Source organism: Ruminococcus sp., assembly GCF_016283395.1.
The window spans coordinates 57,672-115,342 of record NZ_JAEEMU010000037.1; the positions used below are offsets into that span (position 1 = coordinate 57,672).

Consider the following 57,671-nt stretch of genomic DNA (forward strand, 5'->3'; position numbering starts at 1 on the left):
ATTATCAGCAGAAGATAACGCAGGAGGATATGATATGCTTTATAAAGCTGGAATTCGGCAGAATAGGTTCAGACAGCCATATAACGCCGCGAGAAGTTATACGTGATTTTATAGAGCTTCTTGATATCATTTATCAAAATCCGAATATAAACATAAGCCAATTCATCTCATCGGACTCGATAAGCTATTCAAAGCCTGCTATTGAGGAAAATTCAGCAGCAGAAGATGAATTTGCGGAATTTGAGATATAACAGTTATTATGAGTATTTTTGAACGCTATGCACCATTTATACAGGACTATATCTATCGAAATAACTGGGAGTCGCTTCGAGCTATTCAGACTGCGGCTGCGGACGCTATCTTCAATACAGATGAAAATGTACTTTTATCAGCTTCAACGGCTTCAGGAAAAACGGAAGCAGCTTTTTTCCCTATACTGACATTATTTACGGAAGATATGCCTCGAACAGTCGGAGCTATATATATCGGTCCGCTGAAAGCACTTATAAACGACCAGTTCATACGTCTGAACGAACTCTGTGACGAAGCCGATATACCTGTATGGCATTGGCACGGAGATGTTGCGCAGTCCCACAAGAATAAAATGCTGAAAAAGCCGTCAGGCATTTTGCAGATAACTCCCGAATCTCTTGAAGCAATGCTTCTTCGCAAACACGCACTGATACCCAAGCTGTTCGGTGATCTGCGATTTATCGTCATAGACGAGATACATTCACTTATGCGCGGAGACAGAGGCGGACAGACAATATGTCTGATCGAACGCCTTTGCAGAATGGCAGATGCTGATCCTCGAAGGATCGGTCTTTCTGCAACAATAGGAGATCCCGAAGCAGCAGGAAGATTTCTTGCATATGGCTCTGGAAGAGGGACTGTGATACCTAAAATAGAAGCCAAAGGCGTTAAATGGCGGCTTTCAATGGAGCATTTCTACATCAGCCAGCAGAATACTCCCGAGGGAAAAGAAGTTCCCGAAGCTTTGCCTGTGCTTGATGACAAAACAGATATCGCACCCGAGAACGCGGATTCGGGTATGGGATATATTTTTGAGCACACCCGAGGGAAGAAGTGCCTTATATTCGTTAATTCACGAGAAGAATGTGAAGCAGTTACAACGACTCTTCGTTCATACTGCGAAGCAAAGCATGAACCTGACCGTTTTCTTATACATCATGGAAATCTTTCGGCAGCCTATCGTGAAACTGCGGAGCAGGCTATGAAAGGCGAGGATATTTTCATGACGACCTGTACTACTGCCACGCTCGAACTCGGAATTGACATAGGAAGGCTTGAACGAGCCTTTCAGATAGATGCACCGTTTACTGTTTCGTCTTTCCTGCAGCGTATGGGAAGAACGGGCAGGCGAGAGTTGCCGCCAGAAATGTGGTTCGTGATACGCGAGGAGCTTCCCGAGCCGCGTTCAATGCTTCCCGAAACTATTCCGTGGAAGCTTTTACAGGGCATAGCACTTATACAGGTCTATCTTGAAGAAAAATGGGTAGAGCCGCCAAAGCTTGACCGACTTCCGTATAGTCTGCTCTATCATCAGACTATGAGTACCCTTGCGTCATGCGGTGAACTCACTCCGTCTGCACTTGCGTCAAAAGTGCTTTCGCTGAGCTATTTCAACAGGATAAGTAAAGAGGATTATAAGATACTGCTTCGGCATCTTCTTGAAAAAGACCATATCCAGCGTACCGAAGAAGGTGGACTTATCATCGGCATAACGGGTGAGAGAGTAGTCAATAGTTTTAAATTTTATGCGGTATTTCAGGAAAACGAGGAATACACGGTACGCTGGGGCTCACAGGAACTGGGTACTATCGTATCACCGCCTCCTGTTGGAGAAAAGGTCGCAATAGCAGGTCATGTGTGGATAGTCGAAGAAGTCGACCATAAAAGAAGACTTGTATACTGTGAACAGATCAAAGGTAAAGTCCCTGCTTACTTTGGTGATTGTCCCGGAGATATCAATACAAAAATATTAGAGCGTATGAAACACGTGCTTATAGAGGACAAGAGTTATCCGTATCTGATGAAAAATGCAGTACTTAGGCTTGATCAGGCACGGCAGACTGCACGTAATTCAGGTGTTACAGAACGTCCCCTCATATGCCTTGGCGGAAATATGTGGTGCTTATTCCCGTGGGTAGGCACGTATGCTTTTTTTGCAATGGAACGTTTTTTAAAGATAAAATGTGCGGAACGACTTGGACTGCGCGGTCTCGACTCTGCAAGACCGTACTATATACAGTTCACAATGAAAGTTTCTGCTGAGGATTTTTTCTCAATAATTGCGGACGAAGCAGAAAAAAATTTTGATCCGCTGGAGCTTGTCTATAACGGCGAAGTCCCCGTGTTCGAGAAGTATGATGAATTTTTACCCGAAATACTGGTGAAAAAAGGCTTTGCTTACGGGATACTCGGAGTTAAAGAAATGAAAGAACGTATTAAAAGCTGGGAAGATTTAATTAATTAATCGCAATTTTTGTCTTGATTTCTCAGCAAGAAAGTGATATAATATATTATAATGAATATAGAATAGGATAAGGTAGGATGTTTTATGAAAATTCAGCAACTTGAATATGTAATTGCAGTAGCGAGAGAGGGCAGCATTACTAAAGCAGCAAAAAAATTATACCAGGCTCAGCCTAATATAAGTATTGCTCTTAAAGAGCTTGAAGCTTCTTTGGGAATACAGATCTTCAATCGTTCACCCAACGGAATGATACTCACTCCCGAAGGAGAAGAATTCCTTGCAAGAGCGCAGACGATAGTAGACGAAATGCAGAGCCTTGAGCGTGACTACGCACAGACTCCCGAAAATGAACTTAAACTTAAAGTTGCAGCAGCTCGTTCTACTTATGCGACATCTGCTATGGGACACCTCATCAGTGAGTATTCCGAAAAAACAAACAAGCTTGAAGTACACGTTATGGAAACAAGCACAGCAAAGGTCATGGAAGATATATGTGCAGGTAAATTCGATATAGGATTTATACGTATCCCAAGCACATATGCAGACATGATCGAAAGCCGTCTCAAGGCAAGAAATCTTGTGGGAAGAACTATCATGGAGTTCCCGCTCCAGATCGTTATGAACATGAATCATCCTCTTGCCGAATATGATGATATCCCATATGAGGAGCTTAGCAAGTATCCTGAGATCATTCACGGTGATGATGAGCCTGAAATGGTCAGAAGAGCTTCTATCAATCAGGATTATGATGATAAGCGTTCAACAAAGAGAATATTCATCTACGACAGAGGAACACAGATCAGTATGCTCAAGACAGTAAAAAATGCATATATGTGGGTGTCACCTATGTCACAGAGCAGTCTTAAATATAATGACCTTGTAGTGAGAAAGTGTTCATATGCTAATAACCTTAACCGCGATATGATAATATATCGTAAGGCAAGCGAAAACAGTACACTTATCGCTGACTGCGTAAGAACTGTTTACGAGTACGCAGACAAGATCGAAGGACTCGAAATATAATAGGACTTGAAATATAATTATACCCCGATCAGGCGGTTTACCGTCTTTGATCGGGGCTTTTTTTAAAAAAAAAGAATGAGAGCCATTAGGGGGGAGGTTCTCATTCTTAATAAGGGGATATGAGATTGTCATTTATGAAAGAATGACTTTCCATAAATTATTATAGCATAGAGGGGGATATATTGCAAATATAAAATATTAATCTCTTTATATGTTATATATATTATACGTTATTTAAGTAAACAATTTACGCTTTATTAATATTTACGCCATTTTTTGGAAATAACTTCAAAGTTATAAAATGCCATTAATAATCAGCGGCACGGAAAATTCCTCCGTGCCGCTGATTCCTCATATACTTATTTATATGTCTGACTTTAGATGTGTCCGTACTCGTAATCTATTCCATGTATGGGTAAATTGTATTCTCTTGAAAATCTAACCTTATAGGAATGATTTCTTCCGTCATAAACTACATTAAGGGTAAAGAGGTCAAGCTCCTCGCCGAGTTCGATAATCTTGTGAGTTGCCTCACCGTTCTGCCATTGCTTCACTTGTATTCCCTTGTCCGTGAAGTCTATTATTTCAAGTATGACAGGGGAGTCAGTTAAGTTGGCAGATAGAACCTTAGTCCATGTTCCGTCCGTTTCTTCACAGAAGATATCGCCTCTGGAAATGCTGTATTCATACTGGAAATCTTCGCTTTTAAGTTCTTTTCCATTAATACCATATCCACCATAATTCACATCAACAGTCATGGTATAATCATAGTTATAAGGAGAAGTTAAGCTACCTCCGCAAATACTGATAAGCTGTTTTCTTATCATACAAAGATCGAAAACGTCTATACTGCCGTCTCTGCAAATGTCAGCCGCTGTCCAGTCGGAAATCGTTATATCTGCCGAGCCTTCCAGCCATTTCTGGAGAGTCAGCATATCAGCGATACCGAATACCTTGTCACCGTTTACATCACCGAGACATTTCCACTCCACTTCTTCGCCATTGTATTGGTTCTTTGGAACAGCTGCCTGCATGATACAGAAGTAATCCGTATTGCATATTCCGTAATCAGGGGACGGCTTGATATAATATAAGGATATCTTTCCGTCAGATAAAACGGCATCATCTATTGTTATGCTTTTTCTGCCTGTGGACTCAATAGTGAAATCAATGAACAGCACATTGTCAGCGAAAAAGACATCATCATACTTTGTGAGAAGATTTTTTTGAACTTCATCTACAAAATAGCGTGAGAGTACCTCTGAAAGCTCAGTCGTTGAAGTAACTACCGCGGACTTTAAACCATTTATTATGCCTTCTTCCTTTAATCCTCGAGTCGTTGTTGAAATTTCATCTATTGCGCAAACCATGCCCATAGTTCCGCCTGACTTGCTGACATTGAAAACAATATCAGCAGAATTATTGGAAAATTCGTTTATCACTACAGCATTTTCACTGCACGGCTCATATCCTTCGGGCAGATAGTCTGCGTTGAGTTTAAGCTCAGCCAGTTCAGAAACAGGTGTCTTTGTATCGAAATAATACGGATTGCTGCCTTCGCAGTTTTTAACTGCTCCCGAGAATAGTTTCTGTACGTTGTCATATGGTATCTCTATGGGCTTTCCTGTGTCAATATCTATGACGCTTATACGTTTGAGGTTGTCCTCAAGTATCTCTTCGTCCTGCCATATGACCTCAGAGCCGTTATACTTATCTTTTGGTATCTCCACTCTGAGGATATCAAAGTATGACGTTCTCATACGAACTGCATTTACGACAGAGGTATAATCTATCACCAGCTTGCCGTCCCTGTATACTGCATCTTTCAGTCCGTGCTTGAAAACACGTCCCTGATACGGATCAAGATAAGTACTCAGCATGAGTACATAATTCTCGAAAAATTTGTCTGAATACTGTGATACGAACTTATCCAGTGCTTTTTCTTCAATGAATTCTGAAAGAAAGTCTGTAAGCTCGGACTTTGATTTTATAACAGCCGATTTTGAGTCCTTGTACTGTTCATATATCTCAGTTGATGAAGCTTTGAGTTCACCCGAATAAAGGCTGTAGCTTGCATATGAGAAATAAGCGTCATTAATATACGAATTATTAAGTTTGATCTTATATGTATCAGCTGCTATGGAGCAATCGGCAGTCAAAGTCTTAACGGCAGGAGCTACACCTTTGTCAACATATCCTGCAAGTTCCCAGCGTATAATGCTATTGCCCTCAGATTTAGCTTTATAAGCTGTAATAAACTTCTGTGTGCCTCCTTCAAGGAGTCTTGATGTTTCCATTGAACAAGATGACTGACAAGCTTCCCTGAACATATTCTTATCCACAGTTGAACTCCAGCTGTATGCTGTGCCGATAGCTCTGTCTATACAGAATACCACGAGATCATCTTTTGCGGATATCTCGCCGTTCTTTTTCTTGTAAGCCTCATATTCGGAAGTACAGTCGGGAAGCCAACCGTAGATATCAGTCTCGGTGATCTCCATATCCTCGTCTATAGCAAAGGAGTAGAAAGCAGCAGCATTAACGCCGCCCAGATCAAGACCTGCCTTCTGAGCAAGGGTATTATTCTCCAAAACAGGATCGTATCCGTCCACGGGCATTATGCACATCTGTATCCATTTGTCGGTGAGGGCAACTGCAAACTCTCCCTGTTCCTTTGGAGCGTAGTATACTGCCACTTCATAGCAGTCGCCTGTCTCCGAGGTTTCAGAGATGTATTTCTCACGTTTGAGCTCGCTCATAATTCCGTCCGTTGCCCTTATCTCGTAACGTGAAGCTTCCTGCTCAGCATTTTCAGACACTCTCGCCGTACTTTCTTTGAAAACTATACAAACAAGACCGTCCTTTACAAGAGTAGCTCCATAGGTGTTTCTGAATTCCAGAGCACTGTCAAAGCTGTTTGGTATCCAGTCTGGGAGAGCAGCTCCAGTGGCGTGGTCGGCTGCATAAACAGCTGTAGGGACGAATACAGAGGGGATATTTGCTGAAATAGGGGGAATTGCAGATGCAACTGCGGTAAATGCAGCTGCTATCTTCTTGATTTTCATATAATTCACCTGCCATTCTTAATATTTACAGTACTGACTGTTTAGTTCCATTATATAACGTTATTTCACTGAATGCAAGAAAAAATCGCATTTTAGTCTTTATACGATATAACGTATCGGAATGGCAGGATGTGCGGCTGAAATCGTAAACTTTTTATGAACGAATATATCAGGATACAGAAAAATACCGCAGCACAAGGCTGCGGCAATATATATAGAGGGGATTGGGTAACTTAATTTTGTGCGGCTACAGCTTCGTCAAGTGTTACTGTAACTTTATTTTCAACGCCGTCTCTGACGTAGGTAAGCTCGATGGTTTCGCCTGCTTTATGTTAGTTTTTCTTGGCAGTCAGTTCTTCATATGTTGTAACACTTTCATCATTTACCTTGATGATTATATCGCCTGACTGTATTCCTGCGTTTGCGGCTGCACCGTCTTGCTTTACTTCCGTAACGTATACTCCGACAGGAAGATTATACATTCTTGAAATGTTCTCGGTAACGTCCTGACAGCTGATACCTAACAGAGGCTTTTCTGTTACATAGCCGTATTTCATTATATCTTCAACAATTCTTGAAGCTTCGTTTGAGGGGATAGCAAAGCCTATTCCTTCGATACTTGCCTCAGAATATGATGCTGACATTTTGGAAGAGTTGATACCTATTACCTGACCTTTCATGTTGATGAGAGGTCCGCCTGAGTTGCCGGAGTTTATAGCTGCGTCTGTCTGGATAAGAGTCATTGATTTTTCGTTTATGGTGATCTGGCGGTTAAGTCCCGATACGATACCGCTTGTTACTGTGTTCATAAGGTCAAAGCCGAGAGGATTACCTATGGCAATAACATTTTGACCGAGATCAAGGTCATCGCTGTTGCCGAATTCGGCTGCAACAAGATCCTTTGCATTTATTTTAAGTACAGCAAGGTCATAATCTGTATCATATCCGATGACCTCTGCGTCATAGCAGTCTTCTTCATTGACGATAACAGATATGCTGCTTGCCAGACCTGAGTTATACTCTGTATCATAGATAACGTGAGCGTTAGTTACGATATAACCGTTAGTTGTGATAACTACACCTGTACCCGTAGCTGTTGCAGTGGAAGTCTGCGGCTGCTGATTTTGACCAAATCCGCCAAAGTTAAAGTAACCGCCGCTGTTGCTCTGAGAAGTCATTGTGAAAGTGGACTCGATACCTACAACCGAGGGGAGTACCTTCTGTACAACTTCTTCTGTGGTGAGTTCATTGCTGTTTGTTTCTGTAAGGTTAGTATAGTTTACGGTTTTAGCTGAGATAGTGGACTCAGTTGTATTTTCTGTCTTTTTATCTTCTGTTTCTTCAACGACTAATGATGTCAGCTTATTATTTGTTCCGAATGCGTAATGGTAGATGCCGATAGAACCACCAGATACAAGAACCATTGCCATGATCGATGCTGCTATCTTAGCAGTCATGCGTCTTTTTATTTTCTTTGATACATTGCTGTCTGCTGAAAAGCAGGTATATTCACTGTATTTATTATTCATGCCTTGTACCTCACTGTTTTCGTTGTTCTCGTTCATGCCGTTTACTGTGTATTTGTACTCATTTTTCATAATATTCACTATTCCTTTCAGGATTTTATTTTCGCTTTTATCGGGAGCCTTTCCCGTTGCTGTGATTATATTATATTTCATCTGTGTGAAATAAATTTGCAATGAATGTTGATTTTTTCTGGATTTTTGGTGTTGTATTTTTCACATATATAAAAGCTGTGTGAATGAATGCGATAATTTTGTTAGTGTGTTCTTCACAGTATGAACACTTTTCGGTTCAAAGCACAAAAAAGTTCCCCTCATCAATCAGATGCTTCTGTTTGATGAGGGGGAATAATTATTGTATTCTTTTGTGATCGTTATTATCAGGGGCAGTATATCCTGTGGCATCAATTACATCAGAATTAGAATAATTTGAAGAATTCCTTTGATTTATGACGTATGCTACGTAATAGTTGAATGCAGCAAACAGGAGCATTACTATACCGATTATTATGCGAATGATATTTCCGCCCTTGAAAGGGTTGAATACAAAGAATATAGAGCTTATAAGCAGCAGTATTCCGAATATGAGCTGCAAAAGCTTCAAACCGTTTGTGAAATCCTTGCTCAAAGCCTTTACTATCTGAGTAATTGCGACTATTCCTATTATAATGCCTGCAATGAGGGAAAGCTGAGCTGTAATGAACCTCGGGAGATACATGACGAATAATCCGATGAGAACTCCTATTATACCTGCCGGCATTAGACCTGCACCGTCACCGCTGCCAAGTCCGCCCAATACAGTAAAAGCACTTCCCACTATTATTATTCCGCCGATAATATAGAACACCCATGAGAGCACTCCGGGAAAGAATGTAAACAGAATACCGCAGACTGTTAGCAGGATACCTTTAAAGATGTAGTTTGAATTATCTATTTTCACAAAATCCCTCCTATTTCAGTACATTTATGAACTTGAGCCTTAATCTCTGAATGAAGCTTGCATTATTGTATATTTTTGCAGAAATATCTTCAACAGTTTTCCTGCACATCTTCAGTTCATCTTCATCGGGAACACCTTGTCCGTAGCAGGCTTTCAGAGCGATATCAGTGAGCTTTTCAAAGCTTCCTGCTTCAAAATAATCTCCTGCAAGCTTTTTCTCGACTTCCTCAGCGAAAGCTTTGTAATTTCCGTTTTCGCTCGTAAGCATCAATGAAGCAAGGAGCTTTTCGGAATATGAATAAATATTTTTGACTCTTGAAGGAGTTTTGCCTGAATTGAAATTCTTTTCACGTTTTTTGATTATAAGATATCTTCTTAAAACGATGATCAGAGCTGCAAGAATGAGTACAAGTAAGAATTTCAGTATATTTTTTACAGCCTTAGACAAAGCTTTACCGCTGCCTTTTCCTATACCGATACCACCGACTTTTGAAGTAACAGTCTGTGTTGCCTGAGAAGTAGTCATAGTAGTATGTTTTCCGCTTGTACGTGATCCTGAAGTCAGAGTAGTACGTTCTTGTGTATTTTGCTGTGTAGTTGTAGTAACAGTGTTTTCAGAAGATGTTTCAGCAGGCTTGTTAGGTTCTGTGTTGATCTCCTTTGCCGAATAACCTGATGTAAACTCATAAGGTATCCAGCCTATTCCGTCAAGATAGATCTCTGTCCATGCATGGCTTCGGTTATCCTTAACATCAATAGTAACGGAGTTGTCTGAATTCTTCTTTCCTGCGGTCACGTCATCTTCTACGATTATGTATCCTGTAGCGTAACGAGCCGGGATACCGGCCATTCTTGCAAGAATAACACCTGACGTAGCAAAATTTATACAGTAGCCCTTGTGGTTCTCTAACAGGAAGTAGTTTACAAAGTCACGATTTGAAGGAGTTTTTCTTGGGTATAAGGAATATGTACATTCGCTCTGCATTTTATCCTTTATAGCTTTGAGAACTTTCAGTTTTCCTTCGATAGATGTAGTATCGCCCTCAAGAACATCGGCATATGCAGCCTTTACTTCCTTCATGGCCTTTGTATTCGGAACATCAAGGTATTCATCGTAAACAAAGTCCTTATAGCTGTTCTGCAGAAGCTGTGCCATAATAGTGTCGCCGTTCTCTAAAACAAACTCTCTGTTATATGGGATATCATAGTCTATTGAGAAGAAATCATCATAAGTCAGCAGATCGTTTTCGTTACAGTATTCAAGAACAGCCTCACGCGTGAGCTTGTCATGTATATCAGAAGCTGAAAAAACTTCACGGAAATTATGATTTTTCTTTTTTAATTCAGATACAGCGGTAGATATGGTATCAATATCTACAGGGAAGAACTTATATGACGATTCACCCTTTTTACCGTCCTTGGGAGAAACTGTCAGATCCTTATTGTATGACAGACCGCCGAAGTTTTCTGTACCGTAAGGAGCATAAACATAATGTGATTTCTTTTTGCTGTTCTTGATCCATATAGTATTATCATTGCCGCTGTAGATAAGCTTGGCAAATGTTGCAGGAAAATCCTGGGGGTATATATCATATTTCTTGAAGTCATCAAATATCTTGTTTTTGTATGCAGATTTAGGAAGCTTGAACCATTCATTATCCTTATAGATAGAGCCAACATAGTTTTTTAGATATATCGCACCTTTGACAGGCTGTTCAATTGTAACAGTCAGATCTGTAACATTTTTATAACGTACATGGTCGTTTGTTCCAAGCTTGTGATTTTCATATTCAAAATCGAATCCGAAAGCACTTGTAAGGCTTGAAAGACTTTCTGCGAGGTTTTCAAAAGTAAAATCGTTCATTGCCTCGGTGATCTCACGGCGTTTTTCGTTGATCGCATCACTTCTTTTATAATGTGTGAGCTTCAGGTAGCTGTATGAGACAGCTGTTACGAGCATAACGCTTGCAATAATAAATATACCGCATTTCTCCGTAACTTTAAGCTTCATATGCCGCTTCGGGAAGAAGAGGTTATTCTTCCTTACAAAGCCGCTCTGTCCGCCTGAGTATTCACCAACGTCTATAGTTGACATTGCAAGAAGCGAGAGCCAGTATGCAATACAGAGCATACCCCAGAATACCGAGACTTCGATACCGTTGTACATTCCGAGCTCAAGAAGAGGGAATGTTACCATAAGGGGAAGTACGGGATTTGGACGGCATATAGTAAAGAAATACAATACTATAGCAAGCAGCCATACATAAAATATAAACAGCGTCGTGACAGACTTGATCTCATAGGATTTTATTATGTTTTTGTAGTAATTGATCTCAGAATGGTACGAGGTTTTATATATGATATTGTAAACGAACTTAAAGCCCATAGAGATGAGCGAAGATTTTTTATACGCATAAATAACAAAAGCTGCTATAGAACCGCCGTACACCCAAAGTGCTTTTTTACCTAAAAGCGATAGTGTAAGGTAAAATATCGAGAAGCATATTGCAGCCATTGCAACAGACTTTCCGTTAAAACGGAAAGGGAACATTCCGAAGAATGACATCAGAACTGACGTAAAGCCTATAACAGCTATAAGCGCGGAAAAAGGCTTTCTGTAGTTAGCGTTTTTACGTTTTACCGACATTACTATGCTGTCACTTATAGAAATGCCGTTTATGTTTTGCGAATTCTTTCTTTTCATTATATATCTATATCCTTTATAGAAGCAGATATTTTGCCGACAATTACGGGGATAACATTAAGAGAAGAAAATCCCGAACTGATATCGGAAAGTTCTTCCACAGAGTCAGCAACGATAACTGCATTTTTGAAGTCAGCATCTACATTCTCATCAATATCTCCAAGTATGGATTGGTCAGCAAATGAACTGATATACGTAAATGAAGCAAATGAAAGAGAATTGTTTTCCAGGAAATATTGTTTCGGAGAATGGCTGAACATATTGTCATTTATAGAGGTTATAATATTTCGTATAACAGCTGAAAGGTCAGAACTGTCATTGATATCCTGTTCTGCGAAGCGATCCTGAGCAGCGTTATAGAAAGTTACTGAATGTACTCTTTCGTTATCGAGAAGAAACTGTGAAATAGAAAGAAATGTCTCAATGAGTGTGTCGAATACAGGAAGAGTGAGATCGTTATCTTTATAACACTTCAGATCAAGGAACAATGAGCACGGAACATCAATAGGAAGGCTATATTCCTTTACGATAAAATCGTCTTTCTTTGAACTCAGCTTCCAATGGATACGGTTGAGTTTGTCGCCTGGATTGTATTCTCTCAGGTCGAATACCTCTGACGGATCGTCACCTGAACGGTATTCGGAGAACATATCGCTTTCTTCGTTTACACGGTCGCTGTAGTGAACTATTCCGCTGACTTCATGTCCTTCGGGCATTATGACAACTTCGGTATTGATATTCTTTCCTGTTTTGAACTTGAATATCCTGAGTGGATCATATATATTTAAATAGGAAGTCTTGATCTTTATTATGCCGCAGAATTTTGATTTGAGCTGGAAAGTTATCCTCTGTGAATTGCGCGGCTGAATAGGAAGGTAAAGATCGAATGCCGAAGTCTGATTGCTGAATACATTATAATATACAATATGCGCCTCAGCTTTTCCGATAGGGAAGATGCTTCTGTTGTTAACTACCAGCTGAACGGCAAAATCTTTGTTTTTAGCGGCGTTTTTATCTTTGACTGCAAATTCTACCGAGATCATTCTCTTTGTTATATATGTGGTAACATACATTAATATAGGTAAAGCTATCATCACGATGAGCAGTACGAGTGCAAAATCCCATATATATAATATATAGAAGGCAGCACATACAAGTATCAGAACAATGAACAGTATTTTTGTAAGTAACATGATGCCGCCTTACTTTTCAGTTATACCCGGAACAGGAACTGATCTGAGTATCTCTGTTATTATATCAGAAGCTGATGTATCTGAAAGCTTTGCCTTAGAATTGAGCATTATACGATGTTCAAAAACATCATTGCATATATAAGAGATATCCTCGGGAATAACGTAATCGCGTCCCATTGCAACAGCGATACCCTTTGAAAGCTGCATAAGTGCAAGAGTTCCTCGTGGGCTTACACCGAGCTTGAGCATGGGGTGATTACGAGTAGCTGCTGAAATTGATACTATATATTCATATATCCTGTCGTCGATATATATATTTGATATGTATTCCTGAAGCTCCTTTATAAATGAAGCATCAGCAACAGGTTTTACGTTTTCAAGTGGGTTTTCACTGTGTTTTGCTTTGAGGATAGAGACTTCACCGTCAAAATCAGGATAACCCATACTGAGCTTTATCATAAAACGGTCAAGCTGTGAATCGGGAAGATTATGTGTACCTGCCGAACCGATAGGATTTTGTGTAGCGATTACCGTATAAGGCTCGGGAAGCTTGTATGTATTACCGTCAACTGTGATACTTTTTTCTTCCATAAGCTCAAGCAGAGCAGACTGTGTCTTGCTTGATGTACGGTTTATCTCATCAGCGAGGAAGAGGTTACAAAAGGCTACACCAGGACGAAATTCAAACTTGCCGTTTGATTTGTTATACACAGAAAAACCTGTAACATCTGACGGAAGTACATCAGGAGTAAACTGCATACGATTATGTTCAAGGGAAAGTGCTTTTGAGAACGCAAGAGCAAGGGTAGTTTTACCAACACCGGGGATATCTTCAATGAGGATATGTCCCTTACACAACATTGCAAGAAGCACCTTGATAATAATAGCGTCCTTGCCGATAACGGCTTTTTTTACTTCACTGATCACAGAATTGATCTGGTTTGTATAATATGTATTGTTGTTCATATTGTCTCTCCTATGAAATTTGTTTATACCTATTTATTATATCATTAATAAATGGTTTTTGCAATAGCAATCTGTATATTTTTATAAAATGGAATGTCATCATTCAGTTATCAATTACAGTGTCAAAATATGCTGAAAAAACGTTAATTTCACGTAAAATTGGGCTTTGATTATACCATTTGTCATTTTTTATACCCCCTATATTGTTACTGATTTGTAACAAACTGCTGTTAAAACAGCGCATATATTAACAGAAAGTTCATATAATATACATAGAATATCAAACTAATATGTGCATGATTACTCTGAGGAATATCATATTGTGGAAAACTCACACCAGAAAATGGAAATAATCCTGAAAGTATTGCTATTTCGGGGGAGATGTGTTATCATATCAACAGCCCGAAAAATTTGAAAATGCTTTTTTCAGGAAAGGATGAGTTGATGGGTAATCTTAAGACCGCGGCGTTAGCTTGCGGAGTAGTTGTATCAGTATTGGGCGGAGGAATAGGAGTTGCATATATAACTTCATCTACCGTAAGAAGTGCTGATATGTTAGTTAAGGAGGATGCTGTTCTTCCTATCAAGGCGAACACATCGAATTTAACAGCTGCAACTATTGCAGATGACATAAAAGCAACTACAAATAACAGAACAACCACCAAGAAATCTTATACAGCCGAAAATACAACGGCTGCAAGCAAAAACTACGTTGCCGCTCAGGAAGGCACAACTTCTCAGCGTGCTACACAGGCAGCTACAACAGCTGCTCAGATTTCAAGATCGGTGCCAGCACCGGCACACGCGCCGGCTGCAATCACAGAGCCTGTAACACAGGCAGCCACAACAGCTGCGATCGTAGCAAAGACCGTAAACGATGCAGCAAAACTTACGTCATTGGTTACAAAACCTGTGACAACTACAACGAAAGCTACAACAACTACTACGACAACAACAGTTATCGAGGAAACTACTACGGAGACAGAACCTGTTGAAACACCAACAGAGGCTCAGGATTTGACTGACGCATACGTTGAACCTGAAGCAGAACCGATAGTAACTGATATCGAGCCTGTAGTTGAAGAGAGTTCACTCGGAATTTCTGATTCGGATTACATACTTCTTTGTAACGCTGTTGCTCACGAGGCGGGCAGCAACGGAATCAGTGTATACGATAAGGCACTTGTAGTAGAGGTTATTATGAATAGAGTTAATTCGCCTCGCTTCCCGAATACTATTTACGATGTTCTTACACAGAGAAATCAGTTTACGGGTGCATGGGGATATGTTGATCTGGGCACATATTCTTCATTTGTCACACAGAGTGTTAAAGATGCTGTTACCTATTATTTTGACAACCAGGAATCCTTTACTCAGGGTTACTTTAGTTTCTGGGGTGACGGCTACAGAAATCATTTTAGCTAAGATATTAAACAGTCGACATACGGTCGGCTGTTTTTTTATGTCCGCTTATGTTATAGTTGCGATTTTTGAAGGTGTGTGTTATAATTGATATACTATATAATAAGGAGTTTGTCATGGAAATAAACGTAAGAAAAATAGCTGACCTTGCGTCTCTTGAAATTGATAAGGAAAAATATCCGGACTTTGAAGTTCAGTTTATGGATATAATCAAAATGGTGTCTGATCTTCCTGAATACAGTGAATATGATATCATACTTGAACCTATGAAACTCCGAGATGACGTTGTTGAGTGCGGTGATATCAGTCAGAGCGAGCTTTTGGGCAATGCCTGCGATATCGTCAAAAACTGTTTTACAGCACCGCAAACGGTGGAGTACTGATGAGGCTTTGTGATAATACCGCGCTGGAACTTGCTCAGATGCTACGTAAAAAGCAGTGCAGCGCGAAGGAAATATATCTTGATACCTTACAGCGAGCAAAGGAAAAACAGGAGACGTTAAACGCATATATCACCTTTAACAAAGATGCTGTTAAGGCAGCCGAAGCTGTTGACAGGAAGATAGCAGAGGGAAAAGAAATTCCGCTTATTGCAGGTATCCCTATAGCTGTAAAGGATAATATATCTACAAAAGGATTAAGAACTACCTGTGCGTCAAAAATGCTTTGCGATTATATCCCGCCATATGATGCGTTTGTTATTGAAAAGCTGAAAGGTGCAGGCGGAGTTATTATCGGAAAGAGCAACATGGACGAATTTGCCATGGGTTCTGCTTCTGATACAGGTTATTTCGGAACTGTAAGAAATCCTGTAAACTGTAATTATTCAGCAGGAGGCTCGTCCGGCGGCTCAGCCGCAGCAGTTGCAAGCCGTGGAGCTATATTGGCACTTGGCTCTGATACAGGAGGTTCTGTACGTCAGCCTGCATCATTATGCGGAGTTGTAGGCTTTTGTCCCTCATACGGGACTGTATCCAGATATGGACTTATTGCCTTTGCTTCATCACTTGACAGGATAGGCACCATTGGAAGAACAGTAAAAGACACATATCTCCTCCATAATATAATATACGATGCAGACATCAAAGATGTAACAGCTTTATATAAAAATTTTTCATTTAACTTAAAAGGCGAGCTTAATGGTGTAAGAATTGGTATTATAAAGGAATTGATGAGCTGTTACATGGAAGATGATGTTAGGGCATCTGTTATGGCAGCTATAAAGCTTATGGAAGAAAACGGGGCGGTGATAAAAGAATTATCATTGCCTGACATAAAAGCGGCTGTAAATGCATATTATATCATTTCATCTGCCGAGGCTTCTTCAAATCTTGCCCGATATGACGGTATAAGATATGGCTATCGTTCGGAGAGATGCGGAAGTCTCAGTGAAATGTACAAATACAGCAGAAGCGAAGGCTTCGGCGATGAAGTAAAGCGCAGGATAATGCTCGGTACTTTTGTGCTCAGTGAGGGCTTTTGCGATGATTTTTACAAACGTGCAGCTGCTCTGCGCAGAAGCTTGTGCGCAGGATTTGAAGAAGCTTTTCAGCAGTGTGACATCATTGCTGCTCCCGTATACCCCAAAGCAGGCTTTAAACTCGGTGAGAACGCAGCTCCTGCGGAAGTATATTCGGCAGATATTTTTACAGTGCCGTCAAGTCTGGCAGGACTTCCTGCAATAAGTGTCCCATGCGGCAAAAATAAAGAAGGCTTGCCTGTAGGTTTGCAGCTTATAGGCGGCAGATTTTGCGATAATAAAGTATTTGACGCTGCATACGGATATGAGCTTATCGGAGGTGGATATAATGGCTGAGCTTGAAAGCGTTATAGGTCTTGAGATACACGCTGAATTAAATACAAATACAAAGATTTTTTGCGGTTGCAGGAATTCCTTCGGTGCTGCGCCGAATTCTCAGATATGCCCTGTGTGTATGGGACTTCCCGGAACGCTTCCTCGTCTCAACAGTAAAGTTTGCGATTTTGCTGTAAAAATGGGACTTGCACTGAATTGTGAGATAAACAAAGTCAGCCGTATGGACAGGAAGAATTACTTTTACCCTGATCTGCCCAAAGCTTATCAGATATCCCAGTCTGATATTCCCATATGCGGTAAAGGTAAACTTGATATACTCGTAAACGATAAGGTCAGAACTATAGGTATAACTCGCATACATATCGAAGAAGATGCAGGCAAGCTTATCCATGATGATGAATACAGTGGTACTTTATGTGACCTTAATCGCTGCGGAGTTCCTCTTATAGAGATAGTTACAGAGCCTGATATAAGGAACTCCGAAGAAGCAAGGATATTCCTTGAGAATATAAGAAGCATACTCAGATACCTCGGGATTTCCGACTGCAAGATGCAGGAGGGAAGTATAAGATGCGATGTGAATGTTTCAATGCATGAAAAAGAAACTCCTCTCGGTGTACGCTGCGAGCTGAAAAATGTCAATAGCTTCAGTGCGGCAGTCAGAGGTATTGAGTATGAGATAAAGCGGCAGACAGCGATCATAGAGAATAATGGGAAGATCGAGCGTGAAACAAGACGGTGGAACGACAAAAAGGGTATAAGTATCCTTATGCGTAATAAGGAAAATGCTCAGGATTACAGATTTTTTCCGGAGCCTGATCTCGGTGCTGTTGTTATCAGTGATGAAAGGATAAATATTCTTAAAGATGAAATGCCTGAATTACCTAATAGGAAAATGATACGTTATGTATCTGAATACGGGCTGAACTGTTCCGAAGCATTTATGATAGCAGATGTTCCTGATAAAGCTGAACTGTTTGAACAGTGTATCGAAACAGGAAAATGTTCTCACAGGTCTGCTGCAAATCGTATTGTAGGCGAGATAACAAAGTATGTGAATGATACGGGAAAAAGCGTATCGGAAACCAAGCTTACGGCAAGTGAACTGGCTGAATTGTGCTGTGCGGCTGAAAAAGGAGTTATCTCAAGTTCAAGCGCCAAAATAGTTCTTTCTGAGCTTTTAAGCAGCGGCGGTAATACGGAAGAGATCATTAGCAGACTTGGGCTTGCACAGAATTCAGATGATGAATACCTGAGTAAGCTTGCAGATGAAGTCATTGCAGATAATCAGAGATCAGCTGATGATTTCAAAAACGGTAAGACCAATGCTCTTGGACATCTTATAGGACAGGCGATGAAACTTTCAAAAGGAAAAGCAGATCCGCAGAAAGTCAAAGAAATAATACTGAATAAATTAAAAACGGAGGAATAAAAATGAAGTTTATATGTTATCCTAAATGTACTATCTGTCAGAAGGCTAAGAAATGGCTCGATGAAAAGGGAGTGACCTATGAATTGAGAGATATCAAGGAAAACAATCCGAGCTATGACGAATTGAAGAAATGGTATAAGCATAGTGGTCTGCCGCTGAAGAAGTTTTTCAATACAAGTGGACTTCTTTACAAATCAATGGAGCTGAAAAACAAGCTCCCGAATATGAGCGAAGATGAACAGCTAAAGCTGCTGTCAACTGACGGAATGCTTGTAAAAAGACCGCTGCTTATTTCCAATGATACTGTACTTGTAGGATTTAAAGAAAAAGAGTACGAGGAGTTATTTAAATAAACACAGGCGGACTTAGACACCTTCCATTAACGAAAAAAGTGAGTTACCGAGCTTGAAATTATTGGCTCGGTAATTTTATGCCACGATTTCGGCAGAGGGGCTCCCCTCAGTCCGCTTTTGTTCACTCTATATACTTGACAATTGTCAAGGATTTTGGTATAATTGGTATATGGAAATGGAGGTTTAGTTATGAAGCAATACAATGTAACAGGTATGAGCTGCGCTGCTTGCAGTGCGAGAGTAGAAAAAGCAGTTTCCTCCGTTGAAGGTGTTTCATCTTGTTCTGTCAGTCTGCTGACCAATTCTATGGGCGTTGAGGGGACAGCTTCTGATACTGCAATTATAGAAGCAGTTAAAAATGCAGGCTATGGCGCATCGCTGAAAGGCGCAAAGATAGTTGCTAAATCGTATGATGACGAACTTAAAGATACAGAAACTCCTGCCATGAAGCGCAGACTTGCAGCTTCTCTTATATTTCTGATCGTTCTCATGTATATCTCTATGGGACATATGATGTTTGGAGCACCGCTTCCTGCTTTTATGGAAGAAAATCATATAATGATGGGACTTGCTCAGCTTTTGCTTGCTGCAATTGTAATGGTCATAAATCAGAAATTCTTTATAAATGGCTTCAAGGGGATTATACACCGTTCTCCCAACATGGATACTCTTGTGGCTCTTGGTTCGGGAGCTTCATTCATATATAGCACCTGTGTGCTGTTTGCGATGACAGATGCGCAGTTAAAAGGTAATAACGAAGCTTTGATGAGTTATATGCATGATCTGTACTTTGAGTCAGCGGCTATGATACTGACGCTTATTACTGTCGGAAAAATGCTCGAAGCAAGGTCTAAAGGCAAAACAACAAATGCTTTGAAAAGTCTTATGAAGCTTTCGCCTGAAACAGCTGTTCTTATAAGAAACGGCGTTGAAGAGAAAGTTCCGGTAGAACAGGTAAAGAAGGGTGATATTTTTTCAGTACGTCCGGGTGAAAGTATACCTGTTGACGGTATTGTTATCGAAGGCGAAAGTGCAATAAATGAAGCTGCACTGACAGGTGAAAGCATACCTGTAGATAAGAAAGTCGGAGACAGCGTATCAGCAGCTACTATAAATCAATCAGGCTATCTGAAATGCGAAGCTGCAAGGGTAGGTGAGGATACTACACTATCTCAGATAATAAAAATGGTCAGTGATGCGGCAGCAACAAAAGCTCCTATTGCTAAAATAGCCGATAAAGTCTCAGGTGTATTCGTGCCTGTTGTTATTGGTATTGCACTTGTTACGCTTGCAGTATGGCTGATATTGGGAAAGAATATCGGATATTCCTTGTCGAGAGCAATATCAGTCCTTGTTATCAGCTGTCCGTGCGCACTTGGTCTCGCTACTCCTGTTGCAATTATGGTCGGAAGCGGCGTAGGTGCAAAGAACGGATTGCTTTTCAAGACTGCCATATCACTTGAAGAAACAGGAAAAGCGCAGATAGTCGCACTTGATAAGACAGGAACGATAACAAAAGGTGAGCCTCAGGTAACAGATATCATAACGGCTGAAGGTTTTGATGAGAAAGAATTGTTGAGTATTGCGTATTCTCTTGAAATGAAAAGTGAGCACCCTCTTTCTAAGGCTGTTATAAAATACGGAAATGAAAAGCAAATAATCAGTGATGAGTTATCGGAATTCAAAGCAGTTGCAGGAAATGGTCTTACTGGTAAACTGAGAGGAGTTACTTTCAGAGGCGGCAATTTTGAATATATAAGTTCCGAAGCAGATATTGACCGTAAATTCCAAATAGCGGCAAGAGAATTTGCGAAACAGGGGAAAACACCGCTTTATTTTTCAAAGGACGATAAGCTTGCTGGCATTATAGTTGTTGCAGATGTCATTAAGGAAGATAGTACGGAAGCAATACGTGAATTGCGGAATATGGGTATTCATGTTGTAATGCTTACAGGAGACAATGAGCGAACAGCTAATGCCATAGGAAAACAGGCAGGAGTTGATGAAGTCATTGCAGGAGTGCTTCCTGACGGCAAAGAAAGCGTTATACGGAAACTTAAGAAAAAAGGAAAAGTTGTAATGGTAGGTGACGGCATCAACGATGCACCTGCACTTACAGCTGCTGATACGGGAATCGCCATCGGAGCAGGTGCAGATGTGGCTATTGATGCTGCTGATGTAGTCCTTATGAAGAGCAGTCTGCGTGATGTTCCTGCTGCTGTAAGACTTAGCCGTGCAACACTTAGAAATATACACCAGAACCTTTTCTGGGCATTTATCTACAACATTATAGGGATACCGCTTGCAGCAGGTGCTTATTATAAGCTTTTCGGCTGGCAGATGAATCCTATGTTCGGAGCAGCGGCAATGAGCCTATCAAGCTTTTTTGTTGTTACAAATGCATTAAGGCTTAACTTTTTCAAACTGCATGACAGCAGTCACGATAAAAAGAGAAAAAATACTACCGAAAAGAATGTCGATGAAACTGACGATACAGTAACTGTAAAGATCAAGGGAATGATGTGCGGACACTGTGAAGCACGAGTAAAAAAGGCACTTGAAGAGCTTCCGTTCGTTGATGAAGCAGTTACAAGTCACGAACAGGGGACGGCTGTACTGTCAATTTCAGGAGCAATGGACGAAAAAGCAGTAAAAAAAGCAATTACTGATGCAGGGTATAAGTATCAAGGTGTAAAATAGTATTATAAAGTTGAAAAAGCAGTCTTTATGGCTGCTTTTTCAATATATAGGTAAAATGTTGCTGCGGACTTGCAAAACAAGATCAAATGTGATATAATATCTAAGTATGTATAAAAACATAACCGAAAGGCAGAGGATTATGGCTAAGAAACAAGATTACGGCAACGACAGTATATCAATGCTCAAGGGCGCGGACAGAGTCCGTAAGCGTCCTGCTGTTATATTCGGCTCTGATGGATTGGACGGCTGTGAGCACTCGATCTTTGAAGTCATCTCAAACTCTATAGATGAAGCCCGTGAGGGTTACGGTAATAAAATAATAATTACTCATTACAGGAATAACGATATAGAGGTCGAGGACTTCGGCAGAGGCTGTCCCGTTGATTATAATAATAACGAAAAGCGTTATAACTGGGAGCTTGTCTACTGTGAGCTTTATGCAGGCGGTAAGTATGATACTGCTGCTGAATCTTATGAATACTCACTTGGTCTTAACGGACTTGGTCTGTGTTCTACTCAGTATTCATCTGAATTTATGGACGTTCAGGTAATACGTGACGGTTTCAAGTACGATCTGCACTTTGAAAAGGGCAATAATGTAGGCGGATTAAAGAAAGAACCATGCAAGAAAAAGCAGACAGGTACTAAAACACGCTGGCGTCCCGACCTTGAGGTTTTCACTGATATAAATGTTTCTGACGAGTTCTTCTGCGATATCCTTAAACGACAGGCTATTGTAAACCCTAATATTCTCTTTGTCTTCCGCTCAGAAAATGAAGCAGGCGGTTTCAACGAGCAGGAATTCTTCTACGAATCGGGTATAACCGAGTATGTTCAGGAGATAGCAGGCGAAGGATCACTTTCTTCAATACAGCACTGGACTGCCGAGAAAAAGGGAAGAGACCGTGATGATAAGCCTGAGTATAAGGTCAAGCTTGATGTTGCACTCACTTTTTCAAATAAAGCTAAACTGACAGAGTATTATCATAACTCCAGTTTCCTTGAACATGGCGGTTCACCTGCAGAGGCTGTAAAACGCGCATTTCAGGCTCAGATAGACAGCTATATAAAGTCCGTAAATGGTTATCAGAAGAACGAGAGCAAGATAACATATGCTGATGTTGAGGAATGTCTGATACTTGTTTCGTCATCATTCTCTACTCAGACTTCCTACGCTAATCAGACCAAAAAGGCTATAACAAATAAATTTATCCGTGAAGCTATGACAGAGTTCCTGCGTCATCAGCTGGAAGTATACTTCATCGAAAATCCTGATGAAGCTCAGAAGATAGCCGAGCAGATACTCATAAACAAGAGAAGCCGTGAAAATGCTGAAAAGGTTCGTCTTAACGTAAAGAAGAAGCTTACAGGAACTATCGACCTTGCAAATATGGTGGAGAAGTTCGTTGACTGCCGTACAAAGGATGTTTCACGCCGCGAAATTTACATCGTGGAGGGCGACTCGGCTCTCGGTTCTGTAAAACTCGCAAGAAATGCGGAGTTTCAGGCTATAATACCTGTCCGTGGTAAGATACTAAACTGCCTTAAAGCTGAATATTCCAAAATATTTAAGAGTGAGATCATAACCGATCTTATAAAGGTACTTGGCTGCGGTGTTGAAGTAACTACAAAGGCAAACAAGGAGCTTTCAAACTTCGATATAAACAACTTCCGCTGGAGCAAGATCGTTATCTGTACCGATGCGGACGTTGACGGTTTCCAGATCAGAACACTTATCCTTACCATGCTTTACAGGCTCACACCTACGCTTATTGAACAGGGGTATGTATATATCGCTGAGTCTCCGCTCTTTGAGATAAACACAAAGGAAAAGACATATTTTGCTTATACCGAACAGGAAAAACAGCGAATACTTGAAATGATAGGTGATAAAAAGCACACTATCCAGCGTTCTAAAGGTCTCGGTGAGAACGAGCCCGATATGATGAGCCTTACTACAATGAATCCCGATACCCGTCGCCTTATCAAGGTAACAGCTGACGATATAACAGAGTCTGCTGAGATATTTGAGATGCTTCTCGGTGATGATCTTCAGGGACGTAAGGACTATATCTCTGAATACGGTGCCGATTATCTCGAACTTGCTGATATAAGCTGATGTCTTGGTGATTATTTATGAAAAAGATAAAAATGACAAAGTGCCGTTTTTGCGGCGGAACTGAATTTATAACAGGTTATCAGAATTTTTACGGTGCAGTTTACAGTGCCGACAGTTTGCTCAGATCAACATCTCTGTATCACACCATATGCAGAGAGTGCGGAAGTGTCGTAAGAACTTATGTTAAAGATTCCGAGAAGCTGTTAAAGAAAAAAGACAGAAAATCATCACAAGGAGAAGAGTAAATGCCAAGAAAAAAGGAAACTCCCAAAAAACAGCCTGTCTTTAAGCATGAGGCTTATATAGAAGGTTCAGGCAGTGTAGTTGATGAAAAGATAACGGATACTCTGAAAAAGAATTATATGCCCTACGCCATGAGTGTAATCATCTCACGAGCTCTTCCTGAGATAGACGGCTTCAAGCCTTCTCACAGAAAGCTCTTATATATGATGTATAAGAGAGGACTTCTCAATCCCGAAAAGGAGCGTTCTAAGTCTGCGAATGTTGTGGGCGAGACCATGAAACTCAATCCTCACGGCGATCAGGCTATATATGAGACTCTTGTTCGTATGACACGCGGTAATGAAGCTCTTCTTCACCCATATATCGACAGCAAGGGCAACTTTGGTAAGCAGTATTCAAGCAAGATGCACTTTGCTGCACCTCGTTATACAGAAGTAAAGCTTGAAAAGATATGCAATGAGCTTTTTCGTGATATTGACAAGGAAACTATAGACTTCGTACCAAACTACGACAATACTATGCAGGAGCCTACTCTTCTTCCTGCAACGTTTCCTACCGTGCTTGTAAATTCAAATACAGGTATTGCTGTATCTATGGCAAGTAACGTATGTCCGTTCAATCTTGAAGAGGTCTGCGAGACTACCATAGCTCTTATGAAAGACCCTAACCATGATATACTCAGTACCCTTAAAGGTCCTGATTTCCCGGGCGGAGGACTTATGCTCTATGATGAAGCGGAGCTTAACAAGGTCTACGAGACTGGCAGGGGAAGTATCAAGGTTCGTTCAAAATTCAGTTATGATAAAAGCGCAAACTGTATCGAGGTAACCGAGATACCATATACTACAACTGTTGAAGCTATAATCGAGAAGATAATAGACCTTGTAAAACAGGGAAAGATCAGAGAAGTATCGTATATACGTGATGAAACAGATATTGAAGGCTTGAAGATAGCTATTGACCTCAAGCGCGGAACAGATCCAGAAAAGCTTATGCAGAAGCTTTATCGTCTTACACCTTTGCAGGACAGCTATCCGTGTAATTTCAATATACTTATTGCAGGTACTCCAAAGGTAATGGGCGTGCGCGAGATACTTACGGAATGGACTGCTTTCCGTGAGGAATGTATCCAGCGCAGAACATACCATGATCTTCAGAAGAAAAAGGAAAAGCTTCATCTTCTCGAAGCTCTTTCAAAGATACTTCTTGATATCGACAAGGCGATAAAGATAATCCGTGAGACTGAGAATGAAGCGGACGTAGTCCCTAACCTTATGATAGGCTTCGGAATCGACGAGATTCAGGCTGAATACGTTGCTGAAATAAAGCTCCGTAATATCAATAAGCAGTATATCCTTCGCCGTATCGAAGAAGTTGATCAGCTCAAAAAGGATATCGAGGAAATGGAAGATATCCTCCGCGATAAAAAGAAGATACGCAAGATAATCGTTAACGAGCTCCGTGATGTTATCAAAAACTATGCTCAGCCGCGAAAGACGATGTTCTATTATCTTTCAGATGTTGAAGATGCTGAGGAAGTTGATGATACTCCCGATTATCCTGTAAATATATTTGTATCCGACAGCGGTTATTTCAAGAAGATAACTCCTCAGTCACTGAGAATGAGCGGTGAGCAGAAGCTTAAAGAGGGAGATTTCATAAGTCAGACCTTTGAAGCTACCAACAAGACAGACCTTGTTTTCTTCTCTGATAAGGCCCAGGCTTATAAATCAAGAGCAAGTGCATTTGATGATACAAAGGCAAGTGTAATGGGTGATTATATACCTGCAAAACTCAGCTTTGACGACGGAGAACTGCTTAAAACCCTTGTTCCGACAACGGATTACAGCGGATATATCCTTTTCTTCTTTGAAAACGGTAAAGTTGCTAAAGTGCCTATGAAGTCATATGAGACCAAGACCAACCGTAAAAAGCTTGCAAAGGCTTATTCGGAGAAGTCACCCCTTGTTGCAGCTATATTCACAGCTGAGGACAGCGATATACTTCTCAGAACTACAAGCGGTCATGCACTTGTATTTAATACAGGCATGATACTTCCTAAGTCTACAAGAGATTCTCAGGGCGTACAGGTCATAAATCTGCGAAAGAAAGCACTGCTTTCATCTGCAACGCTTGTTTCTCCCGAAGAACTTCCTGAGCTTGAGAAATATCGTTCAAAGAGTGTTCCTGCCGCAGGAAAGCCTGCCAAGGAGCTTGGTGACAGCAATCAGCTTACATTTTAATAATAGAAAAGCCATAGTTTTGCCTAATGGTGAGACTATGGCTTTTGTAAAATATATCGAGGTGAAGGCAATGAATAAAGAATGGTCGGAACTTAATAAAACAATGCAGGATCAGCTTAAAAAAGCAGAAACAAATAATAACGGCGTCAAAACACTCTTCAAACTAAGAGATCAGCTCATGCAGGTAATAGATATGTTCAGATGTGAGCTTTCAAGAGATGACTTCAATGCTATACCTTTTATTAATGCTGACGGATATCATTCAAAAACGATTGCGTATTCAATATGGCATATTTTTCGTATAGAAGATATCGTTGCCCATTCCCTCATTAATGAAGATGAGCAGGTGTTTTTTTCACAGCGATATAATGAACGTATCAATTCTCCTATAATAACTACAGGAAATGAGCTTGTAAAACAGCAGATAGCCGACTTTTCGGAAAAATTAGATATAGATGAACTTTATTCATATATCCACGATGTAAAAGAAAGCAGTGAAAGCATCATAAAAGCTCTTTCATTTGATGTGCTGAAAAAGAAGTTTACCGAAGAAAACAAGGAATATCTCCGCAGTCTGAATGTGGTAAGCAACGATGAAAGCGCGATATGGCTTATAGATTACTGGTGCGGAAAGGATATACGCGGACTGATACAAATGCCGTTTTCAAGGCACTGGATAATGCATATAGAAGCTTGCCTGCGCATAAAAGCCAAGTTAAAGAAATAAAAACAGCCGAGAACGGTATTTATACTGTATCTCGGCTGTTATATTTAAAGAGTTGTTATTATTCCTGAGAGATGATCTCTTTATAGAATTCAGAAACGTCCTTACGATTGTCCTTAGTGTACTGGATAGCTGTTCTTGGGTGCTGATTGAAAAGACCTGTGAGGAGGTACTGGAGATCATATCCCCATACAGCACCTTCTTCACATAATTTATTCATGTGCTTTTCAATGAACTGGAATACAGGATATACATTGTACTTTGGATTTTTAAGAAATCCGAGGAGAAGCTCCATTGCGCAGTTGCCTGCACCTCTGCCCATTGCTGAATATGTAGCATCGAGCCAGTCTACGCCGTCACCAACTGCTTCGATAGTGTTAGCGAATGCGAGCTGCTGATTGTTATGTGCGTGTATACCTACCTTTTTGCCGTACTTAGCAGCAAATTCACAGTAGAGATCAGCAATACGTGCGATCTGTTCAGGATATAATGAACCGAAACTGTCAACGATATAGAAAACATCAACAGGGGACTGACCGAGGATATCGAGAGCGACCTTTATATCGCTTTCCTGAGCATTTGAGATAGCCATGATATTACAGCTTACCTCATATCCCTTTTTCTTTGCATCTTCTATCATATCAACAGCTGTTGGTATCTGGTGGATATATGTAGCTACACGGATAAGGTCAACAGGACTGTTTTCACGCTCAATTATATCCTGCTTGTAATTACAGCGTCCTACGTCTGCCATGATAGCGATTTTTAGATCTGTGTGGTTTTCACCGACTATTGAGCGGATATATTCGTCGTCACAGAACTTACATGGTCCGAAATCCTCGACCTTAAACATTTCCTTGTCAGCTCTGTAGCCAAATTCCATGTAGTCTACGCCTGCCTTGATGTTTGAAAGGTAAAGGTCTCTGACGAATTCATCACTGAATCTGAAGTCATTTACAAGTCCGCCGTCTCTGAGAGTTGCATCAACAACTCTTACATCTGATCTGAAATTCATAAGCTTAGATAACTCTTTCATAATAATTCCTCTTTCTTTTACGCTATAAAGCTTTAAGCTGTAACGCTTTAAAGTGCTTCTGCATATAGTATAGCACAGTTTTTTTCGTTTGTCAAACGTTTTCTTGAAATTTCTGAAAAAAGGAGACGTTTTTGTCTCCTTTTTCACAGCGTTATGAACTGACTGCTCGAATAGCCTATGATACCGTTGTAATTGACTACATACCAGCCGTCAGTTTCACCATTTATCATAACGTTTGCGCCGTCAGGCATAGAGCCGATTATACTGCCTGACAGACTCGGATAATTCCGTATATTCAGATTGCTTCCGTCAGTGGTAACTGTTCCCCAGCGAACAGCTCCTGCTGATATGAACGGTATACCGAAATAATCACACAGCGAATTTACAATATTACGTGCTATTGCTTCGAGATTGTTTTTCAGCCATGCTTCGTCTGCATAATTGTCGTGATAGCCAAGTTCACAAAGCACAGCAACCGCTTTGGTCCTTAACACCTCTCCGAGAGAGTATGTGGGTATTGCTCTGACTTTATCAGGCAGGGGATATATTGATTTGAGATTATTGGCTATTATATTGGCGAGACGCTCGCTATGGGAGCTTCTCGGTGCGTAATATATATCTATCCCGCGAAGTCTGCCTGCGAGATTTTCGGGGGCAGCGTTTGAATGAAGTGCAAGATGTACATCGTATACACCTGCGTTTGAGTCTGCGATAGCACCTGTAACATTGCGTACAGGATCATTCCTTACGAAGCTTATTCCGCAGGAACGAAGATAGGGTTCTATCCTATCGGCAAGCAAATTCATATACAGTTCTTCATTGCCGTCTGTAGCATATTTATTCCATTCCTGTGTGGACGGACTTAAAAAGACCTTTGGCATAAAATCATCCTATTCTGATTAGTTTTGAGATATATCTCATTTTATTTTATGCTCGGTCAAAATAAATTGTTATTATACCCTCTAAAAAATTAATTATGCTATTGACTTTTTTATTTTAAAGCGTTATACTTTAAATGATAAAAGAACATCGGAGGTAATATTCTATGAAAATACTTGTTGTCGGACTTGGACTTATAGGCGGTTCACTTTGTAAGGCACTAAAAAAATATACATATCATACAGTTGTCGGCTGTGACCTTAACCATGACATAGAAAATGCTGCACTTCGTGATGTAGCACTTGATGAAGTTTTTGACGGTAATTATAATGGCTATGATCTGATCATAGCAGCTCTTTTTCCCGAGGCAACAGAAAGATTTTTCAGAGATCACGCTTCTGAAATAAGTAAAAACACTCTTATTACTGATGTTTGCGGTATAAAGGGAGCATTTTCCGAGCGTATGAAGAATATTGCTGAGACCAACGGACTGAGATATGTAGGTATTCACCCTATGGCAGGCAAGGAATTCGGAGGCTATTACAATAGTACTGCCGATCTCTTTGTAAAAGCTAATTTTATTATTGCTCCGTTTGAGGACAGCAGAGAAGAGGATACAGAACTGCTGAGAAAGCTTGCGAGTGAAGTAGGTGCAGGAAAGATTGTTGTAACAACTCCCGAGAATCATGATAAGATGATAGCTTATACGTCTCAGCTTGCACATATCGTTTCAAGTGCGTATGTAAAGAGCCCCGAGCTTGGGCTTGAATGTGGATTCAGCGGCGGAAGCTTTCAGGATATGACACGTATTGCAACTATGAACGAAAGAATGTGGACAGATCTTTTTATGCAGAATAAAGAAAATCTACAGTATGAGCTTGATACCCTTATCAAAAATCTTCTGAAATACAGCGATGCTCTGAAAAATTCAGATGCTGATACTATGCGTGCTCTCATTGCGGAAGGAAGAGAGCTTAAAGAAGAAAACCTCAGACACAGAGTCGGTCAGCCTAACTAAAAGAGTTTCTTTTCAAAATCAGGCGTTGGTGCTTTTAAAACTAATGTATTCAGATAATGCATTTCTGAGCTTTCGGGAATATGAAACTCAAGCGAAAAGGCACAGAGTGCCTGACGGAATACACCGTATCGCTTATTTGCAGCGACAGAGCCGTATTTGCCGTCACCGAGGATAGGTGCGCCTATATGTGCAAGATGAGCACGTATCTGATGAGTTCTTCCTGTATACAGCTTTACTTCCACAAGGGAAAGCGGTCCTTTTTCTGAAAGAACTTGATATCCTGTTTTTATATGTTTATAACCGTCAATAGGCGAGTCGGAGATCTTAACAAGATTTCTTGACTCGTCTTTTTGATGATATGCAGTGATTATATCTTCTCTTTTCGGCAGCTGCCCCACAGTTACGCAGTGATATATCTTGTGGACATTGCCTGCGCGTATGGCTTCGTTTATGTCTCTTAAAGCAGAAGCGGTCTTTGCAGCGGTAACAAGTCCGCAGGTATTTCTGTCAAGGCGGCTGCAAAGAGCAGGAGCAAAAGAGCTTTCAGAGTCGGGAAGATATTCTTTCTTATTATATAAATAGTGTTTTATTCTGTCAATAAGGGTTTCGGTCATAGGGCTGCCGTTTGAATGAGAGTCGAGACCAACGGGCTTATTGACGATAAGAACATTTTTATCCTCATATACTATTTCAATGTCAGGGGAGCATTTAAGAAAACTCATATCGTGTTTTTTCTCAGCTGATACTTCATCTTTCACATAAATAGTTATAATATCACCTGTATTGAGTCGGTCAGCTATATCGCACCTCTTACCGTTTATCTTTATGTCTTTTTTACGAATTAGTCGATACATCATACTTTTAGGGAGGTCGGGGAGAGCTTTTGCAACAAATTTATCAACTCTCTGACCGCTGTCATTGTCATTAATTACAAATTCTTTCATCTTTATATCACCTAAATATTACAAAAAAGTATCTATAAGTTACAAAAAATATTTGCTTTTTTCTTCATACCTTACAAATTTTCATGTTGATATCTGCTTTTTTTCTTTTAGAGGTTGAATTATCTCAGAAAAAATGTTATAATATACAAAATTGAAACGAAATTGACGTTTTCTTTTTGTTACGTTTATGAAAAGGAGTTAGATCAGCCATGGGCAAATTAAAAAGCTTGCTTTCAGTATTGATGGTTAGTACTGTTATGTGTTCGGCAACAGCGTTGCAGGCTTTCGCTGCGAACGATCCTGTTACTGATATATATGATAGCACAATTTTTTCGGAAAGTAAAGAGCCTGACAGCAGTGGGATATCCTTAAATGTCTGGGCAGTCGGCAGTTCGTCAGATGTAACAGTCGATGCTGCGGATACTAATGTTGAGGCAACGTCTGAAAAACCATTCAATGTGTTTGATATTTATGATGCACATCAAAAGTATGTAAAGATACATTCAGGAGATCCTGAGCTGATGTACAGAAGATCGGAAGGTATTGATGTTTCCTATTCACAGGGTAAGATCGACTGGAAAACTGTCAAGGAGAGCGGAATTGATTTTGCTATAATCAGGGCAGGCTACGGCAATGCCTATAAGTACCCAAATCAGATCGATACATGGTTCAAATACAATATCGAAGAAGCTCAGAAGGTCGGCATGAATGTAGGTATCTACTGGTACAGCTATGCTGACAATGCTGAAGATGCTCGTCAGGAAGCAGAGGGCTGTTATCAGATAATAAAGGACTATTCTATTCAGTATCCTGTTTATTTCGATATTGAAGAGCCAAAGCACAAGAAAATGTCTACTGCTGAAGTATCGTCTATGATAGACTCTTTTTGCTCAACTATCGAGTCAAAGGGATTCCATGCAGGTGTATACAGCTTTTCAAGTCTCCTGACAACAAAGGTATATCAGCAGGTACTTGATAAGTATGCTGTATGGGTAGCTCACTGGAACGTTAAAGTTCCTGGATATACCGGAAATTACGGTATGTGGCAGCACTGCGAGGTCGGAAGAGTAAACGGTATCAATACAGATGTTGATCTTGATCACTGTTACATAAATTATCCTTATATCATTTCTCCTGATACTTATGATCCTGACGGTACAGAGACAAATGTTTCTTCCGTGCAGTATCCTGCATCTACGGAGAAGGTCATTGCTAAGGGGATAGATGTTTCCGTATGGCAGGCTAAGATAGACTGGGACAAGGTCGCAAAATCAGGTGTTGACTTTGCAATAATACGCGCAGGATACGGTAACCTTTCATCACAGAAGGATAAGTATTTTGAGGCAAATATCGAAGGAGCAGCAAAGGCAGGTATCGACTGCGGAGTTTACTGGTACAGTTATGCTTCATCACCTGAGGACGCTGTACTTGAGGCAGAGGCTTGTTACGAGGTTATAAAGGATAAAAAATATGCTTATCCTGTATACTACAGTCTTGAAGATGTCTGTCTGAATTCTCTCAGCAATAAAGAGCTTTCAGATATAGCTAAAGCTTTCTGTTTAACTCTTGAAAAGAAAGGCTACTATGTAGGCATAAAGAGCAATGTAAACTTCCTCAGCACAAGACTTGACGAATCTTTATTCAATTCATATGATGTCTGGGTTGCTCATTACGGAGTTGCAACACCAAGCTTTACTAAAAACTATAATATGTGGCAGTATTCAGGCACAGGTAAGGTCAACGGAATAAATGGAATCGTTTGCTGCGATTACGCATATATCAATTTCCCAAAGGTAATGAAAGAAGCTCATCTTAACGGCTTTTAAGCAATGAAATTCAATATGCATACCGTGTTTTGCGGTATGCATATTTTGTATAACAGGAGAAATTATGGTAGAATTTATTATCGGTCCGTCAGGCAGCGGAAAAACGACGAAGATGTTCGGTCGAATAGAAGAAAAATGTTCTGCTGCCGATAAATTATGTATATTAGTTCCCGAACAGTATTCTCAGGATTTTGATAAGAAACTTTATTTCTACCTCGGAGCTGAAAATTTCAATGAATTGTTTTCACTGAGCTTTACAGGTCTTGCGAGACAGCTTTTTCAGATCTACGGTGATCCTGACAGAAAAGGTGAATTTGCTGATGAAATGGCTAAGATGATACTGGTGTATCAGGCTGTTTCATCAGCTTTGTCGCGTCCTGAGTCTCTCAGCAGTTTCCGCAGACAGAGTATGCAGAGTGGCTTTGCGGAAGAGATAACTACTCTTATACGTGATATGAAACGTGCAGGAGTAACTCCCGAGGAGCTTGTACAGCGTTCACAGCTCCTTGACAGAAGGCTTATGGACAAGACGAATGATGTTGCTGCCATATACATTGAATATCAGCGGTTAATGGAGGAATACGGTTTTAAGGACGAACTTGACAATATCCGCGAAGCCGCAAATGTTGCAAATCTGAACAGATACTTTTGCGGAAAGACTGTATTCCTTGATGAGTTCGAGAGCTTTACTGCCGATCAGTATGAGATGCTGAGAGTAATGATCTCTTCATCGGAAAATGTTATTATCACATTGAGAACAGATGATGTCAATGCAGGCGAATACACTCTCTTTGAAACTGTTAATGATACGTACAGAAAGCTTTCGGGAATATGCCGCGAACTTGGCAAAGAATGTACGATCATACAGTGCAATGAATACCACAGGTTTAAAACTCCCGATCTTGAATACGTCAGCAGCCGTGGACTGAGAAATTTAAAAAATGAACCCGATAAAGCTCCTAAAGCTGAGAATATCCATATATTTGAGGCAAGAGATATGTACAGTGAAGCGGAGTATGTCTGTGCTGCCGTTAAACATCTGTTGTATGAAGATCATTCTCTGAGATACCGTGATATAGCTATAATCTCAAATGATATCGCAAGCTATGCAGATGTACTGAAAGCTGCATTCAAGAGATATGATATCCCGTACTTCCTCAGCCTTGAAAAAGCCGTGGATCATACAGCTGTTATGGTGTTTTTCCTTACGCTGCTTGATATACTTGTAAGCCGTAAATTCAGGTCTGAACAGATATTCAGGCTTCTTAAAAGCGGACTTCTTGATGTATCGCTTACAGAAACGTCGCTGCTTGAAAACTATTGCTATAAGTGGGACGTTGACGGAGATATGTGGGCTGAGCCGTTTACTGCGCAGGATAACGAGCTTGAACTCCTCGAAGGAATAAGAGTGCGTGTTATCGAGCCTGTCATAAAGCTGAAAAAACGTCTGAAACGTGATAAAACTGCGGATAAGATATGTGTGCATCTGTACGATCATCTTGTTGAATGTGGTGCGGAGAAGAATACTGCCCGTCTTATGGGTGAGCTTATAGATCAGGATAAGGACTATGAAGCGGCAGAGCTGAAAAGATTATGGGGTTGCCTGATAGATATACTTGACTGTATCAATGATACTCTCGGAGAACATGAAATTAGCTTTTCAGAAGTAAACAGGATCATAAGATCAATGATAGGCAGGATAAAGTATTCAGTTCCGCCGCAGACTCTTGATGCTGTCACAGCCGCTTCTGCGAGAATGGCACGACTTGATTCACCGAAAATAGTTTTTATAATGGGGGCTAATGACGGTGATTTCCCAAATCAGATCAGTCTGCATGGTCTGTTTTCAGAAGCGGATAAATCAAAGCTTGCTGAACACGGGATAGAGCTTTCCACACCTCTTTCGGAGCTTATCGCGTCTGAGCGGCTTGTAGTATATAAGGCTATATCAGCGGCTTCGGATAAACTTTTTATAACCTATCCGCTTTCTGATCTTGCCGGACAGGCTAAGTATCCTGCACCGATAGTAGATAGGATAATAGGAATGTTCGGTGATAAAAGCATAAGAAAAAAAGATGAGGAAATACCTGTTGATTTTTATGCTGTAACTCTTCATTCAGCCTTTTATCACTATATGCAGGAGCGAAATACCGCAGATGCTTCAGTTTCGTCCATAAGAAGTCTGTTAATGAGTGATCCTGAGTACCGAAGAAGACTTAATTATGTTCTCAGCAGAGGCGATCATTCTCAGAATTACAAGATAGACAGGAATATTATGGAGAAAATACAGGATTTTGAGCCATTCAGGCTTTCTTCAACAGGTCTTGAGGAATATAATCTTTGCCATTTCAAGTATTTCTGCGATAAATGCCTCAGATTAAGGCTGAATGAAAAGATCAGTCTTGACGCAAGGATAGCAGGTGAACTTACACATGAGTGCTTCTACGGTATACTTGCGTCACGTACAAAGTCTGACTTTGTAAATATGTCGTATGATGATGTGCAAAATGAAGTGAATAGGTGCGCTGAAAAGTATAAGAACGAAACCCTTGCAGGTGATTTTGGTAAAGATGCGAAATTTGAACTGATATTCAACAAGCTTACTGAGCGAATGTCAGATGTATTCCTGTATACTCAGCAGTCACTTATGGCTTCGGATTTTGTGCCCCATGATTTTGAGCTTGATCTGCGCGAAAGCCACTCGGTTGTTCTGCCGTTTGGTGATAAAAAGGAGCTGAGCTTCGGCGGAATAGTTGACAGAGCAGATGTGTGCAATATAAACGGTGAGGATTATCTGAGGATAATAGACTATAAGAGCAGCCGCAAGGAGATAACTGCCGAAACACTCGCCTGCGGAATAAATATGCAGATGCTGCTTTATCTGTTTGCTTCTACCGATAAAGGCGGTCTATACGAGGGCTATGAGCCTGCAGGTGTGCTTTATTCTCCTGTAAGGATAGCTGATGTACACCTTGAGCCGCATAAAGTTTCATCAAGGAACAGCAGTGCGGTAAAGTCATCACTGAAAATAAGCGGACTTGTTCTCGGAGATATGGACATACTTGAAGCTATGGAAAAAGATGTTGGCGGAGAGTTTATACCTGTAAAGCTCGATAAAAATGGAGTTCCAGATAAGAATTCGTCATGTGTATCGTCTGAGGGAATGACACTGCTTAGAAATTATACGTATTCAAAGCTTATCAGCATGGCTGAGTCGCTTCTTGACGGAAACGCAGAAGCAGAACCGCTCGTTATCGACGGTAAGATCCCATGCACATACTGTGAGTATGTAAATATATGCGATAATTCCGAATTTGAACGAAAAAAACTTCCTGATGCATCTGAAATTGCGGAAGCAGAAGAGATACTTGGTAAAAAATTCAGCGGAAAGGAGAAGTGAACATGAGCTGGACACAACAGCAGCAGAATGCTATTGATGCAAGAGACACGTCACTTATTGTATCAGCTGCGGCAGGAAGCGGCAAAACAGCAGTTCTTACAGAAAGGCTCATAAAGCTCATTGCAGACAGCAATTCGGGTGTGAGAGCAGACAGAATGATCGTTGTAACATTTACCAATGATGCGGCTTCCGAACTAAAAAAGCGTCTTGATATAAAGCTCAGAGAGTTTATAAACGAACGTCCTGATGATAAACATTTGCTGAAACAGCAGATACTTCTTCAAAGCGCGAGGATATCTACTATTAACTCCTTCTGTTTTGACCTTATACGTGACAATATGTGTGATACAGGAGTAACTTCGGGTTTTGCGGTTCTTGACGACAGCGACAACAAGGTGCTCAGAGCACGGGCTATGGACGAGCTTATAAACTACTATAGTGAAAACGAGTATGAAAAGATATCGTTCATGTATGACAGATTTTGTATTAAGGACGAGAAAAGACTTATTGAAGTAATAGAAAGAGCTGACAATTTCCTTTCATCTGTTCCTTTCAGGGATAAATGGCTTGATAAAGCGGTTGAGATGTATAAAGGTGATATAAATGACTCGTTTTATTTCAAGAGCCTTATGACAGCTATGATATCAGAGCTTGAAAAAGCTCTTAAAACAGCTGATGATAATATCGGACTAATAAACAGGATATTCCCCGATATGTCATCGGCTGCCGCAGCGAAATCATATGCTTTGGCGGAAGAGGACTATGACAGGATATCAGATCTTCTTGCAATTTTCAGAACCAACAGACTTCCCGATGAAAGTGAAGCTGCAAAAGCGCAGGATTTTTCTGATCTTGTAAGAGTTGGAAAAACGCCTCATGATAAAGCTTTGCGCGAGATATACAAAAAAAGGCGCGATCTTATAAAAAAGACTGCGGCAAAGGTAATAAACAGTGTTTTGTCAGTTGAGAGCGATTACAGAGAGTGCGGTGAAGTAACTGTAATTCTTGCGGAAATGCTAAAAAAATATCAGGAGTTTATCTGGGAAAAGAAATGCGAAAAGAATGGTCTTTCATTCGATGACGGTGAACGTTTAGCATTGGAGCTGCTTACCGAGTCGGATGACAGCGGTAATATTGTCAGAAGTGAAGTTGCTGATAGGATAGCTGATTATTATGATATAATAATGATAGATGAGTATCAGGACTCCAATAATAAGCAAGATCTTATCTTTAAACTTATCTCAAAGGATTTCCGAACAGACGAAAATGGTGAGCCGCTTTACGGAAGCAATGTATTTCTTGTGGGAGATGTAAAGCAGTCTATTTATCGTTTCAGACTTGCCAATCCTCGTAATTTTATCAATACATTGCACAGTTCAGAGCCATATTCTCCTGAAAGTAAATGTAAAAATCAGGCTATTATCTTGAATAAGAATTTCAGAAGTTCTCCTCAGGTAATAGATTTTGTAAATTTTGTATTTGAGCAGATAATGTCTGAAAAGTGCGGAGATATAGACTATACAGATGATGAAAAGCTATATTTCGGTGCCGGGCAGTATGCGGACGATGATGCATCACAAAGGATTACTCATTTTGCATTTATAAAAGATGATGCTGTTGAAGATGAAGAAGCTGAAAAGCTTAACATGGAAGTACTGTATACAGCCAAAAAAATATCTGACATGATCGGAGCAGGCGTTACAGTTACAGATAAAGACGGTTCAAAACGTCCATGCTGCCCATCTGATTTCTGCATACTTGTAAGGAATAACAAGCACATAAACACATATGCGGAAGAACTGAACAAAATAGGCGTTCCTGCAAAAGGAAGTGAAGAAACAGGCTATCTCAAAGCGCGAGAGATAGCAGTGCTTATTGATCTTTTAAGAGTTATCAGCAATCCGATACAGGATATACCTCTTGCTGCTGTAATGACTTCGCCTATGTATATGTTCAGTATTGAAGATATAGCAGTTATAAGGTCTTATGATAAAAAGAGAGCCTTGTTTTCTATAATTCAGGGGATAGTTGGTGGAGAGTACAGCGAATGTGATGATATGTTCCTTTGCGAGAGATGCAGGGAATTTCTGGAGTCTATTGAAGCATTCCGACTGGATTCTGTTACCATGACCATAGGAGAGCTTATAGGCGAGATTTATGACTCTACAGACTTTATCTCAGTAATGCAGCTTTACAGTGACGGTGAGAAGAAAAGAGCTAATTTGCGCGCACTTATACAGTATGCTCAGAATTATGAAGCTACAGCTGCATTTGACGGGTCAGGCGGTCTTAACGGTTTCCTGAGACATCTTGACAGAGTAATGGAAAACGGAGACTACGCACAGGGAAAGGTCGCAGCTTCCTCAGGTGACTATGTTTCAGTACTTACTATGCACAGGTCAAAAGGATTGGAATTTCCATTTGTTTTTATTGCGGAAACGTCAGTGAACTTTCAATTTGACTCAAAAACAGTAATGTGCAGCCCCGACGGACGCATAGGCTATGTACTTTATGATCCGAGTCTTTACAGAAAATATAAGACCTTTCAGCAGGTAATGCTTTCCGCTGAAGAGGAAAGAGACACAAGAAGTGAAGAAATGCGATTGCTTTATGTTGCCCTTACAAGAGCAAAGCGGCAGCTTTTTATAAACTTAAAATGCGGCGAAAAGGCATTGAAAAGAGTTAATTCGATTATTGAAAGTTGTGTGTTGCATAATGGAGACATAACTGACAGTGTTAGCGAGGCAAAGAGTTTCTCAGATTGGTTATGGGCAAGTATAATACGTGAAAAGTCTTTTGCGGAAATTTCAGAGCATTTAGAGCTTGAAGCAGCTGCGAACAAAAGCAACAATGATGATAATAACCTTTTTGAATATGAATTTGTGGACAGTATAGATGCAGCAGATGCGGAGCAGGCTGATGAAGATAAAGAACAAGCTGCGGACGAGAGTATCATATCACATATGAAAAATATAATTTCATACGAATATGATAAGACGCTTTCGGAAACTCCTGCAAAGCTAAGCGTTACAGAAATAACCAAAAAGCTTAAAAACAGTAAAGAATTATTCGATTTTAAACTGAAAAGACCTAAATTCAAATCAAACGGTTCAAGACTCAGCGGAGCTGAACGCGGTACAGCTATACATACGTTCTTTCAGTACTGCGATTTTGAAAATGCAATCAAAGATACAAAGTCTGAGATAGAGAATGTAATGAACAAAGGATATATATCTTTAGCAGAAGCCGAGTCGATAAATCTTGAAAACGTTAAAGCTTTCTTTGAAAGTTCACTTTATGAACGCATATGTTCATCGCTGGCATATGTCAGAGAAAAGAAGTTTATGGTGGCTGTTTCACAGCTTGATGTTGAGAATGAAACTCTTGAGAAACTCAAACGTTCAGACGGCATGATCAAGGGAATTATAGACCTTATGTTTGAAGAAAATGACGGTATAGTCATAGTTGATTATAAATCAGACAGGGGAGTGTCTCTTGAAAAACTGAAAGATAGGTATTTTATGCAGCTTAAACTATATAAAGCAGCAATTGAGCTTACAACAGGCAAGAAGGTCAAGGAAGCGTTTTTGTATTCGTTTGAACTGAAAAAATATATTGCTGTAGAGATTTAATAAGAAGTCCCTGTATATTTCAAATTACAGGGACTTTTACAGTTATAAACCAAATCTGTTTTTTTATGTTTTGCATTATTTGAGATGTGTAAATTTGTGCAATATGTAGATTTTGCAAATTTTGTTGACAATATATGAAGATTGTATTATAATGGAAGATACAGAGATATAAATTGAGGTGTAGAATGAACAAAAGAAGGAAGCAATGGCGCAATGCTAAATTGTTAAAAGCAGGCACAGCGTTTTTCCTTTTAGTTCTTATATTTGGCGGAATAACTGCTGCAAAATATCTGATAAAGCATAACAGGCGTACTGTTCCTGATAGTGCTGTATCGGACAGCTTTGTTGTAAGTACAGGCAAATTGTCTGAAGTTTCCGAATCTACTACAGAACAGGCAGGAAAAATGGCGGTGCCTTTTGTTATATTTCCTGAAAAGACGGACAAGTCTAAGGAGTTCACAAAAGATTATGACGCTAAGAATGCTATTCTGATAAATGTTGACGACAGAGAGGTTATCGCTTACAGAAATGAACAAATTAAACTGTATCCTGCGTCACTTACAAAAATAATGACGCTTATCGTTGCTGTCGAAAATATAGATGATCTTTCGGCTACTGTACCGATTACATATGATATGGTAGCACCTTATATTGCTCTGGACGCTTCGAGGGCAGGATTTGAACCTGATGAAACGCCTACACTAAAGGATGTTTTGTATGGTATAATATTATGCTCGGGAGCAGATGCCTCACTTGCGGCAGCTGAATATGTTGCAGGGAGTGAGAAGGCGTTTGTCAGACTTATGAATGACAAATGTAGGGAAATAGGCTTAAAATATACGAATTTTACAAATGTTGTCGGACTTCATGATAAAAATAATTACAGTACAGCCGAGAATATTGCGCTCATGCTTGAATACGCAATACAAAATCCCGTCTGTCGTGAGGTCCTCTCAGCAGTTGAATATAAAGTTCCGTCTACGAAACAAAATCCTGAGGGATTAACATTTGAAAGTACACTTTTCAGCAGAATGTACGGCGATGAAATGCCCGGGGTAAAGATTATCGGCGGAAAAACAGGATTTACAGATGAAGCAGGAAACTGCATGGCAACTTTTGCAGAGATAAACGAAAAGACATATATACTCGTGCTCTGCGGAGGCAAAACAAATTGGAATAATGTATATAATACGTTAAGCGCGTACAGCGTTTACTGCACAGGCGGTAAAGCATATACGCCGCCTGAAAATAAAAAGCAGATATAGTAGGCGGCTTTTAAGTGTAGAACAACAAGCTTGGAGGATATGAACAATGAGTGAGACTAAGAAATGCAGGCTCAGAGTGGGTCGTGTTTTTCTTGCAATGGGAATAACAGTCGGTACACTGTTCGGAGCTGATGCTTTGAGAAGAAGTTTTGATAGTCAGCAGCCATATAATATAAAAGTTCATGGAGATTTTCGTAATTCGGCGGAGAATGTTGAGACTTCAACAGGCAGCAGTCTCTCATACGGAACATCAGATGAGGCAACAACAGCTTTTGAAGGTATAAAATACTTGGGATACTCTGAGTTTGAGCTTTCAAAAGATGAGATATCTAAAGGTATCCTTTCTATCTATACTGATAAATCGCCTGCAAGAGCAAGTGACCAGGGACAAATGGTCGATCTTGCGGAAGAGAAAAATGAGTATTATTCTATTGTTGAAGGAAAGGTATCTCTTAATGAAAATGCCGCAGATGCTCTTAATCGTATGATGGAAAGCTATGCCAATGAAACAGGATTAGCAGACTTTATCGTTTACGGAACAACTGATACATTTACCGGTGAAAATTCATTCTGTCCACAGAAATTTAGCGAGTCTAAGGCAGGATACTGTGTTGATCTTGCTTTAAATGCGTACGGAAATATGCTCACATATGACGGCTGCGATGCTGAAGGCTGGATCGTTGAGAATTGTTGGAAGTACGGTTTTGTAGTTAGATATCCTGAGGGAAAGAAGGATAAGACCGGAAATGAGTATTGTCCATGGCATCTCAGATATGTAGGCGAGGTCCATGCAGCCATAATGGCTAATAAGAAGATGTGCCTTGAAGAGTATCTGGATTATCTTGAGCAGTATACTTTTGAAGAACCATATTCTTTTACATTCAATAATGAAGCATATCAGATATACAGCGTTTCGGGTGATGACGACAGACTTGAAACAAGAGTGCCTATATCAGGCAATTATGAGCTGTCAGGTGATAACAGAAACTCTGTTATTATAATGCAGAAAAATTGAAGATAGAGGAGCAGTTTTTACTGCTCCTTTTCATTTTATACTGTTTACCTGCATAGTATTATCTGAGGTGATATTTATGCGGATATGCTTCAGATCAATACTGCTTTTGATCTGTATCATTGTTTCAATGACCTGTATCAGCGCAGATAAGAATATAGATAATGAAATAGAGGCTTACGTCCTCATGGAAGCAGAAACAGGAACAATTCTTGAGGCTAAAAACGAAAATGTAAGAATTAATGCAGGCTATCTTACAAAGTTAATGAGTATTCTCGTTGTTGCAAAGCATATTGAAAGCGGTGAGTTAGCTATTGATGATGAGATTACTGCTTCTGATAAAGTAAGCGGAACAAAGGGCTCGGTGATATGGCTTCAAAGCGGAGATAAAATATCAGTCGATGAACTTCTAAAGGCTGTTATAATCGGCAACGCTAATGATGCTATGACTGTTCTTGCAGAAGCTGTTTCGGGTGATGTGGATACATTCGTTATGGATATGAATGGAGAAGCTTTTGATATTGGACTTCGTGACTCTTATTTTGTTTCTCCTTACGGATATGCTGATGAACGCGAATACACAACTGCGTATGATATGGCACTTATATGTTCAAGGCTTTCTAAATATGTTTTTTTGCAGCCATACTTCAAAACATGGCGCGATTTTATAAAGAATGAACAGGTCGAGCTTGTAAGTGAGAATGATCTTACAAGAAACTATGAGCCGCATATCGGCTTTAAAGCTTGTCATTCTTCCGAAGATCGCTATTTTTTAGCTGAGGGCGGTATAAACTCAGGTGGCAACACTTTTATTTCTGTTGTTTTAGGTGCGGAAAATGAAGATATATCCTTTAAAAAAGGACGAGAGCTACTGAAAAGAGCATTTTCAAGCTATAAAGTTGTCTCTACGGAGTTCCCTGAAGAAATGCTCGTGCCTTTAAAAGTTAAAAATGGTGAGTGCTCAGCTGTAGAGATCGGTATAAAAGAGCAGGGGAAAGCCGCTGTGCCCAAAGGTGATAAAGAGGTAAGAACAAAAGTCGTTATTCCTGAATATATCACTGCTCCCGTATATGAAGGTCAGCCTGTAGGTGTTGTTGCATTCTATAATGGTGATACTCTTGTTTTTGAGACTGATATCATGATAAAAAGCAGTGTTCGTGCGCTTACCTTGAATTACGTTTTGAAGCAAACATTGCTTAAAATGATAGAAAAATAACTCTGAATTTGTCGGGATTGTACAAATGTTGGAAATGTTATGTAAAGGTACTTGAAAAATAATCAAAAATATAGTATCATAAAGATGGTAAATTATATTTGTATGGTTTTCCATACATATTGGAGGTAAATTTTAATGTCATTAAAACTCAACACCAAATACTTGAAGGATTTCGTCAATGCTGACGAACTCGCAGGAATCAAGGCACAGGTTGAGGCTGCTGCACAGTCTCTCCAGAGCAAAACAGGTCTTGGCAATGACTTCTTAGGCTGGGTGGATCTTCCTACTGCTTATGATAAGGAAGAATTTTCTCGTATAAAGGCAGCTGCTGAGAGAATCAAGGCTAATTCCGATATTCTTATCGTTATTGGTATCGGTGGTTCTTACCTTGGTGCAAGAGCTGCTATCGAGCTTCTTAAATCACCTCTTTATAATAATATGAAGAAGGATACACCTGACATTTATTATGTCGGAAACAGTATCAATCCTGCTTATCTTAACGAGATCATCGCTCTTTGCGAAGGCAAGGACTTCTCTGTAAATGTTATATCTAAGTCAGGTACAACTACAGAGCCTGCACTTGCATTCCGTATCTTCAAGAAAATGGTTGAGGATAAATATGGTAAGGAAGAGGCAAAGAATCGTATCTTTGCTACAACTGACAAGGCAAGAGGAACTCTCAAGAACCTTTCTGATGCAGAAGGCTACGAGACATTCGTTATTCCTGATGATGTTGGAGGACGTTTCTCTGTTCTTACAGCTGTTGGCCTTCTTCCTATCGCAGTTGCAGGCTGTGACATTGACGCTCTTATGAAGGGAGCTGCTAAAGCACAGGCTGATTTCTGCGCTGATTTTGATAATAATGACTGCTATAAATACGCTGCACTCAGAAACATCCTTTACAGAAAGGGCAAGTCTGTAGAAATGCTCGTTTCTTACGATCCAAGCTTCGTTATGATGTCTGAGTGGTACAAGCAGCTCTTCGGCGAGAGTGAAGGCAAGGACAACAAGGGTATATTCCCTTCAGCTGCTGTATTTTCAACTGATCTTCACTCTATGGGACAGTATATCCAGGACGGTGCAAGAATTCTTTTCGAGACTGTTGTTGATATAAAGAAGCCAAAGACAGATCTCTTCCTCGAGCCTGATGCTGAGAACCTTGATGGTCTTAACTTCCTTACAAATCAGAATATGTCTGTTGTTAACAGAAAAGCATTTGAGGGTACTGTTCTCGCTCATACAGAGGGCGGAGTTCCTAATATTATTCTTGAACTTGACGACACTACAGAAGAAAGCGTCGGCTATATGATCTACTTCTTCGAGAAGGCTTGCGCAATTTCGGGCTATGTACTTGGTGTAAATCCGTTCAATCAGCCGGGTGTTGAGAGTTATAAATCAAATATGTTCGCTCTTCTCGGCAAGCCGGGATATGAGGGAGCTAAGGCTGCTCTTGAAGCTAAGCTCGGCTGATAAGTCTGTTTAGCTCATAATGCAGAACTAAATACGTCACAAATGCCGTGAGGCACGGAAGGAGTAAATTATGATTAAACTTATTACAGGAAAAAAAGGCACAGGTAAAACAAAGATACTCATCGATAATATCAATGAGGCTGTAAAGTCAACAAACGGAAATCTTGTTTGCATCGAAAAAGGTGACAATATCAGACGTTCTATCAGCTTCAGAGTAAGATGGTGCGATACTGAGAGCTTTGCTATCGAAGGTGCTGATGCATTCTACGGCTTCGTTGCAGGTATGCTCGCAGGCAACTATGATATAAAGGACGTTTTCGTTGACGGTATCCTCAAGATCGTTGGCCGTGACTATGATGTTCTCGGTACACTTTTTGAGAAGCTTGACAAGCTTACAGGTGAAGAAGCTACTATCGTTTTCACAGTTTCAGCTGATGCTTCTGAGCTTCCTGAGAGCGTTAAGCAGTTCATTAAGTAAGTCATTAAAAAAAGTGAAATTTTTACACTGAACTATTGACATATTTTGACGTTTGGTGTATAATATATTTTATGGTGCTCTGAAGGATAGTTGTATGAAGATCAATTTAAAGCAGATATTCAATATTGTCGGAGAGTCAAAGGAGTTTTCTTATGAGATCTCCGCAGATGAATTTGGTGATATCAAGGGCTATGTTTTTAAATCACCTGTTAGTCTGAGTGGAAAATTCCATAACAGGGCAGGAGTAGTATATTTAAACTATTCTGCGGCTTTTGAGCTTCTCCATACTTGCGACAGATGCTTAAAGGAATTTTCAAGAGATTATGATCTAAGCTTCGACCATATTGTTGTTCCTTTCATTAGCAATGATGATAATGATGATTATATAGTTGCAGATGGTGAGAGCATTGAATTGAATGAAATTGCACTGACTGATATGCTTCTCAGTCTTCCTACTAAAAATCTTTGCAAAGATGATTGTAAAGGTCTTTGTATGGTTTGCGGCTGTGATCTTAACGAGGGTCAGTGTGATCATCTTAATTAATCTGAGCTGTGAAGCTCTTTAAGGAGGTGCCAGAATGGCTGTACCGAAGAGAAAAACTTCCAAGGCAAGACGTGATAAGAGACGTAGTGCTGTTTGGAAGCTTGAAGCACCCGCAATGTCAAAGTGTGATAACTGCGGCGCATATAAGGCTCCGCATAAGGTTTGCAAAAATTGCGGATTCTATAAGGGCGTTGAGGTCCTTAAGATCGACGCTGAATAATCGGCTTGATCCGATAAAAGAGAAGGAGAGGAGGAGAGATCCTTCTCTCCTTTTTAAGTGTATGGAGTAATTTTATGGTTAAGATCAACAGCGTTATGCATGGTTCTCCGTGTGACAAACACGGAATTCAAAGCGGCGACACACTCGTCAGAATAAATGGTCATGACATTAAAGATGTTCTTGATTATATGTACTATGCTGCGGATACTGATATTACCCTTGAAATTGTAAGGGACGATGTCCCTTTGACAATACATATAAATAAGGACGAATATGACGATCTTGGACTTGAGTTTGAAACTTTCCTGATGGATAAGAAACAGTCATGCAGTAATAAATGCGTGTTCTGTTTTATTGATCAGATGCCGCCTGGAATGAGAGAAACTCTATATTTTAAAGACGATGATGCAAGATTGTCTTTTTTGCAGGGCAATTATGTTACTCTTACCAATATGAAGCAGGAAGATATTGACAGAATTATCGAAATGAAGCTCAATATCAATGTTTCAGTCCATACAACAAACCCTGAATTACGTGTTAAAATGATGCATAATCGTTTTGCAGGTGAAAAGCTCAAATTCATCTGGCAGCTTGCTGAAAACGGTATTAAGCTCAATTGTCAGATCGTGTGCTGTCCGGGACTTAATGACGGTGACGAGCTCAGACGTTCATTAACAGATCTTGGTACTCTTATGCCCAATATAACAAGTATGGCTGTTGTTCCTGTAGGAGTTACAAAATTCCGTCAGGGATTATATCCTCTTGTTGGATTTGATAAAAAAGGCGCAGGAGAAACTATCGACATAATTGAAGAATTTCAACAGATATTCCTCAAAAAATTCGGTACAAGAACTGTTTTCCCGTCAGATGAGTTTTATCTGATAGCTGAGAGAGAGCTTCCTCCTATGGAAGCGTACGAAGATTTCTCGCAGTATGAAAACGGAGTCGGAATGCTCCGTTCTTTGATAGACGAGTTTGAAAAAGCTCTTGAAATAGCCGAGTGGGAAGGCGGCGAACGCCATGTTTCCATTGCTACAGGCTATTCCGCTTTTGGTACTATAAATATGCTTGCCAAAATGGCTGAGGAAAGTTTTCCAATGCTGAAATGTGATGTTTATCGTATCCGAAATGACTTTTTTGGTGATACTATCACAGTTACAGGTCTTATAACCGCACAGGATCTTATCGCTCAGCTGAGCGGAAAGGATCTTGGAGCTAATCTTCTCTTGTCTCAGGCTATGGTGAGACGAGATTCAGATGTTTTTCTTGACAATCTTACAATAGGTGATGTTGAGAAAGCACTTAATGTAAAAATACGTACTACGCCAAGTGACGGCTATGAGTTGCTTGACGCAATAATGGGAATTGAATATTAGTTGTGAATTATCACACTTTAAGATATGAAAGGGGATGTAGAAATATGTCATTACCGATAGTTGCAGTTGTTGGACGACCTAATGTTGGTAAATCAACGCTATTTAACAAGCTTATCGGACAGAGACTTTCAATAGTTGAGGATACCCCCGGTGTTACACGTGATCGAATTTATTCTAAATGTGAATGGCGAGGAAAGGAATTCATGGTAGTTGACACAGGCGGTATAGAGCCTGACAGCAATGATGTTATCCTTGCCCAGATGAGAAGACAGTCTGAACTTGCTATTGAAAAAGCAGATGTTATTGTTTTTGTAACGGATATAAAATGCGGTGTAACTGCTGATGACTATGCTGTAGCTCAGATGCTTCTGAAAAGCGGAAAGCCCATTGTTCTTGCGGTTAACAAGGTGGACAGCCTTGGAGATCCGCCTATGGAGCTTTACGAGTTTTATAATCTTGGACTTGGTGATCCGTATCCTATTTCATCTGTTCATGGTCATGGTACTGGTGATATGCTTGATAAGGTGTATGAAAGCCTTCCTGACAGCGAAGAAACAGAATATGACGAGGATCATATCAAGGTCGCTGTTATCGGAAAGCCTAATGCAGGAAAATCTTCACTTATCAACAAGATCGCAGGTGAAGAACGTGTTATTGTTTCGGATATAGCAGGAACTACCCGTGATTCAACGGATACAGTTATCGAAAATGAATACGGTAAATTCGTATTTATCGATACAGCAGGCATACGAAAAAAATCGAAAGTAACTGAAAAAGTAGAGCATTACAGTGTTCTCAGAGCTTATATGGCTGTTGACAGGGCAGACGTATGTGTTATTATGCTTGATGCTGCTGAGGGATTTACAGAGCAGGACTCCAAAGTTGCAGGATATGCACATGAGCAGGGTAAGGCATGTGTTGTTGCTGTGAATAAATGGGATCTTGTAGAAAAAAATGACAAGACCATGCAGGAGTACAGAACAAAGCTTGAAAATGATTTCAGCTTTATGTCTTATGTTCCATTTGTATTCATTTCTGCTAAAACAGGACAGCGTATAAATAAACTCTATGAGCTTATCAAGTATGTCTATGAACAGAACAGTATGAGAATATCAACAGGTATGCTCAATGATGTACTTGCTTATGCAACAACAAGAGTCCAGCCGCCATCGGATAAGGGAAGAAGGCTGAAAATATACTACATGACTCAGCCTTCCACGAAGCCTCCGACTTTCGTAACGTTTGTAAATCGTGCTGATCTGTTCCATTTTTCGTACAGAAGATATATCGAAAATCAGATACGTTCAACATTCGGACTCGAAGGCACTCCCGTAAGATTTATTGTACGTGAGAGGGGAGGAAATGATAAATAATGAAGTTATTTTTATCAATTTTAACAGCTGCCGGTTTAGGATATTTTCTGGGCAGTATCAATTTCTCGATCATTGTCGTTAGAATGATGACAGGAAGAGATATCCGTGATATGGGCAGCAAAAATGCAGGTCTTACCAATACATTAAGATGTGCAGGAAAGAGCTGTGCTCTTATGACGCTTATCGGTGATCTTGCTAAAGGTATAATAGCAGTAGCTCTTTCAAGAGGAGTATGTCATTTGCTCCATGCTGGCATGATGCCGGGAAATGATACACATTATATTGGATATATAGCAGGCTTTTTTGCTATAATAGGCCATGTTTTCCCGATATACTACGGATTTAAGGGCGGAAAAGGAGTACTTGTCGGTGCTGCCTCGTTCCTTGCTGTAGATTATAAAGTTTTTCTTGCACTTATTGCGATATTTGCAGTTATTCTTGCACTTTCAAAATATGTATCCCTTGCTTCTATTATTTCAACAACATACTGTCCTATTGCAACTCTGCTTATGTCGTGGCTTATAGACGGATATACATTTGGAAGAAGCTTTATCTATATGCTGTTGTCTTTGCCTATGGCAGCGATGGTAATATGGATGCACAGATCAAATATCCAACGCCTTATTGACGGAAATGAGAATAAATTTTCATTCAACAAAATAAATATTAACTGAGGCTTTCAGCCGAAAGGAGTGAAATGCTATGGCAAATATAGTTATACTTGGTTCGGGCGGATTTGGACTCAGTCTTGCAATAATGGCTGAGCATTGCGGCAGACATAATGTTACGGTATGGTCAAAATTTCAGTCTGAGATAGACGATATCCGTTCACACGGAGAACACGTTCAGAAGCTTCCGGGGGTTCCTGTTTCTGAGAGTATAGCCATGACAAGCGATATCTCTTGCGTTAAGGGCTGCGATATACTGGTTTTCGGTATCCCGTCATCATTTGTACGTGATGTCGCTAAGGAAGCAGCTCCGTATGTTGATGACAATATGGTCATCGTAAACACCGGAAAAGGACTTGAAGAAGGAAGTCTGAAAACTCTCAGCGAGGTCATCTGCGAGGAAATACATACAGATAAAATGGTCGTTCTCTCAGGTCCGTCTCATGCAGAGGAAGTTGCAAGATGTGTGCCTACAACTATTGTTGCAGCGTCTGCAAATCATGAGGCAGCCGAATATGTACAGCGTGAGTTCGGTAATAATTTTATGAGAATATACCTTAACGATGATGTTAAGGGCTGTGAGATAGGCGGTGCGCTGAAAAATATAATTGCTCTTTGTGTGGGTATTTGTGATGGTCTGGGCTATGGTGATAATACAAAGGCTGCACTTATGACTCGTGGTATACATGAGATTGCCCGTCTTGGAAAAGCCTGCGGAGCAGATGTTACTACCTTCAGCGGACTAACCGGTATTGGCGATCTTATTGTTACCTGTACAAGTATGCACAGTCGAAACAGACGCGCAGGTATACTTATCGGTCAGGGCGTTTCTCCTGAGGAAGCAGTTGAGCGTGTTGGTACAGTTGAAGGATATTTCTGCTGTAAGGCTGCATATGAGCTTGCAAGACGTTTGAATGTAGAAATGCCTATAACAGAGCAGCTAAATGAAGTGCTTTTCAACGGCGGAGATGTCAGACTTGCACTTGGTGCTCTTATGAACAGACCACAGATATATGAAGAAATATAAGTTATACTACCAGAGGTGAATTAAAAGTGATAAAAATCTGTGATTACAGAGGTCATATAAGAAACTGGCGCGGACTTTGCGAAGAGCTTGGTATTGATAATACACTTTCCCGTGAAGAACGTGAAAAGGCTATAATCATCAAAGCATATGAAAAATGGGGCAGGGAAATGGCTGATCATTTTTATGGTATGTTTGCATTTGGTCTTTACGATGATGCAGAGGATAAATATTTCTGTTTAAGAGATCAGTTCGGTACAAAGCCGTTTTATTACTATATAACTGCCGATAACAGATTGCTTTTCGGTACGAATATCAGCAGTATTATCGGTAAGGAAGGTTTTGTAAAAGAGCTGAACGTTGATATGCTCCAGATCTATATGACACTTACCTATGTTGCAGGTGAGGATACATTCTTTAAAGGCGTAAAAAAGCTCATGCCTGGTCATTGGCTGGTATTTAAAGACGGGAAGCTGACTATAGAGCGTTACTGGACTCCTACATTCAAGCCTGATAACAGCAAATCACTCGATGATTGGGCAAATGAGATACACGATACGCTGACCAATATCTTCCCTGAGGTCAAGGACGATGACGAAGTTGCAGAGTCATTCCTTTCGGGAGGTGTTGATTCATCATACGTTCTTGCAATGAGTGATGCAAAAAGAGCTGATTCCTGTGGATACGATGAGGAAAGATTTGATGAATCAAGAGTTGCTGCAAAGACAGCGGAACTTCTTAACGTAGAGCACTCTGTTGCTAATATTCAGCCTAAGGATTTCTTTGATATCGTTCCGTTTGTAATGTACAATATGGAGCAGCCTCTCGGTGATGCTTCTGCTATCGTATTTACACTTGGCTGTAAGGCTACGGCAGAACATACAAAGCTTTGCTATTCAGGCGAAGGAGCAGATGAGTTCTTCGGCGGATATAATATGTACCGCAATGCTGAGCGTTATGGAGATAATCTCAAGACTTTCTACGTTGGTAACACCAATATTATGAAGGAAGATGAGAAGCAGCGTATACTCAAACATTATGATCCGAGTATACTTCCTATTGACCTTGTGAAGTATATCTATGACGAGACCGAAGGTCTTGACCCGCTTACAAAGATGTCTGATGTTGACATACAAATATGGCTTGAAGGTGATATTTACCTTAATGTTGACAAGATGAGTACAGCCTGTGGACTTGAGATACGTATGCCGCTGACTGACAGAAGAATATTTGACATCGCTTCACGTATGCCTTCAAAATATAAGGTCAACGAGGAGCAGAATAAAGTTGCATTCAGAACTGCAGCTGCAAAGGTTCTTCCTGAAGAAATTGCTTTCAGGAAAAAGCTCGGATTTATTGTTCCTGTAAGAATATGGCTTGCTGATGAGCGATACAATGCAGATGTCCGCGAGAAATTCAACAGTGAGATGGCTGCAAAGTTCTTTAATGTTGATGAGATCAACGCAATTTATAAAGACTATGTTGGCGGAAACTCTGATAACTGGCGTAAAGTATGGACTATTTATACTTTCCTTGTTTGGTATGAGGAGTACTTTGTAAAGAGATAAAAACTATCCCCTGTGAAAACAGGGGATTATTTTATCCAATATTATTTACTATGCTGATCGATATGTATTTGTCCACAACAGCTCTGAAATCTGTATCAGGTTCGGCATCTTCGTTATACTCTCCCTCAACCATAAGCCGTATACCGCCATTTTCAAGTTTTTTTAGTTCTATATAGTGGTCGCGGAAAAACATACCATGCGAGACCTTTCTGTCTTTAAGTATTCCTTTACATTCAGTCAGTGGACATCCCGGGAAATTAACATTGAATATTTGTCCGTATCCAAGTTTTTTATCTGCAAGTTCAGAGAGTATTCTTTGTAAATATTCATCTGACACCTCATGCAGTTTGTCTGCTTCTTCCGATAGGGCAATAGAAGTTATACCTTGAAAAGCTCCCTCAAAGGCTGCACCTGCTGTAGCAGAATACTGGATATCCGATGCTACATTATAGCCATTATTCAAGCCCGAAAGTACAAGATCAGGCTTGCATGGCATAATATTAAGACTTCCTACACGGACACAGTCGGCAGGAGTTCCGCTGCATGAAAAAGCTTTGATGTCGTTTATTGGAAAATCATGTGGATATACGTCTATATGATCATGCAGGGAAATACTGTGTGAAGCAGCACTTCTTTGTTCGAGAGGAGCAACTACCCATACTTCGCCGAGTTCTTTAGCTGTTTTTGCAAGTCTTATAATGCCGTCTGCATTTATACCGTCATCGTTTGTTATAAGAATACGCATAGATTATCCTCCAAAATAAAATACGCTATTATTATACTATATAAAAGAAAAAAACACAAGCACTTGCAATCACAGAAAATAATGTTTTTCTTTTGGAGATTTTTACTAAAAATTATTAAAAACAACTTGAATTCAATGCTAAAAAATGGTATAATTAATTTAAAGGGGAATGTTTTTCTCAATAAATAAACTGGACGGAGTGTTTATAATGGGAAATGAAGAATTATTGGAATATTATCGTTTATTTGATGCTTTATTATATACGATGACAGATGTTGAAAGCTTTGATATCGAAGAAATAAAAAATGCATTAGCTGATTTATGTAAATTTTTCAAGATATCAAAAGGAATAACCGAATTTTACCAAAATATAAGCAATGAAAAGGCTAACAAAGGTGATGTCTTTGTTGGCTATGATAACGGTGAGGATTGTGTAGAGATAATCAGCAGACGTATTGTGACTAAATCTATGGCTGTTGTTAAATGCAGTGCTTACAGAAGTGAAAAGATACCTCCGCTTTCAGCTGATGATGTTCAGAGAGTGGATCTGGTTATGCGTACGGTTTTAAGCTTTATAAGCCGTAATAGACTTCAGAACGTAGTCGAGAAGTTTACTTTTTATGATGAGTACGGTTACAGAAATGTTCGATCGTTTATAAGATATATCGAAAATCTCGATGAAAAGGGAATTCTCAGCGGTCATACAGCAATTTATTATAATCTGAGGCATTTCACTCTTATAAATCGTGAGATCGGCCGAAATAACGGCGATATCGCTATGCGAAACTTTTTTAATATGATAGAGAATATTGTTGGCGATAATGGAATCGTGTGCCGTGTTGGCGGAGATAATTTTGTATCCGTATTCAAAGATGAGCTCCTTGATGATATTTTAAAGATCGTAAAAGGTGTTCCTGTCGTTTATGATAATAACAATCAGAAGCGTATTATGGTTTCAGCAAGCACAGGTGTTTTTCGTATAACAGATGAATTTGTGTATGAAACTCCCGGAGATATCATGGATAGGATATTATCTTCATCTCAAGCTGCAAAAATAGGCGGCAAAGACAGTATCGTTTTCTTTGATGATAAAATGGAGATCGGCAAGGAAAAACGTATGAAGATACAGCAGCTTTTTCCAATTGCGCTTAAAAATAAGGAATTTAAAGTATTCTATCAGCCAAAGATCGATATACAGACAGGGGAACTGGTCGGTGCAGAAGCATTGTGCAGATGGTTCAAGGATGGAAAGATCATACCGCCTATGGAATTTATCCCTGTACTTGAATACAATACGGATATTTGCCAGTTGGACTTTTATATGCTTGACAATGTTTGTAAAGACATTCGACGCTGGCTTGATGAAGGACGTAAGGTCGTGCGTGTTTCAGTTAACCTTTCAAGAAAGCACATGATGGATGTTGATCTGCTCGATCATATTATCGAGATCGTCGATAGGAATAATGTTCCTCATAATTATATTGAGATAGAGCTTACCGAAACTACGACTGACGTGGAATTCCGCGATCTTAAACGTGTTGTAAGCGGACTCCAGCAGGCAGGAATATGTACTTCAGTCGATGATTTTGGAATGGGTTATTCATCGCTAAATCTTATTCGTGAAGTTCCGTGGAATGTGCTCAAGGTCGACAGAAGCTTTTTGCCGCTTGATGAGGAAAACTCGCAGAGTACAAGAAATGTCATGTTCAAGTATGTTGTAGGCATGGCGAAAGAGCTTGGTCTGGAATGTGTAGCAGAGGGAGTTGAAACAAAGAGGCAAGTTGAAATACTGAAAAATAATCAGTGTGTGTTTGCACAGGGGTATTATTTCGACAGACCGTTGCCCCTTGATGAATTTGAGAACAGACTTATAACGCATCATTACGTAATTGATAGCGGTGCACCCGATTAAGTGAAATATCATAAAACGCCTTCTGAAAAGAAGGCGTATTTCTTTTGAAAAGAATTTGTCATATAAATGTATAAATGAAGCGAATTGTTATTTTTATATGCGTTATTACGTTTTGTATTGACAAAGGTAGTATGATGTGTTATAATTTAAGTTGAGTTACTAAACATAGATCCTAATGCAGTGGGGGTGACATTAATAAAAAAAATACTAAAATACGCTTTGAATATAGGACTTATTCTCGTAATTACTTTTTTTACACTGCACGTTATTTTCAAGGAACAGGAACTTACGGAAATAATCCGTGATATACGTATGGCAAATCCTATGTGGATCGCTGTCGGCGCAGTTGCTGCTTTACTGTTTGTTTCAGGAGAGTCTGTCATAATACACTATATGCTTCGAGTCCTTAATCAAAAGATCAGTTTTTGGAAGTGTCTGAAGTATTCATTTATTGGATTCTTTTTCTGTTATATAACGCCTTCTTCCACAGGTGGTCAACCTGTACAGATGTATCATATGAAGAAGGATAAGATCAATATAGGTTATTCCACGCTTATAATGCTGCTCATAACTATTGCTTACAAATCGGTGCTTATTCTTATGGGAATTGGTTTCCTTGCATTCAATTACGATGTTGTTGCAAAATATGCTTTGGATATGAAGTGGCTGATAGTATTGGGATTTGTATTGAATCTTTCTTTTATTGCCGCATTGATCCTTATATTCATGAAACCGATATGGGCAAGAGCTCTTGGTATAAAAGTAGTTGGACTTCTTACAAAGATAAGGATACTCAAACGTAAAAATAAAGAAAAATATACAGAAAAGCTTATAGGAATATGTGATACATATGCTATGGGCTCAGACTATATAAAGAAAAACCTTTCGGTCGTTCTTAAAGTTTTCGTTCTTACGTTTATACAAAGGCTTTTACTATTTACAGTTACATGGATAGTTTATCGTGCTTATGGTCTGAGTACTACAAGTTATATTGATATCATAACGCTACAGATAATGATAGCAGTTGCTGTAGAAATGCTTCCTCTGCCGGGAGCTGCTGGTATATCAGAAGGCTGTTTCCTGCTTGCATTTACAGAAATATTCGGGATAGGTCTTGTAAAGCCTGCAATGCTTATCAGCCGCGGACTTACTTTCTATCTTGTGCTGTTTGTTGGCGCATTTGTTACATTGGCAGATCGTATCATAAGATTAAAAAAAGAAAAAATCAAAAAGGAATAAAAGTTCAGCTCCGCTTTTTAGCGGAGTTTTTTATTTATGGATTTTTGTCAAATATACTTGCAATTTGTAATTTAATGCTGTATAATAAAAAAGAGGTGATAATATGAGTATTATTGCTAAGTTATTGCAAAGTATTTTTTCATCTGATCTTTATATAGGTATTGCTGCTGTAGTTACAGCTATTGTATGTTATAAAGTAAAACAATGCAGAAAGTCCGTTGATAACGAAATATATGATTGGGAAGCAACAAGTGACGATCCGTATAATGTTGATAAAATTGATAAGATTTTCGATAACTACAGAAAGATCAATTTTTATTATACCTTTTTTATAACACTGATATCTATTTTCCCTTTGCTGGGTATGCTTGGAACGGTTTTTGCTCTGCTTGGACTTGATATGACAAATGCAGAGGCTATCAGCAATGCGAAAAGCAGTTTCTTTGATGCTCTTACATCTACAACATGGGGAATAATATTCGCTATTACCTTTAAAATAATCAATTCGATTTTTTTCTCAGATGTTGAAGATCTTATACAGCGTCATCTGGCTCTTATAAAGAAACTCAGGAAGAGTGGTATTGACCAGTCTCAGAAACGTCGAGGATACGATTATAATGAAGATACGTGAAATAATTCTTGATTTTACATCGCTTCTTGATGTTACTATGATAATTCTATTTTTCTTTGTTCTATACAGTTCGATTGACGTTGAAAATGTATCAGAAAAAGCAAAAGCAGCAGAAGCTTCATATACAGAGATGCAGGCAGAGAATGAAAGGGAACAGCAGGAATGGCGTGAGAAAGCTTCACAGGAATGGGAGCGAATTCTGACTGCTGATTCAAATGCAGCTGCAAATCAGGAGGCTTTGAGTGCATACAATGACGGAAGTGGTCTTGCTTTTAATCTTCATGAAGTTGAAAGCGGTAATGTATGGTCATTAAGTGTTTTATCAGGAAATAAAAAGCTTAATGAGATCAGTTCAGACGATCAATATAAGTTGAAAGACAAGCTTAAAGAGTCAATAAAAAAAGCAGGCTTTGAAAGAGATGATGTTATAATCGCTACTTTTACATATGACGGCAGTTCTTATGGTACTGCTAAAGCTGTCCCAATTATTGAAGATGCTTTTATAAGCTTACAGCGTGATTATAAAGGTTTATATTTTACATCTATTAATATATCAAAGTGAGGTAAATAGAAATGAAGAAATTTTTAGGTTTTTTATTATTAGTTGCAATAATAGCTTTGGCTATATGGGCGTTTTTACATTTTAAAGGCTTTGGCGGATTTGGCAAGGAGTCAGAAAAAGGTAAGAATAACGATACTTCTGTAAGTGAGACAACTTTACCTGAGACAACTACAGTAGAGGATAAGCAGTTAGAAAGTGCAGAGATAACAGTATCGGGAAATGATTATCTTTATAACAATGAGAAGTTATCACTTGAAAAGCTTGTAGCTGAAATAAGCAAGCTTGATAAGAGTGCAGAGATAACTATCACCTCTGATGATACAGCTGCTAAAAACACTGTCGATGAGCTTACAGACAAGCTTGAAGAGCTTGGCTATAATAACTTTAAAAAGGCAGATAAGTAAAAAACAAGGCTGATACAAATTGTATCAGCCTTTCTTTTATGTTGTTTCTTTACGGATAACCGTACCTGTAGGGAAGACAATATCAGACTTGAATGAGAATTTCATCATAGCATGATTAGCAGTTTCGATTTCCTCATCATTTTCGTCATAGAGCTTATCAAGCTTCATTTCTATAGGTTTCTGTGAAGGAGCAAGCAATTCAACTGTATCACCTGCAAAGAAGCGATTTCGCTGTGTACAGTAAACTGTTCCGTTTTCGCATTTTT

At 39.8% G+C, this 57,671-nt stretch carries 45 protein-coding genes (2 of these 45 cut by a window edge); 34 read left to right on the top strand and 11 right to left on the bottom strand.

Annotated elements, in window-relative coordinates; translation table 11 throughout:
• From QZZ41_RS06060 to QZZ41_RS06070, 3 genes are all read left to right on the top strand, one after another.
• Positions 1–251, top strand: the final stretch of a protein-coding gene (locus QZZ41_RS06060; RefSeq protein ID WP_295069494.1) for an ATP-binding protein. It extends 1,069 nt beyond the left edge of the window; 251 of the gene's 1,320 nt are visible here — the last part of the coding sequence; its start codon lies beyond the left edge, outside the window; it ends in the stop codon at positions 249–251.
• An 8-nt stretch (positions 252–259) separates the two neighbouring features.
• Positions 260–2,497, top strand: a complete 2,238-nt coding sequence (locus tag QZZ41_RS06065) for a DEAD/DEAH box helicase (protein ID WP_295069496.1) — start codon at positions 260–262, stop codon at positions 2,495–2,497.
• An 84-nt stretch (positions 2,498–2,581) separates the two neighbouring features.
• Positions 2,582–3,520, top strand: a complete 939-nt coding sequence (locus QZZ41_RS06070; protein ID WP_295069497.1) for a LysR family transcriptional regulator — start codon at positions 2,582–2,584, stop codon at positions 3,518–3,520.
• Between the two features lie 377 nt (positions 3,521–3,897).
• Here QZZ41_RS06070 and QZZ41_RS06075 read toward each other — a convergent pair whose 3' ends face one another.
• The 6 genes from QZZ41_RS06075 to QZZ41_RS06100 form a co-directional block, all read right to left on the bottom strand.
• Positions 3,898–6,585, bottom strand: a complete 2,688-nt coding sequence (locus QZZ41_RS06075; RefSeq protein WP_295069498.1) for a dockerin type I repeat-containing protein — start codon at positions 6,583–6,585, stop codon at positions 3,898–3,900.
• 332 nt (positions 6,586–6,917) lie between these two features.
• Entirely contained in the window at positions 6,918–8,183 is a 1,266-nt protein-coding gene (locus tag QZZ41_RS06080; RefSeq protein ID WP_295069500.1) for a trypsin-like peptidase domain-containing protein, read from the bottom strand.
• A 277-nt stretch (positions 8,184–8,460) separates the two neighbouring features.
• Positions 8,461–9,048: a DUF308 domain-containing protein gene (locus QZZ41_RS06085; protein ID WP_295069502.1), complete on the bottom strand. Its 588-nt coding sequence runs from the start codon at positions 9,046–9,048 to the stop codon at positions 8,461–8,463.
• 10 nt (positions 9,049–9,058) lie between these two features.
• Positions 9,059–11,752 (bottom strand): transglutaminase family protein, encoded by a 2,694-nt coding sequence (locus tag QZZ41_RS06090; RefSeq protein ID WP_295069504.1) that lies wholly within the window; start codon positions 11,750–11,752, stop codon positions 9,059–9,061.
• Positions 11,752–12,945, bottom strand: coding sequence for a DUF58 domain-containing protein (locus tag QZZ41_RS06095; protein ID WP_295069506.1), 1,194 nt, complete (start codon positions 12,943–12,945; stop codon positions 11,752–11,754). The genes QZZ41_RS06090 and QZZ41_RS06095 overlap by 1 nt, the downstream gene beginning before the upstream one ends.
• A gap of 9 nt (positions 12,946–12,954) precedes the next feature.
• A complete protein-coding gene (locus QZZ41_RS06100; RefSeq protein WP_074713972.1) occupies positions 12,955–13,911 on the bottom strand; it encodes a MoxR family ATPase in 957 nt (318 codons plus the stop codon).
• Between the two features lie 444 nt (positions 13,912–14,355).
• Between QZZ41_RS06100 and QZZ41_RS06105 the strand changes: the two genes are divergently transcribed.
• From QZZ41_RS06105 to QZZ41_RS06150, 10 genes are all read left to right on the top strand, one after another.
• Positions 14,356–15,336 carry a cell wall hydrolase gene (locus QZZ41_RS06105; protein ID WP_295069509.1) on the top strand — a complete coding sequence of 327 codons (981 nt, stop codon included), beginning with the start codon at positions 14,356–14,358 and terminating at the stop codon, positions 15,334–15,336.
• 113 nt (positions 15,337–15,449) lie between these two features.
• Positions 15,450–15,716: a hypothetical protein gene (locus QZZ41_RS06110; RefSeq protein WP_295069510.1), complete on the top strand. Its 267-nt coding sequence runs from the start codon at positions 15,450–15,452 to the stop codon at positions 15,714–15,716.
• A complete protein-coding gene (gatA, locus tag QZZ41_RS06115) occupies positions 15,716–17,149 on the top strand; it encodes an Asp-tRNA(Asn)/Glu-tRNA(Gln) amidotransferase subunit GatA (RefSeq protein ID WP_295069512.1) in 1,434 nt (477 codons plus the stop codon). The genes QZZ41_RS06110 and gatA overlap by 1 nt, the downstream gene beginning before the upstream one ends.
• Complete coding sequence (gene gatB, locus QZZ41_RS06120) at positions 17,142–18,581, top strand: Asp-tRNA(Asn)/Glu-tRNA(Gln) amidotransferase subunit GatB (protein WP_295069514.1); 1,440 nt, start codon at positions 17,142–17,144, stop codon at positions 18,579–18,581. Before gatA ends, gatB begins: the two co-directional genes overlap by 8 nt.
• Before the next feature lie 2 nt (positions 18,582–18,583).
• Positions 18,584–18,934: an arsenate reductase family protein gene (locus tag QZZ41_RS06125; RefSeq protein WP_295069516.1), complete on the top strand. Its 351-nt coding sequence runs from the start codon at positions 18,584–18,586 to the stop codon at positions 18,932–18,934.
• A gap of 189 nt (positions 18,935–19,123) precedes the next feature.
• Positions 19,124–21,634, top strand: coding sequence for a heavy metal translocating P-type ATPase (locus tag QZZ41_RS06130; RefSeq protein ID WP_295069518.1), 2,511 nt, complete (start codon positions 19,124–19,126; stop codon positions 21,632–21,634).
• Positions 21,635–21,773: 139 nt separating this feature from the next.
• Positions 21,774–23,753: a toprim domain-containing protein gene (locus QZZ41_RS06135; RefSeq protein ID WP_295069520.1), complete on the top strand. Its 1,980-nt coding sequence runs from the start codon at positions 21,774–21,776 to the stop codon at positions 23,751–23,753.
• Positions 23,754–23,770: 17 nt separating this feature from the next.
• Positions 23,771–23,998 carry a hypothetical protein gene (locus tag QZZ41_RS06140; protein WP_295069522.1) on the top strand — a complete coding sequence of 76 codons (228 nt, stop codon included), beginning with the start codon at positions 23,771–23,773 and terminating at the stop codon, positions 23,996–23,998.
• Positions 23,999–26,239: a DNA topoisomerase (ATP-hydrolyzing) subunit A gene (locus QZZ41_RS06145; protein ID WP_295069524.1), complete on the top strand. Its 2,241-nt coding sequence runs from the start codon at positions 23,999–24,001 to the stop codon at positions 26,237–26,239.
• Positions 26,240–26,276: 37 nt separating this feature from the next.
• Positions 26,277–26,966: a phage head-tail adapter protein gene (locus QZZ41_RS06150; RefSeq protein WP_367267451.1), complete on the top strand. Its 690-nt coding sequence runs from the start codon at positions 26,277–26,279 to the stop codon at positions 26,964–26,966.
• Between the two features lie 58 nt (positions 26,967–27,024).
• Here QZZ41_RS06150 and QZZ41_RS06155 read toward each other — a convergent pair whose 3' ends face one another.
• Positions 27,025–27,999 carry an aldolase catalytic domain-containing protein gene (locus QZZ41_RS06155; RefSeq protein ID WP_295069526.1) on the bottom strand — a complete coding sequence of 325 codons (975 nt, stop codon included), beginning with the start codon at positions 27,997–27,999 and terminating at the stop codon, positions 27,025–27,027.
• A gap of 143 nt (positions 28,000–28,142) precedes the next feature.
• Positions 28,143–28,880: an N-acetylmuramoyl-L-alanine amidase gene (locus QZZ41_RS06160; RefSeq protein ID WP_295069528.1), complete on the bottom strand. Its 738-nt coding sequence runs from the start codon at positions 28,878–28,880 to the stop codon at positions 28,143–28,145.
• Between the two features lie 164 nt (positions 28,881–29,044).
• On the opposite strand from QZZ41_RS06160, the gene QZZ41_RS06165 reads away from it, so the two are divergent.
• Positions 29,045–29,896, top strand: a complete 852-nt coding sequence (locus tag QZZ41_RS06165; protein WP_295069530.1) for a prephenate dehydrogenase — start codon at positions 29,045–29,047, stop codon at positions 29,894–29,896.
• Here QZZ41_RS06165 and QZZ41_RS06170 read toward each other — a convergent pair.
• Entirely contained in the window at positions 29,893–30,840 is a 948-nt protein-coding gene (locus QZZ41_RS06170; protein WP_295069532.1) for an RluA family pseudouridine synthase, read from the bottom strand. The genes QZZ41_RS06165 and QZZ41_RS06170 overlap by 4 nt on opposite strands.
• A 209-nt stretch (positions 30,841–31,049) precedes the next feature.
• Between QZZ41_RS06170 and QZZ41_RS06175 the strand changes: the two genes are divergently transcribed.
• From QZZ41_RS06175 to asnB, 15 genes are all read left to right on the top strand, one after another.
• Positions 31,050–32,666 (top strand): glycoside hydrolase family 25 protein, encoded by a 1,617-nt coding sequence (locus QZZ41_RS06175; RefSeq protein ID WP_295069534.1) that lies wholly within the window; start codon positions 31,050–31,052, stop codon positions 32,664–32,666.
• Between the two features lie 64 nt (positions 32,667–32,730).
• Positions 32,731–36,066 (top strand): PD-(D/E)XK nuclease family protein, encoded by a 3,336-nt coding sequence (locus QZZ41_RS06180; protein ID WP_295069536.1) that lies wholly within the window; start codon positions 32,731–32,733, stop codon positions 36,064–36,066.
• A 2-nt stretch (positions 36,067–36,068) separates the two neighbouring features.
• On the top strand, positions 36,069–39,698 hold the full coding sequence (gene addA, locus QZZ41_RS06185; RefSeq protein ID WP_295069538.1) for a helicase-exonuclease AddAB subunit AddA: 3,630 nt from the start codon (positions 36,069–36,071) through the stop codon (positions 39,696–39,698).
• A 185-nt stretch (positions 39,699–39,883) separates the two neighbouring features.
• A complete protein-coding gene (locus QZZ41_RS06190; protein WP_295069540.1) occupies positions 39,884–40,963 on the top strand; it encodes a D-alanyl-D-alanine carboxypeptidase family protein in 1,080 nt (359 codons plus the stop codon).
• Between the two features lie 46 nt (positions 40,964–41,009).
• Entirely contained in the window at positions 41,010–41,978 is a 969-nt protein-coding gene (locus QZZ41_RS06195) for a D-alanyl-D-alanine carboxypeptidase family protein (protein WP_295069542.1), read from the top strand.
• 76 nt (positions 41,979–42,054) lie between these two features.
• Positions 42,055–43,191: a D-alanyl-D-alanine carboxypeptidase family protein gene (locus QZZ41_RS06200; protein ID WP_295069544.1), complete on the top strand. Its 1,137-nt coding sequence runs from the start codon at positions 42,055–42,057 to the stop codon at positions 43,189–43,191.
• 135 nt (positions 43,192–43,326) lie between these two features.
• Positions 43,327–44,661 carry a glucose-6-phosphate isomerase gene (locus tag QZZ41_RS06205; protein WP_074713953.1) on the top strand — a complete coding sequence of 445 codons (1,335 nt, stop codon included), beginning with the start codon at positions 43,327–43,329 and terminating at the stop codon, positions 44,659–44,661.
• Positions 44,662–44,731: 70 nt separating this feature from the next.
• Complete coding sequence (locus QZZ41_RS06210; RefSeq protein ID WP_295069546.1) at positions 44,732–45,139, top strand: hypothetical protein; 408 nt, start codon at positions 44,732–44,734, stop codon at positions 45,137–45,139.
• 94 nt (positions 45,140–45,233) lie between these two features.
• A complete protein-coding gene (locus QZZ41_RS06215; RefSeq protein WP_295069548.1) occupies positions 45,234–45,683 on the top strand; it encodes a DUF177 domain-containing protein in 450 nt (149 codons plus the stop codon).
• A gap of 34 nt (positions 45,684–45,717) precedes the next feature.
• Entirely contained in the window at positions 45,718–45,903 is a 186-nt protein-coding gene (rpmF, locus tag QZZ41_RS06220) for a 50S ribosomal protein L32 (RefSeq protein ID WP_019678749.1), read from the top strand.
• Between the two features lie 74 nt (positions 45,904–45,977).
• On the top strand, positions 45,978–47,279 hold the full coding sequence (locus tag QZZ41_RS06225; RefSeq protein ID WP_295069549.1) for a DUF512 domain-containing protein: 1,302 nt from the start codon (positions 45,978–45,980) through the stop codon (positions 47,277–47,279).
• A gap of 44 nt (positions 47,280–47,323) precedes the next feature.
• Positions 47,324–48,652: a ribosome biogenesis GTPase Der gene (der, locus tag QZZ41_RS06230; protein ID WP_295069551.1), complete on the top strand. Its 1,329-nt coding sequence runs from the start codon at positions 47,324–47,326 to the stop codon at positions 48,650–48,652.
• Complete coding sequence (gene plsY / locus QZZ41_RS06235) at positions 48,652–49,326, top strand: glycerol-3-phosphate 1-O-acyltransferase PlsY (protein ID WP_295069553.1); 675 nt, start codon at positions 48,652–48,654, stop codon at positions 49,324–49,326. The genes der and plsY overlap by 1 nt, the downstream gene beginning before the upstream one ends.
• 28 nt (positions 49,327–49,354) lie before the next feature.
• Positions 49,355–50,347: an NAD(P)H-dependent glycerol-3-phosphate dehydrogenase gene (locus QZZ41_RS06240; protein WP_074713947.1), complete on the top strand. Its 993-nt coding sequence runs from the start codon at positions 49,355–49,357 to the stop codon at positions 50,345–50,347.
• Positions 50,348–50,373: 26 nt separating this feature from the next.
• Positions 50,374–51,912 (top strand): asparagine synthase (glutamine-hydrolyzing), encoded by a 1,539-nt coding sequence (asnB, locus tag QZZ41_RS06245; protein ID WP_295069556.1) that lies wholly within the window; start codon positions 50,374–50,376, stop codon positions 51,910–51,912.
• A gap of 31 nt (positions 51,913–51,943) precedes the next feature.
• Here the strand turns inward: asnB and surE are convergent, their stop codons facing one another.
• Positions 51,944–52,657 (bottom strand): 5'/3'-nucleotidase SurE, encoded by a 714-nt coding sequence (gene surE / locus QZZ41_RS06250; protein ID WP_295069558.1) that lies wholly within the window; start codon positions 52,655–52,657, stop codon positions 51,944–51,946.
• 208 nt (positions 52,658–52,865) lie between these two features.
• On the opposite strand from surE, the gene QZZ41_RS06255 reads away from it, so the two are divergent.
• The 5 genes from QZZ41_RS06255 (at position 52,866) to QZZ41_RS06275 (ending at position 57,405) form a co-directional block, all read left to right on the top strand.
• Positions 52,866–54,569, top strand: coding sequence for a bifunctional diguanylate cyclase/phosphodiesterase (locus tag QZZ41_RS06255; protein ID WP_295069559.1), 1,704 nt, complete (start codon positions 52,866–52,868; stop codon positions 54,567–54,569).
• Positions 54,570–54,755: 186 nt separating this feature from the next.
• Positions 54,756–55,808, top strand: coding sequence for a lysylphosphatidylglycerol synthase transmembrane domain-containing protein (locus QZZ41_RS06260; protein ID WP_295069561.1), 1,053 nt, complete (start codon positions 54,756–54,758; stop codon positions 55,806–55,808).
• A gap of 103 nt (positions 55,809–55,911) precedes the next feature.
• On the top strand, positions 55,912–56,439 hold the full coding sequence (locus tag QZZ41_RS06265; RefSeq protein ID WP_295069563.1) for a MotA/TolQ/ExbB proton channel family protein: 528 nt from the start codon (positions 55,912–55,914) through the stop codon (positions 56,437–56,439).
• Positions 56,426–57,001, top strand: coding sequence for a hypothetical protein (locus QZZ41_RS06270; protein WP_295069565.1), 576 nt, complete (start codon positions 56,426–56,428; stop codon positions 56,999–57,001). The genes QZZ41_RS06265 and QZZ41_RS06270 overlap by 14 nt, the downstream gene beginning before the upstream one ends.
• 11 nt (positions 57,002–57,012) lie before the next feature.
• Positions 57,013–57,405, top strand: a complete 393-nt coding sequence (locus QZZ41_RS06275) for a hypothetical protein (RefSeq protein ID WP_295069567.1) — start codon at positions 57,013–57,015, stop codon at positions 57,403–57,405.
• 36 nt (positions 57,406–57,441) lie between these two features.
• On the opposite strand, the gene QZZ41_RS06280 is transcribed toward QZZ41_RS06275, so the two are convergent.
• Positions 57,442–57,671, bottom strand: partial view of a U32 family peptidase gene (locus QZZ41_RS06280; RefSeq protein ID WP_295069569.1) — the end only. Its footprint extends 988 nt past the window's final position; the window shows 230 of its 1,218 coding nt (coding positions 989–1,218); its start codon lies off the right edge, out of view; its stop codon occupies positions 57,442–57,444.

Coding starts and splice junctions, on each gene's coding strand:
- QZZ41_RS06205 (WP_074713953.1), top strand. CDS start 43,327: ATGTCATTAAAACTCAACACCAAATACTTGAAGGATTTCGTCAATGCT.
- QZZ41_RS06160 (WP_295069528.1), bottom strand. CDS start 28,880: ATGCCAAAGGTCTTTTTAAGTCCGTCCACACAGGAATGGAATAAATAT.
- QZZ41_RS06140 (WP_295069522.1), top strand. CDS start 23,771: ATGAAAAAGATAAAAATGACAAAGTGCCGTTTTTGCGGCGGAACTGAA.
- QZZ41_RS06215 (WP_295069548.1), top strand. CDS start 45,234: ATGAAGATCAATTTAAAGCAGATATTCAATATTGTCGGAGAGTCAAAG.
- QZZ41_RS06145 (WP_295069524.1), top strand. CDS start 23,999: ATGCCAAGAAAAAAGGAAACTCCCAAAAAACAGCCTGTCTTTAAGCAT.
- QZZ41_RS06105 (WP_295069509.1), top strand. CDS start 14,356: ATGGGTAATCTTAAGACCGCGGCGTTAGCTTGCGGAGTAGTTGTATCA.
- QZZ41_RS06075 (WP_295069498.1), bottom strand. CDS start 6,585: ATGAAAATCAAGAAGATAGCAGCTGCATTTACCGCAGTTGCATCTGCA.
- surE (WP_295069558.1), bottom strand. CDS start 52,657: ATGCGTATTCTTATAACAAACGATGACGGTATAAATGCAGACGGCATT.
- QZZ41_RS06270 (WP_295069565.1), top strand. CDS start 56,426: ATGAAGATACGTGAAATAATTCTTGATTTTACATCGCTTCTTGATGTT.
- QZZ41_RS06170 (WP_295069532.1), bottom strand. CDS start 30,840: ATGAAAGAATTTGTAATTAATGACAATGACAGCGGTCAGAGAGTTGAT.
- QZZ41_RS06210 (WP_295069546.1), top strand. CDS start 44,732: ATGATTAAACTTATTACAGGAAAAAAAGGCACAGGTAAAACAAAGATA.
- QZZ41_RS06090 (WP_295069504.1), bottom strand. CDS start 11,752: ATGAAAAGAAAGAATTCGCAAAACATAAACGGCATTTCTATAAGTGAC.
- QZZ41_RS06275 (WP_295069567.1), top strand. CDS start 57,013: ATGAAGAAATTTTTAGGTTTTTTATTATTAGTTGCAATAATAGCTTTG.
- QZZ41_RS06080 (WP_295069500.1), bottom strand. CDS start 8,183: ATGAAAAATGAGTACAAATACACAGTAAACGGCATGAACGAGAACAAC.
- QZZ41_RS06100 (WP_074713972.1), bottom strand. CDS start 13,911: ATGAACAACAATACATATTATACAAACCAGATCAATTCTGTGATCAGT.
- QZZ41_RS06135 (WP_295069520.1), top strand. CDS start 21,774: ATGGCTAAGAAACAAGATTACGGCAACGACAGTATATCAATGCTCAAG.
- QZZ41_RS06165 (WP_295069530.1), top strand. CDS start 29,045: ATGAAAATACTTGTTGTCGGACTTGGACTTATAGGCGGTTCACTTTGT.
- QZZ41_RS06125 (WP_295069516.1), top strand. CDS start 18,584: ATGAAGTTTATATGTTATCCTAAATGTACTATCTGTCAGAAGGCTAAG.
- QZZ41_RS06130 (WP_295069518.1), top strand. CDS start 19,124: ATGAAGCAATACAATGTAACAGGTATGAGCTGCGCTGCTTGCAGTGCG.
- QZZ41_RS06095 (WP_295069506.1), bottom strand. CDS start 12,945: ATGTTACTTACAAAAATACTGTTCATTGTTCTGATACTTGTATGTGCT.
- QZZ41_RS06195 (WP_295069542.1), top strand. CDS start 41,010: ATGAGTGAGACTAAGAAATGCAGGCTCAGAGTGGGTCGTGTTTTTCTT.
- der (WP_295069551.1), top strand. CDS start 47,324: ATGTCATTACCGATAGTTGCAGTTGTTGGACGACCTAATGTTGGTAAA.
- addA (WP_295069538.1), top strand. CDS start 36,069: ATGAGCTGGACACAACAGCAGCAGAATGCTATTGATGCAAGAGACACG.
- QZZ41_RS06150 (WP_367267451.1), top strand. CDS start 26,277: ATGGCTTTTGTAAAATATATCGAGGTGAAGGCAATGAATAAAGAATGG.
- QZZ41_RS06110 (WP_295069510.1), top strand. CDS start 15,450: ATGGAAATAAACGTAAGAAAAATAGCTGACCTTGCGTCTCTTGAAATT.
- QZZ41_RS06155 (WP_295069526.1), bottom strand. CDS start 27,999: ATGAAAGAGTTATCTAAGCTTATGAATTTCAGATCAGATGTAAGAGTT.
- gatB (WP_295069514.1), top strand. CDS start 17,142: ATGGCTGAGCTTGAAAGCGTTATAGGTCTTGAGATACACGCTGAATTA.
- QZZ41_RS06265 (WP_295069563.1), top strand. CDS start 55,912: ATGAGTATTATTGCTAAGTTATTGCAAAGTATTTTTTCATCTGATCTT.
- QZZ41_RS06190 (WP_295069540.1), top strand. CDS start 39,884: ATGAACAAAAGAAGGAAGCAATGGCGCAATGCTAAATTGTTAAAAGCA.
- QZZ41_RS06175 (WP_295069534.1), top strand. CDS start 31,050: ATGGGCAAATTAAAAAGCTTGCTTTCAGTATTGATGGTTAGTACTGTT.
- gatA (WP_295069512.1), top strand. CDS start 15,716: ATGAGGCTTTGTGATAATACCGCGCTGGAACTTGCTCAGATGCTACGT.
- plsY (WP_295069553.1), top strand. CDS start 48,652: ATGAAGTTATTTTTATCAATTTTAACAGCTGCCGGTTTAGGATATTTT.
- QZZ41_RS06180 (WP_295069536.1), top strand. CDS start 32,731: ATGGTAGAATTTATTATCGGTCCGTCAGGCAGCGGAAAAACGACGAAG.
- QZZ41_RS06240 (WP_074713947.1), top strand. CDS start 49,355: ATGGCAAATATAGTTATACTTGGTTCGGGCGGATTTGGACTCAGTCTT.
- QZZ41_RS06065 (WP_295069496.1), top strand. CDS start 260: ATGAGTATTTTTGAACGCTATGCACCATTTATACAGGACTATATCTAT.
- rpmF (WP_019678749.1), top strand. CDS start 45,718: ATGGCTGTACCGAAGAGAAAAACTTCCAAGGCAAGACGTGATAAGAGA.
- QZZ41_RS06225 (WP_295069549.1), top strand. CDS start 45,978: ATGGTTAAGATCAACAGCGTTATGCATGGTTCTCCGTGTGACAAACAC.
- QZZ41_RS06200 (WP_295069544.1), top strand. CDS start 42,055: ATGCGGATATGCTTCAGATCAATACTGCTTTTGATCTGTATCATTGTT.
- QZZ41_RS06255 (WP_295069559.1), top strand. CDS start 52,866: ATGGGAAATGAAGAATTATTGGAATATTATCGTTTATTTGATGCTTTA.
- QZZ41_RS06070 (WP_295069497.1), top strand. CDS start 2,582: ATGAAAATTCAGCAACTTGAATATGTAATTGCAGTAGCGAGAGAGGGC.